Here is a 57,671-nt window from a genome sequence, read left to right as displayed (position 1 = left end):
GGGGATTGTATTTCTCCGCTGTTTGGCGGGTGCTGTTGTTCTGCTTCCCATTTTATGGTGGAAGCGCAGGGCAATCAACTGGAAATTGCCGTGGAAAGCACTGGTCGTTGTCGGAATCTTCAATTGCGGATTAGCATGGGGATTAATACCTTTAAGTGAAACAGAGATTAACAGCAGCACGGCATCGATTCTAAATGCAACCACTCCGATCTGGACGGGGATCATCGGATTTATCATTTTTTCATACGTACTAACCGCCCGACAATGGATGGGCATTTTAATTGGCTTCTTCGGAATTCTTGTATTGATGGATTTTCAAATCGGTCAGCTTTTCGGAAAGGAATTCATCGGGGTTGGGACAATGCTGCTAGCGTCCATCTGTTATGGTTTTGCCGGTCATTTTACGAAAAGATTTCTTTCCAGTACCAGCATATTGGTCATTACGACGTTTACGCTTCTCACGGGTGCCGTTATCGGTTTGATCGGGATGCTAATAACAGAGCCGATAAAGCCAGTGATGTTGATGGAACCGCTGACGATTTTCGCCATAGTCGGTCTTGGGTGCTTTGGCTCTGGGGTCGGCCAGCTGATCTATTTCTACATCAATAAAAATGGCAGCCCTGAGTTAGCCGCATCTGTTACATACCTTATTCCTGCAACCGCTATGGTTTGGGGTTATGTCCTGCTGGGAGAAGCGATTAATCCCAATGTAATTATTGGCCTGCTGATTATTTTCGCAGGAGTTTATCTTTCCTCTAAGAAGTCAAAAGAAAATGATGGCACAAACTCTTCATCCGGAAAACAAGCGGATTTGCATCACGTAAAATAAGTAACCAAAACGAAATAGCCCTCACCTAAAGATTTAAGTTTTTATGGTGGGGGCTTTCGTATGGTAACACATTAATATTTTTACTTCATTTTTGCCAAAGAATTGATTGATTTTCTTTGCCGCTATTTATAGCTATAGACATTAACACAAATACAGAATGGTCTTTACTTAAGGAAAATTGACAGTGGTGTTTTTTTGTCTGAAATTATTTTGATTTCAAGATATATTAATTTGAGATAATATTGTTGACAGTGAATGGCATTCATGATAAATTATCTTTAAGTTAAGATATATTAATTCAAGATAAAAAGAAGCATGTAAAACCTTATCAAACCCCTTTAATGAATAGCCACTCTTATTGAAGGAAAAATATAGGGGATTAATGAAAAAGCTGAACATCCAAAAATTGATTCGTTTTAATGGGAGGAATAGTTTATGAATGGATTAAAAGGTATACATCACGTAACGGCCATAACAAGTAGTGCAGAAAAGAATTATGAATTTTTCACAAATATATTGGGCATGCGTTTAGTCAAGAAAACAGTCAACCAAGATGATATCCAAACTTATCACCTGTTTTTTGCCGACGATGTTGGCGGTGCGGGTACTGACATGACATTCTTCGATTTTCCTGGTATTCCTAAAGGAGAGCATGGGACTAATGAGATTTCCAAAACATCCTTCCGTGTACCGACTGATGCGGCATTGGAGTATTGGGTTAAACGCTTTGACCGTTTAGAGGTAAAGAATACAGGAATCCAAGAACAGTTTGGCAAAAAGATCATTTCTTTTGTGGATTTTGATGATCAGCAATATCAATTGATTTCAGATGAAAATAATGAAGGGGTTGCAGCTGGAATCCCTTGGCAAAAAGGGCCGATTCCTCTGGAATACGCTATTACAGGATTAGGACCAATTTTCATTCGGATCGCCAATTTCGATTACTTTAAAGAAATGATGGAAAAAGTCCTATTATTCAAAGAAATAGACAAGGAAGGATCATTTCACCTATTTGAGGTAGGGGAAGGTGGGAATGGTGCTCAAGTTATCGTCGAGCATAATTCGATCCTCCCTCAGGCACGGCAGGGTTTTGGGACTGTTCACCATACAGCCTTCCGTGTTGAAGACCGTTCCGTTCTGGAAGAATGGATCAAACGAATGGAAAGCTTCCAATTTCATACGTCCGGTTATGTTGATCGTCACTTCTTTGAGTCGCTTTACGTAAGAGTGGCGCCGCAAATTTTATTCGAGTTTGCCACGGACGGTCCTGGATTTATGGGGGATGAGCCGTATGAAACGCTTGGGGAAAAGTTATCTTTACCACCGTTCTTAGAACCAAAAAGGGAGCAAATCGAAAAGTTGGTCCGTCCCATTGATACAGTAAGAAGCACCAAAGAATTCATTAAAGAATAATTGACAATCTTTAGCGAATGATATGTTGGTTTATGCCCATACTAAAACAGGTAGAAAATAAAAAATGGAATAATCATTTGAAATAGAAAAAATGCTCTGGAGGAATGACTTATGACAAAAGATTTTTACACGGCCATTAAAGAGAGACGTTCATTTTATGGAATCAATAAAGAGGTCGGAGTATCCGATGAGAAAATTAAAGAAATAGTAGAATTTGCGGTAAAACATACGCCATCGGCTTTTAATTCCCAATCCTCACGCCTTGTTGTTTTGACAGGATCGGCCCATGATAAATTATGGGATATTACGACGCAGGCATTAAAGAAAGCGGTTGGTGAGGGAGATTTCTCTGGCACTCAACAAAAAATGGATTCATTTAAAGCGGGATATGGGTCAATATTATTCTTTGAAGATGAATCTGTTGTGAAATCACTTCAAGAACAATTTGCAACGTATGCCGATAACTTCCCAATCTGGTCACAACAAACATCAGGCATGCATCAATTAGTTGTTTGGACGGCACTTGAAGCAGAAGGATTGGGAGCAACTTTACAGCATTATAATCCTCTAATTGATGATGAAGTGAAAAAAGAATGGAGTGTTCCAAGCAATTGGAAATTGATTGCGCAAATGCCATTTGGAAATCCAACAGCTCAACCGGGTGATAAAGAATTCAAACCACTTGAGGATCGTATAAAATTTTATAAATAAAGAGGACTGATAAGAGCAACCTTGTAAAGAGCCAATTCTAATTGGCTCTTTTTTGTTTATTGCCCTGTGTGGAAAGTGACTATACCTTATGTAAAAGCTTTATAAGTAATAGTTCTGCTTGTTATTCAATTCTTTAAAAATGATAGCTATTCCTTGGTCCAGTTTTTGTAGATTTGTATTGGACACGTTTAATTTTAATATTTTTTCCTGGTGAAAGCCATCTAAATAATTTTGACCCATCGTCTCTACCAGTACTTGTTGATTCTGTAAGTTTTTGATGAGGTGAGTACTATTTAAACGATTAGGCAGTACGATATGTGCGTTCATACATATGGATGCTGGGCGATAAAAGCCTGGAGTAGAGTACTTTTCCAGAGCATCATATAGCAAGTTTGCACGCCCTAAATAGGAGAGCCGTACCTTGTTTCTATGGCGTTCAAACATACCGCTTTTTATGTAGATTTCCAAGGCAGCTTGTGAAATCATGGAACTATCAATATCAGCTGTTCTTTTATATAGTTGGAAGCTGTCCGTTAATGGTTTAGGCAATACGGCAACACCTATGCGTAATCCTGGAAACATTATTTTAGAGAAGCTTTTTAAATAAATGACCATGTTATGGGTATCCTCGGAAAAAATAGGGTCCACCTTCATATTTTCTTCGAAATCTGCTAAATAATCATCTTCTACAATATAGACACCATACTTTACTGCAAGTTTTAGTATCTCCTCTCTTTCCATTTTAGAGTAAGATGTCCCTAACGGATTATGAAAACGAGGCATCGTATAAAAGAATTTAATTTCCTGATCACTAAAAATCCGTTCTAATTCCCCTAAATCAATACCTTCTGCTGTTCGTTGGATTCCTAGCACGGGAATCTTGTACGCTTTCAATTGCTCCACAAATAGATGATAACTAGGCTGCTCAACAAGTATATGGGTACGTTCATTTGGAAAGGGGATGAACGTTAATAAGGAAAGTGCTTGCTGCACGCCAGAAGTAATGAAAATCTGTTCTTCTTTTGCGAAAACCTGATACTGCTCTAATTGTTTTTGTATCACTTTAATTAAAGAGGGCAGTCCTTTAGGAGTGCCATAGATAAACAATTCTTGCTGATAGGTATCGATGGCTTTGTTGATACAATGTTGAAAGTCATGATACGGAAATTGATGCCAAGCAGGAGCGGAAGTAACAAAGTCGATTTCCATTGTTGGTTCGCTTTTACCATCAAATTCTTTTTGGACGACATAATATCCACTTTTAGGAACCGCGTAGATTAAATGCCTCTTTTCCAATTCTTGCAGTGCTTTCAAGACTGTACTTTTACTACATTGATGTTGATCGCTTAATTGACGAATAGATGGGAGTTTAAAGCCCGCTTTGAGCCGTCCATTCTGGATGAGAGATTCAAATTCATTAAACAAGGCTATGTATTTTAGCATGAATACCTCCTAAAACTGTACCGTTACAGATGCTTCTTATTTGTATTGTATCGTAGTGGAACTTTTAATACGATACTAACAACCGGCCGGGTGTTAAAAGGAGGAGTTACTAAATATGCCAGAAAATAAAAAAGCCTATTTTGCGGCGATACTATATGCCATTATTATTGGATTTTCATTTATCTTTACAAAAATATCATTAATGGAAGCTAGTCCGTTAGATACATTGGCACATCGATTTACGATGGCTTTTTTGATCGCCATAATTTTTAAGCTATATAGGAGGACATCAGTGAAAATAAGTGCAAAGGATACTTTGAAAATTCTTCCGTTGGTGTTCCTTTATCCAATTTTATTCTTTACATTTCAAGTGTTTGGTCTCTTGTATACCTCATCTTCAGAGGCGGGTATTATCCAAGCTACCATACCAATTTTTACGTTATTATCAGCTTCATTATTTTTGAAAGAATACGCTGGTAGAGGTCAGAAATTCTTTCTTTATTTATCTGTGATGGGGGTTATCTTTATCTTTGTCATGAATGACTTGCAACTTGCGGATCACAGTTTGAAAGGAACGATCCTGATCTTATTATCCTCGATTGCTGCCGCTCTCTATAATGTGGTGGCGAGGAAGGTAACAAAGCAATATTCACTATTTACGTTAACTTATGTGATGACGTTCTTTGGTTTTGTGACTTTTAATAGTATGGCCGTCATCAACCATATAATTAACCAATCTATTAGTAGCTTTTTATTACCCTTCACAAGTAGTGCATTCCTCATTTCAATCGTATATCTTGGGGTATTATCGTCACTGCTTACTGCTTTTTTATCAAACTATTCATTATCTATATTACCAGCATCTAAAATGAGCGTTTTCAGTAATTTAGCGACATTGATTACGATAATAGCAGGGGTGATTTTCTTACATGAAACGATTCATTATTATCATGTAATAGGTGCAATGGTTATTCTTGCTGGGGTAATCGGCACGAATTATTTTGGTGGAATTCAATCAAAGAATAATAGTAAGACTTTTGCCGATCCATTGCTGAAAAGAGAGGTAAAGTGAATGAATAAATATGTGTTGTTACTCTTGATTAGTGGTATATGGGGATCTCAATTTTTCTTTATTGCATTAGTCATAGATAATGTTGGGGTTATTACTTTGTCAGCCATCAAAGCATGTATCGGTGGTATCTGTTTACTCTTCTTAGGTTTTTTTTTATCAAAAGAAGAGCGAAGAGTACCCAGGACTTATTATAAATGGTATATAATCATTGCTTTTTTCGAGGTTGTACTGCCATTCGTGTTTATTGCACAAGGCCAGAAATCGGTGCCTAGCAGTATCGCAGCGGTGCTGATTGGAATGGTTCCCGTCTTTACCATCCTCTTTTTACTAGCATTTTTCAAAAGAAAAAGCACAATGCCGGAGATTACAAGTATCCTATTCGGATTTGCAGGTATTGTCTTCCTTTCCTGGCCAACACAAGGAATCCAAGACCTTTCTAACAGTATTCAGGGGAACATCCTATTGATATTGGCTGCTATGAGTTTTGGATTATCATTGATTTTAATGGAGAAATTTAACGAGGGATCTTCCGTTATTCATATGAGAAATGTATTACTGATTGCCAGTGCATTGCTCATACCCATGTCCCTTTTGTTTGAGCAATCTTTCAAATTGGATTTAGCACGATCTCAATCTATCTACTTAGCGATTTTAGGCATTTTCCATGCTGGTGTTGTTTATGCATTATTTAATAGGCTGATTCGGCAAGAAGGCGCATTATTTACTTCATATAGTAATTATATAGTGCCTGTCATCGGAATGATTATAGGCTTTTTCTTTTTACATGAAGCGTTGTCTATTCATCAGTTGATTGGAATGGGAATAGTTATGACGTCATTAGTTTTTTTAGACGGAAAAATAATAACCAAGTTGATAAGAAAGTAGTATTTTATTATATGAGTTCTGGTCCGTTATCTTTAATTGTACTAATAAAGGCAGTAAGTTTAGAACTCGTATATTTAACGAAACCAAATTGAGAAAAGGGGAGCAGGTTTTTTGTAAGATCATTTTTTGTTTTTTGATCCGCAAATGATTTATATAGTGGAAGAAGCATCTGCTGAGGTTCATGCAGATGCTTCTTCCACTAAAAGGGCTAACTGAATTATAGGCGTAATAAATGCTTATATTTTTATTTTTTCTGCATTAGATAGTGAAGTATTTTTCTCCATCTTCATCATAATAAATCCACTCCAGGCAAACATTAAGGAGGCAATGTAAAAGATGCTGCCAATCGTTAAAAAGTCGACTAAATATCCGGTTGCAATCACCGCTGCTGCAGCACCGATGGATGTCCAAACATGGTAGTTTCCAATTTCCTCACCCGCTGTTTTCTTCGTAACATATCTTGCAAGTACGGTTTTTTCAGTGTTTTTTTGCACTGCCCCAAGTACCCCCATAATGATTTGCAGGAGGTAGACATGCCAAATTTCATATGCGAGAGGAAAGGCAAGAAGGATTAATGCCATCCCCCATGAATAGATAAGGAGAAAAGCTTTGTCACCGGCTTTGTCAGTGAATTTTCCGATTAAAGGATAACTAACTGCAGCAGTCAGTGAGAATATTCCATATGCCCACCCGAATTGTGAATAACTTGTACCTACATTTTTGATCAGCAAAATATAAAAAGGGAAAATCATGCTGGCAGCCATTCCAACAGTGCCTTGGTAAAAAACAAACCGTTTATAATTCATGGATGATACTCCTCATAGAAAAGATTCATGAAGCGATTATCAGGATCATACTTCTTCTTTAATCGAAAGAATTCCTCAGTATGCGGATAAGCTTCATATAATTGGGTCTTGGTTGGATACCCATAATAGGGCAAATAGTAGCTTCCGTTATGGTCAAGCGTCACATTAATCATATTACGGATGACCCTTCCCGTATTTTCCTTACTATCGTTATCTGTCCCTTGATTGATGAGCATCACAAGAGCGAACATATCATCCTTGGCATAGGACATGAGTGATTCATCATTATGTTCAACATAACGAATTGTAATATTTAATAAATTAAAATCTTTCTCATCAGATAAGGTATTTCTTAAATCATCGATATAATCTGCAAATTGATCAATCGGAACGAAGTATTCTTGCAGCACTTCAGTTTTGGTGGGGTTGCTGTAATCCATAAAGGCTGAGTCCGACCGCATCACATTATTCCTCGAAACCAAGTTGCCAGCAATATTGGCCGTGTAGGCTTTTTGAGTTTCCCAAAACCTTTTTTTACCCCAGTCATTAAATCGTGATAGGCCAAGAAAGAATTTAGGCACGGCAATGATCGTTTCCCGTTTGAGAGTATTGTAGTCAGATAGCTGTGTTTGGTCATTTGCCTTATAATAGTCCGTTACATACATTTCATCCAAATAGGAGCCAGGAGCAACCGATATTCTCGCAAGATGCATTTTAACATCATCGTTATTGAGAACTTCTCTTTTAAAGTACGACGTATATTCATCATAATGAAGTGATTTAGTTTTAATGTTATAAAGTTCGTCATCGGTAAGGTGGAGTGTTACATCAAGTATTACGCCAAACAAACCATACCCGCCAATAACCGAATGGAAGAGCTCCGAATTTTCTTCGCGGCTCACTGTTAGGATTTGTCCTTTTGCGTTAAGCAATCTAAAAGAATCCACGGTTTCTATCAAGGCATGATGACGGATATCGCGGCCATGGACATTAACGCTCAAAGAACCGCCGATGGTAAAAATATTTTGAGATTGACTGACTTTCAGTGCAAGTCCATATGGGTTGATATATTCCTGGAGAGCAGCCCAGGTTGCCCCGCTTTGGACCGTGATTCGTTTTTCTTTTACATCCAAATCAAGTATTTTATCATAGTGCTTCATATCGAGCAGGATCCCATTTGGATATAATGTCTGCCCTCCTTGGCTATGCTGCATTCCGGCAATGGAAATGGGATCATCGTTTTTTTCGGCATCCATAACGACCTTTTTGATTTCTTCTTCACTATCTTCCGCCTTAATCGTTTTCATTTTAACCGGCATCAGCCGGCTGATATCTTTGGCAATAGGGTGGTCAAGCCTGAAATTAAAAGCCTGCAGCGATAATCCAAATAATAGTGCATATAGGATGATAAATAAAAATCGTTTCATGATATCTGGCTTTCGACTCCTTGTTTAATATGTCTGACACTCAATTGAAAATAATGAAAAAGTATGATTTTATAGATTAATGGAGTTACCCTTACCATTCAGTGAGATTGGGGTTAATATTGAATTAATGTCAGATTTTTTGAAAATGAATCTTTTGATTTAAGGTATTAGTTCTTAGTTTTCAGCCCGTTAATGATTGTTTTGGTTAGCGGTATGGATAGTGATTCCAAGCTTTGTTCTGAGTTGTTTAATCCCCAATGATAGATGATTCCCATTAGGCTTTGGGTGATTAGTTGTGAAACTTCGTTAACTGATTGGTCAGTGCCAATGTCGTTTTGTTCTTTCGCCTCTTCAATTAATGAACGAATAATTAGGAAGAGTGAGCGATTTGAATTTGAAAAGTATGTATGTTCTTTCGAATCTAAAGCGGAACTGTAAATCACTTTCATTAAATCTTTGCCCATTTCTTCTTCCAGAAAACGCATCAATTTGCGTATGAAAATAAATAATTTCTCGGTAGCGTCCATATCGACTGGGAACGAACGGAAGACTTCACGATAGTAATCATCAACTTCTATGAATCTCACTAAAAAAATATCCGATTTCGCTGAAAAGTGTTGGTAAAATGACCCTTTTGATGTGCCGCTTTTTTTCACGATTTCGTCAACGGTGACTTTATCATAACCTTTTTCGCTAAATAGCTTTAAAGATATTTTTAATATTTTTTCACGAGTCTTTTCTCCCCTAAGCTGTTTCTTTCTAGGCTCAATCATAAAAAACCTCCAAATGATAATTGACAGAATATTCCTATATAGTTTAATATCAGACTACAGTCTAGTTAAATGATTGGTGGTCTATTTAATCTAACGTAGATCATCAATAATCACAACGCTTTCTTAATCGCATTTCGCATTTTTAGAAAGCGCTTACAAAGTTTTGAGATCAAGTATGGGGGAGGTTAGTTCAGTTTAAATTAGGAAGTTTTTCAAGTAGAAGAATTAGGAGGGGGTATCAGGATAAACTTAAAGAACTAGGAATGAACCATAGTATCGGGAAGCAGGATAAAGTGATGTGCGTTAAACGGATTATTTTTTGGGAAATAGTAGCAGGAAAAGGGAGGAAATTATCATGAATCATTCCAGTGGTGAGATAGAGAAAAGAACGATCAGTAAAACGATGAAGCGCATTCTTCCATTTATCTTGCTCCTTTATATCATTGCTTACTTGGACAGGGTCAATTTAGGCTATGCTGCTTTACAAATGAATGCAGAATTAGCCTTATCCGCTGAAGTTTTTGGATTGCTTTCCGGCATTTTTTTTATAGGTTATTTCTTCTTTGAAGTTCCTAGCAACATGATCATGCATAAAGTGGGAGCTCGGATATGGATTGCCCGTATAATGATTTCGTGGGGGCTCGTGGTAATATTAACAGGTTTTGCGCAAACAACGATGCATTTATATATTCTCCGTTTTTTATTAGGTGTCGCCGAAGCTGGTTTTTTCCCTGGTATAATTTTGTATTTAACTTATTGGTTCAGGGCCCGCGAAAGAGGAAGGGCAACAGCGGTCCTGCTTTTAGCCCTACCGATTGGCGGATTGATTGGTGCGCCTGTGTCGACATGGATTCTTGACAATATTTCCTGGTTCGGTATGGCAGGGTGGAGATGGATGTTCATCCTTGAAGGCATTCCGGCCATTATTATTGGTGTTGTTGTTGTTTTCTATTTAACTAATAGACCAACGAACGCTAAATGGTTATCTAAGGAAGAAAGTGATTGGTTAGAAGGGGAATTGAGTACGGAAAGGAAAGTAAGCTCGAAAATAAATAAAGTCACTAAGCTTGATATGCTGAAAGATTCGAAAATTTGGAAGTTGGCCCTTTTTTATTTCGCAGGGTACACATCTATTTATGGATTGTCATTCTGGATGCCAACTATCATAAAATCTTTATCGGAAAATGCAACAACCAATTTAGAAATAGGCTGGTTAGCGATGATTCCATCGTTAGTCGGTATACCTGCCGTTATGTTTGTAGGCTGGAATTCAGATCGGACCAATGAACATAAATCACACTTGCTCGTTTGCCTCATGATAGCAGTTGTCGGATTTATCGGGTGCGGCTTTTCAGATAGTGTCTTTATGATGGTGCTTATGTTAACGATTACATCTTTCGGGTTATACGGATTCAGTGGATGTTTCTTTGCCTATATGACATTTTTCTTCACTGAGTCCACTGCACCAGTTGGAATCGCCATAGTCAATTCATTTGCGGCTTTAGGCGGTTTTGTAGGACCGATGATTCTCGGAACTGTTGCATTTACTCAAGGGATGTTTATTTTATCTGGATTACTTGTATTAGGAGTCATCACCCTATTATCATTAAAATTAACAAGTGCTTCAGATGAAAACATCGCAAAAGAAGTTGAAGTCAATATTAATCAATTATAACGGTTCTAAATTTATTGAAGATCAAAAGTGACTAAAAGAAACATCATTGGAAATCACAAGGTTTCCATGATGTTTCTTTTTATATTTTCATATAGGAAGTAAAAATATATGAGATGAAAATTCCAGTTGAGCATGTCAAAAATTTAATCTTAATCGCAGGTTCTGTCCAATAAGACTTGTTTGTAGTTTTCGGCGGGATTAGAATGGAGATGGGATACAAGTGCATTCGAAAAGACCAGGCATTCCTTTTCTCTTCAAGTTGTGCCTTTATATTTATTTTCATTACACGAATATCAGCAGAAATGAGGTGATGATGTGGAAATTCATTTGGTGGCAAAAGATGAGATTGAGGCTCAAGGAATTCGTTGGATAGTCGAGTCCCACCTAACGGGAGTTAGACTGATCTTATGGAAAACGATTGAAGAATTTGAAAAGGGCATCCGCAATCAGCAACCGGAATTCGTTATTTTGGATATGGATATTTGGACGGATGAAAGTGAGGCGATGGGTGTTTCATTAAAGCGAAGGGGAATTCGATGGTTAGGGATTTCATCTGAGCGAATTTTTCAAACGGCTTATCGAGCCTTACGTTTCCGTGCTGAAGATGTATTATTCCGTCCTTTTTCTTCGGCGGATTTGGTAAAACATATCCAACAATTGCGTTTTCAATTGAGAAATGGTCCAAATCTTCTCTCGTCAAACACCATGGATGATGAGAATGCTCTGGATATTGGGTATCCTGATTTCTTCTTGACGGACCGAAGGCATGAAAGTCGAATAACCATGGTCGCTTTTTTGACACCTGATAATAAGACCCTGCCATTAGTTTATGATGAATTGCAACGATATTCTTTTACTGGAAAAAATCAAATCTTCGCTTTATCGGATTTTATTTTATGTGTCCAGGAAACAAAGGAAGTTGAAGTTTATAAGGAAGAGTATCAAGCTTTTCTTGCCCACTGGAAAGAAAGAATGGATGAGCCCCTTGCTATAATTATAAAAGCGGCATCTTCAGATGAGTCTTTAAAAAGGATGTATCAGCAAACACGTGAGTTTACGAGACAAATCTTTTTTGATGGATATGATATCATTTTAGCCGAAAGTCAACAAACTTCACCTCAAGAGATGGATCCATTCCTCACGCCTCTTGAACAAAGACTTTGGATAGAAATGCTCGAACGACGGGATGCAAAAGCCATCAGGAACTGGATTGAACGTGAATTCCTTACCTTTGAACGACCATACCCCGACCCGGAAATCGTTCGTATCCGCCTTACAAGCGTACTCGCGCAGATTCGTAGGCATATGAAATCATACAACTTGCAAAATGCTTCCCTAGAAGCAATTTACTATGATGTATTTCAGCAAATTGTACATAAACCCGTCATTCATCAAATAGTAAAAGAGCTGCATGCGTTCACGACGCATATGCTTATGCAGGATCATGGACAGTTACAGGAAGGGGCACGCACAATTAGTGAAAAGGCAAGAGAGCTGATCGAGTCCAACTATTGGGACGCCCAGTGGAATCTAGCGAGTTGTGCAGAGACTCTGCGTATCAATAAAAGCACACTCAGCCGACGTTTTGCGGCTGAATCAGGCGAGTCTTTTCGAACTACGCTCCATCAAGTTCGAATTAGGGAAGCTAAACGTTTATTAAAGGAAACGGATATATCATTGGAGGAAATCTCACAATTGGCTGGCTATTCACATCAAACTTATTTTAATGCCAAATTCAAATTGCTTGAATCTTGTACACCATCAGCATATCGGTCTGGATTATAAAAAAGGACGATTCAATAAATGAATCGTCCTTTTTTATTTATTTCATAACAATGTAATTATTGAAATTATTCATAAAAAAATAAAGTTAACGACAAATCTTTAAAATAAAATATAAAATAATCATCAAACTATAATAAATTATTCTGAATTTTTCTTATAGAATGAATATATAACAAAAACAAGGGGGAAATGAAAAATGAACACGATTACAAACAAGGTTATCCGTTATACAGGAACAGAATTGCATACTAAAGGATGGCAACAAGAAGCAGTGCTTAGAATGCTGATGAATAATTTGGATCCTGAAGTTGCTGAACGTCCAGAAGATTTGGTGGTATACGGAGGGATTGGGAAAGCAGCTCGTAACTGGGAATGCTTTGATGCAATCGTCAAATCACTAAAAGAGCTTGAAGAAGATGAAACTTTACTTGTCCAATCAGGGAAACCGGTGGCAATTTTTAAAACGCATTCTGATGCACCACGTGTCCTGCTTGCAAATTCAAATATCGTCCCTGCATACGCGAACTGGGAAACATTCCATGAACTTGATAAAAAGGGATTGATGATGTATGGGCAAATGACAGCAGGCAGCTGGATATATATCGGATCTCAAGGGATCGTACAAGGTACATACGAGACCTTTGCCGAGCTTGCAAAACAACATTTCAATAACTCGTTAAAAGGCACCATAACTTTAACGGCAGGTTTAGGCGGAATGGGAGGGGCACAGCCGCTAGCAGTTACGATGAACGGTGGTGTCTGTATCGGGATCGATGTAGATGAGACAAGAATTGACAGGAGGATCGAGACTCGTTATACCGATGTGAAAACGGATTCATTGGATGAAGCCATTCGTTTAGCCAATGAAGCTAAACTTGCAGGTAAAGCATTATCGATTGGTTTGATTGGGAATGCTTCAGATATTCTTCCGGAAATGATTGCAAGGAACTTCATTCCTGATGTCTTGACGGATCAGACTTCGGCCCATGATCCGCTAAATGGATATACTCCTTCAGGCTTGTCAATGGTGGAGGCTGCAGAATTACGGAATGCAAATCCAGAAGAGTATATTAAACTCTCTAAAGCTTCAATGGCCAAACATGTAAGAGCGATGCTTGAAATGATGGAAAAAGGAGCTGTGACGTTTGATTATGGCAACAATATCCGTCAAGTTGCGAAAGATGAAGGGGTAGAGAATGCTTTTGACTTCCCGGGCTTCGTTCCAGCTTATATCCGTCCACAATTCTGTGAAGGTAAAGGTCCTTTCCGCTGGGTGGCTTTATCTGGTGATCCAGAAGATATTTATAAAACAGATCAAGCCATTTTACGTGAATTCGCTGATAATGAACATTTATGTAACTGGATTAGAATGGCTCAGGAAAAAATTCAGTTCCAAGGTCTGCCTTCCCGCATCTGCTGGCTTGGTTATGGGGAGCGCGCCCGTTTTGGTAAAATTCTCAATGATATGGTTGCAAGCGGTGAATTGAAGGCCCCGATCGTTATTGGCCGTGACCATTTGGATTCTGGCTCTGTCGCTTCGCCGAATCGTGAAACGGAAGCCATGAAGGATGGTTCCGATGTAGTGGCCGACTGGCCGATCTTAAATGCAATGGTGAATGCAGTGGGCGGTGCAACCTGGGTTTCCGTACATCATGGCGGTGGCGTAGGAATGGGTTACTCCATGCATGCAGGCGTTGTAATTGTGGCAGACGGAACAAAAGAAGCAGCGGCCAGGATTGAGAGAGTTTTGACAACGGACCCTGGGATGGGTGTAGTGCGTCATGTTGACGCAGGGTATGAACTGGCAGAGGAAACAGCCCGTGAAAGAGGTATTAATATCCCGATGCTTGATAAAGGAATTGATAAACAATGACAAAACCAATTTGGATAAAACATGCCGCTCAACTTGCAACGCTTACCTCTGATAAGAAAGGTCCTCGTTCCAAAGAGGCAATGTCAGAGCTTGGGTTGATTGAAGATGGAAGTATATGGATGGAATCTGGTTTGATCCAAGCGATTGGTACGACCAAAGAATTGGTAGAACTCTATGCAGATAGAATGCATGAAGCTGAAGTCTTTGATGCAACTGGACATTTGGTGACACCTGGGTTAGTTGATCCACATACGCATGTTGTATATGGCGGGAGTCGGGAACGTGAATTTGAAATGCGTCTTGAAGGCGCAACATATATGGACATTATGAACGCAGGTGGGGGCATTCATGCTACCACCCGAATGACAAGGGAAGCAAGTGAAGAAGAATTGATGGAGCAAACCATGCGACGACTTGATTCGTTTCTCGCTCATGGCGTGACTACAGTAGAAGGTAAAAGCGGCTATGGAATGAATTTGGAAACCGAATTAAAGCAGTTGCGGGTGATGAAGAAGCTACAGGAAGAGCATCCGATTGATCTAGTTCCTACTTTTATGGGAGCCCATGCGGTTCCAAAGGATTATAAAGGCCGCGAGGATGAATTTGTCGATCATCTGATTAATGATATGCTTCCAATCGTCTCTGAAGAAAAGCTTGCAGAATTCAATGATGTCTTTTGTGAAAAAGGGGTTTTTACCCCTGAACAATCAGAGCGGATTTTAAAGGCGGGTAAAAAGTACGGCTTGATCCCTAAAATTCATGCTGATGAAATTGAGCCTTACGGTGGAGCTGAATTAGCTGCGAAGATCGGAGCCATTTCAGCTGAGCATTTGTTAAAAGCTTCCGATGAGGGGATAACTGCCATGGCGAAGTCAGGCACCATTGCCTGCTTGCTTCCAGCCACTGCCTTGTATTTACGAGAAGAAGCGGCCCCTGGACGACGAATGGTTGATGAAGGTGTGGCTGTTGCCATTTCAACCGATTGCAATCCCGGATCTTCACCGACGACATCCATGCCGCTTGTCATGAATCTGGCATGCATTTCGATGCGGCTTACCCCTGCAGAAGCTCTGACGGCGGCGACATACAATGCTGCTTGTGCAATCAACAGACAAGAAAGGGTCGGATCCCTTGAAGTCGGAAAACAAGCGGATGTCGTTTTATGGAATGTTGAAAACTATCAGGAGTTGCAATATCTATTTGGTGTCAATCACGTTAAGTCTGTATGGAAAAATGGTGTGCAAGTAGTGAATGATAAAGTGAATACTGATTCCAAAAGCCTGACGGGCCTTTAAAAATCACTATTCTCAATATATGTCTTCCCATTCCATCCACTGAAAAATTCAGGGGATGGAATGGGCTTTTAGAAGTATTCAACAAATGTATAGGTGCTGAATAGTAGGATGATGATCTATCATCCTACCCAATTTCAGCATTAAACACTTTAACACTTTACAGTGAAATTAAATGAAAGTGTTTTAAGGAATTCGTGGAAATGAATCTTCCATGTGGAGGGAATTTTATGTGGATAATCACTATCCATTCGAAAAATGGCATAAAAATGTTTGAGTTTACCAAAGAAAAGGAAGCTAGGGAAAAATTCGAGGTAATGGAAGGCTGTAAAATACTTAGTGAAGTCATTTATTTCAATGATAAACAATTGATCGAATCTTAAACTATATTTTCATATATTAAATAGAAATTAAAAGGCAGAATGATTTGATATAGTTTATAAAAAGAGTATTATTTCATAATATTTTTCGCTGAATTTTTTTATAGTATTAAGATTAATCAATCCATTCAAAGACAGGGTCACTACTGGAGTTTTACAGGAAGAGTGTTTTTTTGATCTATATATCTATAAACCAAAAAATGGAGGGGATTCTTTGAACGAACAAAAATTCACTATTGACGATGCCCCATTTAATAGGTTTCATTTTCGAATTGCAGGACTTACATTCGGTTCCAGCTTTTGTGATGGCTATTCTTTAGGGATCATTGCGATGGCCCTGACAGTATTCGGGCCTCAAATGAATATGAATTCAATGTGGACAGGGCTGATTGGCAGCTCTGCTTTAATCGGTCTGTTTGCGGGATCTTTAATACTTGGAAGACTTTCTGACCGTGTTGGCAGACAGAAAATCTTTCTCGTAAACTTTTTACTTATCACGGTAGCTACTATTTTACAATTTTTTGTTAGCAGCCCAGAACAGCTTTTTATTTTACGGTTGCTGATTGGATTCGGACTTGGAGGAGATTACGCTGTCGGTACGACTTTGCTTGCCGAGTTTTCACCAAAAAAGTATCGCTCCTCGCTCCTAGCGTCTATAAACGTAGTATGGACGCTAGGATATGTAGCATCAAACTTTGTTGGTCATTACCTGGGACAGGTTGGTTCAGATTCATGGCGTTGGATGCTTGTCAGCGCTGCCATTCCGGCTATTGTGGTTTTAATCTTAAGAATAGGAACGCCTGAATCACCAAGATGGCTTGTAAGCATGGGGCGTGTCGAAGAAGCTCGCCAGATTGTAAAAAAACACCTTGGATCGAACGTTGAAATGGGAGAAACGACGACTGGCATAGAAAATCAAAAGACTCTGGGGTTTCGTGGACTTTTCAGTAAAAGGCTTCGTAAGCGTTTGGCTTTTGGTGGAATATTCAAATTGACTCTTGTTATTCCGTACTTTGCAATTTACACTTTCCTGCCTTCCATACTTAGTACAATGGGTTTTGAACAGAACTTTTTTGCGGATACAATGTTAAATCTATTCTTGCTTGTTGGGGCAATTGTTGGTCTTTGGCTGCTTGCAAAATTTTCTCGCAGAGGATTTACCATCGGGGCTTTCACGATCCTTTCCGTATCATTGTTTTCACTCAGCTTCTTGCACAATGGTTCTCAATTCTTAATGTTGTTAGCCTTCTTGATCTTTACTTTTTTCATGTCAGCGGCATCGAACCTTACATTAGTTTACCCGGCAGAGCTTTTTCCAACTGAGATCCGTGGTTCGGGAATAGGTATGGTTACGGCAATTAGTCGGATTGGTTCTGCAATTGGAACATTTCTGCTGCCTGTTTCTTTAAGTTCTTTTGGATTAAGTGCCTCAATGGCAGGAATGGCAGCCATCCTACTGGTCGGCTTGATCGTATCGATCGCCTGGGCACCTGAAACGAAGAATCTCTCATTACATGAAGCAAGTGACCCTTTGCTTGAAGCGGAGAGTTCTCCGAAGGGAACCGCAATTCCCTTTACAGAAAATGAAAAAATAACATAAGATTAGCTTCCAGCAAATAAATGATGAGAAGGACAAAACTTTTTTCTCCTTCTTGATGAGTCATATGAGAGGTGATGTATAAGATGACAACTACCGATTGTTTACATCCTATGGATATTAAAGAGGTTGTACTAGGAGATGATGCCATCTCAATCCAAGAGGTAATTGCGGTTGCAAGATATGGTGCAAAAGTTACTTTCACTGAGGCCTATCGTGAAAGGGTGGATAAATCACGAAGCTTAATAGACAAGTTTTTAGATGATAATAGATTGATTTACGGTGTAACGACAGGTTTTGGCAGTAATATGACGGAGGTGATTTCTCCACTTGACGCCGAAACCCTTCAACGGAATATTGTTCGTTCACATGCCGTATCTGTTGGGGAAACTCTTGAAAAAGAAGTCGTAAGAGCCATTCAATTGATGATCCTCGTGAATTTAGGCCAAGGTTATTCAGGGGTCCGTTTACAAGTTTTAAACCTTATCGCTTCAATGTTAAATCACGATATACTTCCCTATGTTCCAGGTGATGGGTCAGTGGGGTATCTTTCTCCTGAAGCCCACATGGCCTTAGTGGTGATTGGTGAGGGGAAGGCATGGTATAAAGGTGAGCTCATACCTGGCATGGAAGCTTTAGAGAAAGCTGGATTAGCACCTGTTACATTGGGTGCTAAAGAAGGATTGGCACTTACAAGCGGGACTACTTCCGTTACTGCGATTGCTGTCCTGGCTTTATACAATAGCATGCAAGCCGCGAAAACCGCCGACATTACGGGAGCAATGTCTTTAGAAGTGCTAAAAGGTACAATAAAAGCATTTGATCCCCGTCCCCACGCATTGAAAAAACATGAGGAACAGGCTAAGACAGCCAGGAATGTTACAAGGATTCTTGAAGGCAGCCAAATCATTGAAACTTACAAGGAACATAGATTACAAGATGCACTTAGCCTACGATGCATTCCACAAGTCCATGGAGCCATAAAAAAAGTTTTGAAGGACGCTGCTGTTTCGATCGAGAATGAAATGAACTCTGTAAGTGACAATCCTCTGATTTTTCCGGAAGAGGAAGATGGAATTGCCCTGATGGCGGGGAATTTTGATGGTTCATTTGTTGGGATTTATACGGATGCGATTTCCATCGCGTTAGCAAACCTAGCAAAAATAACAGAACGCAGAATAGATCGGCTTGTAAACCATCACCTTAGTGAATTACCTAATTTCTTAGTGGTTAATCCAGGTTTAAATAGTGGCTACATGATTCCGCAATATACAGCCGCCGGGCTATTGAATGAAATCAGGGTGCTCTCGCATCCAGCCACAATAGATAATATCCCTACCTGCGCAAATCAAGAAGACGTGATAAGTTTTGCCTATTTCGCTGCGAAGAAAGCCTATCGGATTTCGAAGAAACTTGAATATATTTTAGCTATCGAACTGATGACGGCAACCCAAGCAATGGATTTTCATCTGGCCTTGAAACCGTCATCGGTCACGGAAGGGGTATATCATTTAGTTCGGAGCGAAGTCCCGATGGTTGAAGAAGACCGCTTTTTCCATCCTGACATTGAAGCGATATATAGGCAAATTCATGAAGGGGAAATAGTGAAGTTCGTTGAAACGGCAATCGGGGAAATAGAGTTCTAAAACTATGTGGAAGCTGTTTTACTTTATTAAATAAGGTAAAATGGCTTCCCTTTTTTAAAATGAAGGATCATATTTAAAGGAGGAGGGATGAAAGATGCATTATGATGTAATTGTAATTGGAGCTGGATCTATGGGAATGTCTTCAGGTTATTATCTATCAAAAAATGGACAAAAAGTATTAGTATTGGATTCCTTTGCTCCTCCTCATAATAAGGGCAGCCATCACGGGGAGACAAGAATTATTAGACATGCTTATGGTGAAGGCAGGGAGTATATTTCTTTGGCACTTAAATCCCAAGAGCTATGGGGTGAGTTGGAAAGAAATTCGGGGAAACAATTATTTCTTCCAACGGGGGTCCTGAATGCTGGTAGCGAAAATTCCACTTTCATTAAGCAAGTGATAGCGGGTTCAAACGAATATGGGTTACCTATGAAAATCTTGGATTACCATGAAATTCATGATAGATGGCCTGGAATAACACTGCCGGAAGACTACATTGGATGCTATGAATCGACTTCGGGCGTATTGAAAAGTGAAGAGTGCTTAAGAGCGTATCAACAACTTGCGAAATATCATGGTGCCGACATCAGGGTAAACAGTGAAGTTAAGAAGATAGTTGTTCATGGGGATGGGGTCACGATTAAAACGGATGAACAGACATTCCACTCAGAATCTTTAGTGGTTGCAGTTGGGGCGTGGGCACCGAAAATCTTGGCGATGTTAGATTTGAATTTGCCGCTGGAACCAATCAGAAAAACATTTGCATGGTTTCATGCAAATGAAAGATTATATAATCATAATGAGTTTCCGGCTTTTTCTTTTGATACTTCAGTTGGTACATACTATGGCTTTCCTAGTATAAATGGTTCTGGAATGAAAGTAGGGAGACATGATGGGGGAACCCGTATAAATCCTGATGGCTTTATTGAAGGTTTTGGTGAATTGAATGAAGATGAGGGAGATTTGGTGAAGTTTTTGCGGAAATATATGCCTGCTGATCAAAAATTGAAATATGGGAAAACTTGCATCTACACCATGACCCCTGATGAGCATTTTATAGTGGATAAACATCCTTATTATCCACACATTGCCATAGCAGCAGGTTTCTCTGGACATGGTTTTAAATTCAGCAGTGTAATGGGGGAAATTTTGAGTGACTTGATTATCTCCGGTACGAGCAAGGAGGATATTTCATTGTTTTCTATTAATCGATTTAATTAAAGACTTGAAAAAAATATTTCGCCATCGAGATGAAAATACAAAATCACAAGTTTAACTTGAACCTGCATATAGAATGAAAATCAAAGTCGTTGATTCCTTATCATAGGAATCAACGACTTTTTTTATCAGCAAAAAAAGGTTTAGTATATGTTTTTGCCGGTTTATTGATATTACATCTATGTACATAATCTTCTGTTTAATCAAAGATAATAGTAGAAGAAAACATCAATGATATTCAAGATAAATGAAAAAATACAAAAACATATGTTAGGTTAGCTAACAATTATATTGTCGAAATAAAAAAAACATGCTAGAATAAGAATATTCCGAAATATGAAACACTAATTCCGAATTTCGGAATTTTATGAAATTTAATGAAAGTGAAATACTTATTTTTTTATCTACATATTTATAGGTTTTATTGTTCGAAATTTCTGTAAATAGGAGGAATGTACAATGAATACAGTTGATTTGAATTGTGATTTAGGAGAGAGCTTTGGCACATATCGAATTGGAAATGATGCAGAGATTTTGGATTATGTAACATCTGTCAATGTTGCTTGTGGATTTCATGCTGGCGATCCGACCGTTATGAGAAAAACGGTTCAGCTTGCTTTAGAGAAAGAAGTAAAAATAGGAGCCCACCCAGGTTTCCAGGATTTAATAGGTTTTGGCAGACGCAATATGAATATTTCACCACAGGAAGCTTATGATATTGTTGTCTATCAAATTGGTGCATTAAATGGCTTTTTGCAATCTGAAGGCGGTAATATGCAACATGTTAAACCACATGGTGCTTTGTACAATATGGCGGCAAAGAATAAAGAGTTGTCTCTTGCCATAGCTGAAGCTGTATACAAAATTAATCCTGAGCTCATTTTATTTGGCTTGTCGGGCAGTGAATTAATACGTGCTGGACAGACCATTGGATTACAAACGGCTTGTGAAGTGTTTGCGGATCGGACATATCAACAAGATGGTTCATTGACTTCTCGTATGAAAGCGCATGCAATGATAGAAAATGATGAAGATGCTGTTGCACAAGTAATTCGAATGGTTAAAGAAGGAAAGGTTTTGTCACAGCAAGGAACTGATGTAGCTTTAAAGGCAGATACAATTTGTATTCATGGGGACGGAGCACATGCTTTAACCTTTGCTCGTCATGTAAAAAAATCCTTAGAAATATCTGAAATTACAGTTAAGTCTATTTCTAAATAAAATCACAAACATCTAGGAGGCAGATTCCATTGGAGCAAATCAAGAATTCAACTGACCCGAAAAAAAATCATTCTAAGCCAAAAACTAACAGGACCTTATTGCTAGGTGCAGCATTTCTTATGGCAACATCAGCCATAGGACCAGGTTTTTTAATGCAGACAACTGTTTATACCCAAAGTCTTGCAGCAAGTTTTGGGTTTGTTATCCTTATTTCAGTTATTCTTGATATTTTTGCACAAACAAATGTATGGCGCATTATTGCTGTATCTGAAAAACGAGGACAAGAGATTGCAAACATGGTTCTTCCAGGACTAGGTTATGTTCTAGCGGCACTCATAGTTATGGGGGGGCTAGCATTTAATATAGGGAACATCGCAGGAGCTGGACTTGGTCTAAATGCGATGATTGGAATTTCCCCAACAACTGGAGCAGCAATTAGTGCAGTTATTGCAGTATTAATATTTGTAGTAAAAGAAGCAGGAAAAGCGATGGACCGCTTTACACAAATTGCAGGCTTTTTTATGATCTGTTTGATGATATATGTTGCATGGACAACTTCTCCTCCAGTTGGAGAAGCAGTAGTGAAGACATTTGCACCTGATAAGATTGATATTATCGCAATCGTTACATTAGTTGGGGGATCTGTGGGTGGCTATATTACATTTGCTGGCGGTCATCGTCTATTGGATGCAGGAGTGAAAGGTGTCGGAGCACTGCCACAAGTAACAAAGAGTTCAGTAATGGGTATTTTAATAACCACAGTTATGCGAGTTGCATTATTTTTAGCAGTTCTAGGTGTTGTATCTAAAGGCTTGCAAATTGATTCAGAAAACCCTGCGGCATCCGTTTTTCAACTTGCTGCTGGAAATGTAGGCTATAAAATGTTTGGTATTGTTATGTGGGCTGCAGCAATCACATCAGTAGTTGGTGCTGCATATACTTCTGTTTCGTTTATCAGAACATTCAGCGAAAAAATAAATAAAAAGGCTAACTGGATTATCATTGGCTTTATAGTCGTATCGACCATTTGCTTTCTATTAATTGGTCAACCGGTTAAAGTACTGCTTGTAGTAGGGGCAATTAATGGTCTGATTTTACCAATTGCACTTGGTACACTTTTAATTGCGGCATATAAGAAGAATATTGTGGGTGATTATAAACATCCTTTATGGTTGACGATATCCGGTGTATTTGTGGTAATCATCATGGCGTTAATGGGCGTATATACATTAATGAAACAACTGCCCGCTCTTTTTTAATGATACATCAATAAAACGGGGTGGAAGTGGCGTGCTAGTTTGTCACTGACTCCCAGTTCTTAATAGGAGATGAATATTAATGATCGATCTTTCTCAAGCTACCCCGGCTGAATTGCGCGCAATGATCCGCAACAATGAATTGATTAAGCCAACTGCTGGAATGGCAAACGGATATGCACAAGCAAACTTGGCCATCTTAAAAAAAGAGCATGCTTTTGATTTTTTATTGTTTTGTCAGCGTAATCCTAAGTCTTGTCCACTTCTAGACGTAACAGAAATTGGTTCTCCTATTCCTAAATTTGCTGCACAGTCTGGTGATATACGTACAGATATTCCAAAATACCGGATATATAAATATGGTAAATTAATGGAAGAAGTAACGGATATTTCAGATTATTGGGAAGATGATATGGTTGGGTTTTTAATCGGTTGCAGCTTTACATTTGAACATGCCCTTTTAAACAACGATATTTCCATTCGTCATATTGAAGAGAACTGTAATGTACCGATGTATAAAACGAATATTTCATGTGTTGAAGCAGGGATATTTCACGGGAAAATGGTAGCGAGCATGCGTCCGATTCCTCAGAAAGATGTGGTGCGAGCGGCTCAAGTTACATCGCGTTTTCCTGCTGTTCATGGTGGCCCAATCCATATTGGAGATCCGGAGGCGATTGGTGTTTCTAACATACAGCAACCTGATTTTGGTGATGCAGTAACGATTCGTGAAGGAGAAATGCCGGTCTTCTGGGCTTGTGGAGTAACGCCTCAATCTATCGCAATGGAAACAAAACCGGCGATTATGATTACGCATGCACCAGGACATATGTTTATAACGGACATTCGTGATGAAAAATTAGGCGTTTTATAATATTACTAACAGAAAGAGTTGAGTTCTATGCCGGAAAAGCTTTTGAATAAAACTACATGCATACTGTCTCCCTTAGGCGATTCCGCAATCGTGATTACATTTGGGAATGAAATTAAATACGACATTCACAAAAAAATTAAAATGTTTATGGATTTGCTTGAAGATGAACCTTTTGTTGGATTTATAGAATGTGTGCCGGCTTTTACAAATTTGACAGTTTTTTATGATCCTCTAGTTATCTATAAGAAACAAAAACAAAGCAATAATGATGAATTTATTTCTCCATATGAAGTGGTTCGTTCTATCATGGAAAGGAAACTACAGTGGTTAAAAGAAGATAAAAAGCTGACACATCGAACTGTTTCAATTCCTGTATGTTATGGGGGGGAATATGGCCCGGATTTGGAATATGTAGCTCGTTATAATAATTTAACTACTGATGAAGTCATCCATATTCATTCAAATGGTGAGTACTTAGCCTATATGATTGGATTTGCTCCAGGTTTTCCGTTTCTCGGTGGACTATCAGAAAAAATTGCAACACCTAGACGATCTTCTCCTAGAATGACCATACCAACAGGAGCAGTTGGAATTGCAGGTATGCAAACGGGTGTATATCCAATATCTACGCCTGGAGGGTGGCAATTAATTGGACAAACGCCAACCAAACTATTCTTACCAGATGTAAATCCTCCAAGCCTATTACAAGCAGGAGACATTGTGAAATTCCATCCAATTTCTAATCAAGAGTATAATGAAATTATTCTTAAGGAGGGGTTACAGTGAGCCTGCGTGTAATCAAACCGGGATTATTAACTAGTATTCAGGATCTTGGAAGAAAAGGGTTTCAGCAACATGGAGTGATTGTAAGCGGCGCAATGGATGCATATTCCCTAAGAATTGCCAATATGTTAGTTGGCAATAAAGAAGGTGAAGCGGCCATGGAAATTACGTTAATGGGTCCGACTCTTAAAATAGAAAAAAATTGCTTGATCGCGATAACAGGTGGAAATTTATCACCTACTATTGACAGTCAAGCTGTTCCAATGTGGAAGCCTGTTTATGTAAAAAAAGGCTCTATTCTTCGATTCGTGGGATGTAAATCAGGTTGTAGGACTTATTTGTCTGTAGCGGGAGGATACGCTATTTCTACAGTTATGAATAGTAAAAGTACATATCTAAGAGGGGAAATTGGGGGCTATAAGGGAAGAGCATTAAAAGTAGATGATGTTGTGGATTTTAATGAAACTTCTACGATTCTAGATAACCGGGAGTTTAAAGAAGCGTTTATCGCTCCAAAGTGGTTTGTCAATGAAAAGGAGTTTATGCCAAGTCGCATGCCAGTTATTCGTTTCATAGATGGAAGCCAGTACGATTATTTTACGGACTCTAGTAAAGTTAGTTTTGCAGAGAATTTGTTTAAAGTTTCAAACCAATCTGATCGTATGGGCTATAGAATATCAGGTCCTTTGTTAGAGTTACAGGATAAAAGTGAGCTATTGTCTGAAGCAGTAACTAACGGGTCTGTTCAAGTTCCTCCTGATGGAAACCCTATCATTCTTCTTGCGGATAGCCAAACAACGGGAGGGTATCCTAAGATAGCTCAAGTGATTACTGCAGATTTACCATTAATTGCTCAGGTCAAACCAGGGGAAGCTATTCAATTTTCACGAGTAACCTTAAAAGAAGCCGAGCAGCATTTCCTTCAAAAAGAACAACAATTAAAAGATTTAAAGGTTTCGATTTCATTAGCTCTAAAAAACAGCATGTAATATAGTTACTTCATCAAGAAGTAACAAAAGGAAGAGAGTACTCTTATTAAAAGGGTACTTTCTTTTTTGTTCATAAATAATAAGTGAAAGATGGAGCCTCTATTTATTTTCTCAAGGCAGTTTTTCAAATAAATTGTTGCTTTATTTTACCTTAATACTTGATGGCTGATGTGACTCCAACAAGTATTTTCTTTAATGACTGTATCAAGAATTACTTTATCTTGCGTTTAAGCTTAGTATTAACCGTTGAATTTCTATGTGGATTTTTATCGCTCCTATCTGATTAAATGTTTCGATCTATCAGAATTCTCTATCCCATTTTACTATGTATGTGCAGTTCTTCTTTCAGTAAATAAAAATCTTGAATACTAATATCTTTTTTATGAGATTATGTCTCAATAATTTCTCCTCTATATACTTATTTTCATTAAAAAACATTTGTTTTCGGTAATCGATTTTATCATATGCAAAGACTGCAAAAACAACAAACATCCCTTAATCATACTAACATCTAGAAAAACTTCTATCAGCATTTCCTACATTGCAAAATAAAATATAAAAACTGGAAAAGAGAAAACTTGAACATTGAAATATAGTACAGGCAGTTCTGCACATCAGAACTGTTTTTTTTATTTTAAAAGATAGGGGAATTTTCACCTTAGGATAGGGAAGTCCCCCGATATGGAAAAATCGGGGCAGCTCTTACAATAAGGGTATGGTAATTGTTTGTAATGAGGAGGAATAGTAATGCAGGCAAAAGTCGCAGCAAATCAAAAAACAGGAAAATCGATTGATAATGCTTTTGCATCACATTTTGCTAAGTCTATGTTTCTAGCAGTTTGCGGACTTGTATTCTTATCGTTTATTGGTACGAGAATGTTTACACACGTAGATTTAAACCTTTATGGCTATATGGTGGGGACGATTATTTTTATTGGGGGGTTCTTTTACAGATTTATCGCATGGGGAGAAAGGCCGCCAACAAAGATTTTTATAAAAAAAGGCATCAAACTTCTATTTAGAAAATCAACGCCTAAAACATCAGTTGAACATTTAGCAACATACAATTTCATCTGGAATAGGGGAATTTACCGATGGACTCAGCACATCCTAATGGGCTGGGGCTGCATTCTTTCCTGCTTCGTGACATTTCCTCTCGTATTTGGATGGATGTACTTCACAATGGACGACAACGGTTACTACAACATCATCGCATTGGGAGTCCAGGTAATGACAGTACCAGCTAATGGGATCATTGCGAACTTATCATATAACGCTCTGAACATTACAGCTGTGATGGTCATTTCCGGAGTATGCATGGCTCTATACCGCCGCTTGAAAAATATGCAGGCAAGAGCAGAGCAACAATTCATGTATGACTTCCTTCCATTATTCATGCTGTTATTTGTTAGTGTTACAGGACTGGGACTAACCTTCATGAACATCTTTTTGCACGGTGCAGGACAGCCAGCTATGTCCCTGATTCACCAGTGGTCAGTCATTATTACATTGATTTATCTTCCATTCGGAAAACTTGCGCACATACCTTTTCGCCCAATGAGTGTATTTGCAAGAAACTACAGAGAGCATTACGCGGAACAATCCATGAAAGGATGCAAAGTATGTGGTGATGAGTTTGTTTCAACAGAACAATCAAAAGATGTCGTAGAGGTTCTAAGCGTGAACAATATCGAATTTCAAACGAAGGAAGGCCACCATCTCGCTGAAATGTGCCTACCTTGCCGTAGAAAATACCGGATTGCTCAATTTTCCGGTTTCCCTATTCATGAGATAAAAGTTAAGGAGGCAAACCAGAATGCAAAGGGATAAGTTTTATAAAGAAGTAGAGAATGTGATACACCCGAATGAATCATTGGTCAAAACGCATTGTGCATATTGTGGAATGCAGTGCGGAATGAATTTAAGGGTAAATGTAGCGACAAATAAAATTATTGGGGTTGAACCACGTTATGACTGGCCTGTAACGGTTGGAAAAATGTGTCCAAAAGGGGTTACAGCTTACCAGCAGACAAATCATGACGATCGTATTTTAAAACCGCTTATTCGTGATGATGCATCATTAAAAGGAACCAAGGAAGGCTTCCGTGAAGCAAGCTGGAATGAAGCGTATGATTTAATCGTGAAAAAGTTCAGTGAGCTTCAAAATAAATATGGAAAAAATACATTATCCGTTTTCAGCGGCGTATCAATGACAAATGAAAAATGCTATTTAACAGGAAAATTTGCACGTGTGGCTCTTGGAACACGCTACATTGACTATAATGGCCGATTTTGTATGTCAAGTGCGGCCGGAGGATTCCTTCGTTCATTCGGCGTAGATAGAGGTTCAACATTACCCTGGACAGATATTCATGAAACAGATTGCTTATTTATTGCAGGAAGCAACACAGCAGAATGTCATCCAACTTCTATGTTCCGAGTCTGGAACGTTCAAGAAAGAGGGGGTTACATTATCGTGGTGGATCCCCGCGAAACGCCTGTTGCGAGAAGAGCAGATGTGCACCTTGACCTGAAACCGGGAACGGATCTTGCCCTTGCTAATGGAATCTTAAATTTATTAATCCAAAATGGTTATGCTGACGAAGAGTTTATTAATAATCATACAAACGGATTTGAAGAAACAAAAGAGCTTGTACAAAAATTCACATTGGAATATACGAGTGAGCTTACAGGTGTGGCACCTGAAAAAATTATTCGCGCAGCAGAGATTTATGGAAAAGCACCGAATGCAGTTGTCATGTTTGCCCGTGGAATTGAACAGCAGCATAAGGGTGTTGATAATGTATCTGGATATACAAACATGGCGCTTGTAACAGGTAAGATTGGCCGTCCGAAGTCTGGTGTAGCAACATTCACTGGTCAAGGCAACGGACAGGGTGGACGGGAACATGGCCAGAAAGCGGATTTATTGCCAGGATACCGTAAAATTACAAATCCTAAACATGTTGAAGAAGTTTGTAAAGTATGGAAAATTACTCCGGAAGAAATGCCTCAGCCGGGTGTTTCTGCTTATGAAATGTTTGAACTGATGGAACAAAAAACGATTCGCGGATTGTATCTGCTATGTTCTAATCCTGCAGTATCTGCGCCGAATCTAAATTTCGTCCGAAGTGCGATGAAAAATCTTGATTTTATGTTGTGTTCGGACTTCTATCTTTCTGAATCAGCAGAGTTTGCGGATGTGATCCTGCCATCAGTAACGTGGTCAGAAGATGAAGGAACAGTTACAAACCTTGAAGGAAGAATTATTAAGATAAATAAGGCACAAGAACCAATCGGTGAATCTAAGCCCGATTGGCAAATACAAGTAGAACTTGCAGAACGTCTTGGAAGAGGAAAATACTTTTCCCATTTGAAAACAGCAAAAGATATAGCTGATGAATTCAGACTGGCTAGTAAAGGGGGATATGCCGATTATTATGGTGCTACATGGGATAAAATCGATAAACAGGACGGAGTATTTTGGCCTTGTAAGGATGAAAATGATATGGGAACGCCGCATATGTTCCTGGATAAGAAATTCTATCACGCAGACGGCAAAGCGAAAATTTGTGCGCTTCCTTACCGCCCCCCTGCTGAGGAGCCAGATGAAAAATATCCACTTCGTTTAACAACCGGGCGTGTCGTTTACCACTACTTATCTGGAAACCAGACGAGAAGAATCCAGTTCCTGCGTGATATGTGCCCGGAGCCATACGTCGAAGTACATCCGGAAACAGCAAAAAAATACAATATTGAACATGAAGAAAGAGTCCGCCTACATACCCGAAGAGGCGAGGCAATCTATAAAGTGAAAATTACAGAAGCAATTCGTAAAGATACTGTATTTGTTCCGTACCACTTTGGTCACGAGCAATCTATCAATCTATTAACCATTGCAGCACTCGATCCGATCTCCCGTATGCCGGAATATAAGGCATGTGCTGCTCAATTGGAAAAAGTTGAAATAAAGAAGGTGCAATAAATGAAAAAGAGGCTGTACTTAGAACTTGAAAACTGTATAGGATGCCGTTCATGCCTTGCAGCATGTACACAATGCGGAGGGCATGAAGAACGGAACAGAAACTATGTTTACGATGTAAACCCTATGGTTAATCGGCAAACCATGCCTCTAATGTGCCTTCATTGTGTGAATCCGGCCTGTGCAAGAAGCTGTCCAGCCCAGGCAATCCAAATACATGAGACAGGGGCCGTCTTATCAGCTCTCGTTGAAAAATGTATTGGCTGCCAAAACTGTACGATTGCTTGTCCATACGGAATACCAAAATTTGACACTGAACAAAACTTAATGTACAAATGCGATTTATGTATCGACCGGACAAAAGACAGTATCCCGCCAATGTGTGCAAGTGTTTGTCCATCCAATACACTTCAGTGGCTCACTGATGAGGAAATTGGAAATAGAAAAAAACAATTTAATCTAGATAATGGAAAATGGGTGACTAGCCTGCCGTATCTTGAAGGTGAAACGAACGTTAAAGTAAATTTGCCTGGTATTTTACAGGGGATAACGAAGCTATTTTAGGAGGGATTAAGATGCCGTCAGATAAAAATAATAAAATTCCCTTTAATGAAGATAATTACACCCATAATATTGAACGGAATAATGAAAGAAAGCTCGACAGACGTGGGTTCATGAAAACATTAGTGGGAGCTGCTGGTGTATTCGCAATTTCCTCCCTTCCTTGGGGAGCGGTAGCGGCTAAAGAATTGATGGGTCTTGGGGCGAAGGAGTATCCCCACAAAAAAATCACAGATGTAAGCAAAATTGCAATTGGTGAAGCAGTAGAGTTTAAATTTCCAGGTGATCATGATGATGCTATTTTGATCAGATTGTCTGAAACGAAATACGTAGCTTACCAAAATGCATGCACACATCTTCGTTGCCCGGTTTTCTGGGTGAAGGAAGAAGGAGAGATGGTTTGTCCTTGTCATCATGGAAAATTTGATGTTGAAACAGGTGCTCCAACTGCCGGTCCGCCAAGAAGGCCGCTGCCTGAGATTCAGGTGAAAGTTGAAAATGGCGGGGTATACGCAGTAAGGGTGAAGCGTTATGAGGCTTAAGTTTATTGGTGTCGCGTTGCTTTGTGCCTTCTTTATGATGAATATTGTATTTACCCAATTTATGGTTCATCAATATTATTATGAAAATTATGTAAATGTTTTAATATTTGGGGGATTAAACATAGTGGTGTTTCCCTTAGCGTTATTTACTTATAAAAAAACGAAAAACGAAAAGGCGTGAATCAAATGAACAGTGAAACATACTTTGATTTTTGTTTTGTAAAAGAAGCATCTGGAAATTTTGCTGCTGAAATCGATAAGCTCCTTTCAGACCTTTTTAAAGATGTCCGTCTTAACTGGTATTTAGATGAAAAGTCAATAGAGGGGGCCGATATTGTAGTTGCCGAAGTAAAGGGAATGAGCAATTGGGAGTCTGTAGTGGAAACAATTGAATTTATCGAGAATCATGCAGAAGATACATTCTGGGAATATTTGCAGGGTTTTCAAATGAATGTTTACACGGCAAAGAGAGGATGCAATACCTGTGGAACACATTAAAATAGAAGATATACAACCATTAATATCGGAAAAAGCAAGTGTAGCCATCTTAGATGATGATGGCCAGGGTAAAGCTCCTTTCGTTTCTAAAACGATTGTTAAGGTGAAGCTTTGTCCTGATATAACACATCTGCGTATTTACTTTGACGACATTAATTTTTTCGCTGTCCCGTTGATATCCAATGTGACTAAAAATGAAAATGAGTGGTCAGCTTTTGACGAAAATGCGAGATTACAATATGTAATTAGAAGAGAGAGTGGTCAGGATGTTTAGAAAAATTCAGCTTCCATTACAAACCTTAAACCTCGTTGTAGGATTTATGGTGTGGGTATTAATTTCGTCCCTGCTGCCTTTTATTAAAGAAGATATCGCAATACCGGATGGTCAGCTTGCACTGGTAACAGCTGTTCCAGTTATTTTAGGATCTATTCTTCGCATTCCCCTTGGCTTTTACGCCAATCAGTTCGGGGCCAGGAAAATTTTCCTGATTAGCTTTATATCGCTGTTATTCCCTGTTTATTATATCAGTATTGCGGATTCTCTTGCTGATTTGTTGATTGGAGGGCTATTTCTTGGTATTGGGGGAGCCGTATTCTCTGTTGGAGTAACCTCTTTACCGAAGTACTATCCTAAGGAACGCCATGGCTTTATAAACGGAATTTACGGTGCAGGAAACCTCGGAACGGCTATATCAGCATTTGCAGCACCTGTTGTAGCTACGAAGTTTGGCTGGTCAACAACCGTACAGCTTTATCTTGTGATTTTGGCAGTATTTATCGCAGGTAACTTCCTATTAGGGGATAAAAAGGAACTGAGAGTAAAGACACCGCTTTTAGAACAAATTAAGGGTGTCTACAAAAATGAAAAACTATGGCTGCTAAGCTTATTTTACTTTATAACATTCGGTTCTTTTGTTGCATTTACTATTTATCTGCCAAACTTTCTTGTAGCGAACTTTGGATTAGATAAAGTTGATGCAGGTGTAAGGACAGCAGGCTTTATTGTTCTTGCTACTCTTATGAGACCTATTGGCGGGTGGCTTGCCGACCGCTTCCATTCTCTTATTCTGCTCATGTTTGTTTTTGGAATTTATACGATTTCAGCAATGATCCTATCCTTTGCTCCATCAATTGGCTGGTACACATTTGGCTGTTTAAGTATTGCTCTCTGTGCTGGAATAGGAAATGGTGTTATTTTTAAACTGGTGCCGATGTATTTCCAAAAGCAGGCCGGTATTGTGAATGGAATTGTGTCCGCAATGGGAGGTTTGGGAGGATTTTTCCCGCCGTTAATTCTATCCTTGTTATTCAATATCACAGGCCATTATGCAATCGGGTTCATGGCATTGTCAGAAGTTGCCCTTGCAAGTTTGATTTTAGTAGTCTGGATGTATTTCCAAGGTAAAATGGGCCTTGCCAAAGAAGTGATTGACAATACAATAGAAGGCATTTTGATCACCGATATCAGTGGTAAAATCATTTCAGTAAACCCTTCGTTTACAAGGATTACTGGCTATCAGGAAAATGAAGTAATTGGAAAGAATCCTAGTATACTTAAGTCAGGTAAACAGCCTCAAACTTTTTATGAGGATATGTGGAAATCTATTGAAAAAAATGGTTTCTGGCAAGGTGAAATCTTGAATAGCCGAAAGGATGGACAGCAATATCTACAATGGCTGACAATTAGTGCAATAAAAAATGATGCTGGGGATGTTGTTCAATATGCCGGAATGTTTAGTGATATTTCAAGTCATAAAGTGAAGAAAGCATAAAATGAACTGCGCGCATGAAATTATTGGATTTGAAGGCTGAATTGTAGTTTTCAAGAACAAGAAGTTCTAATGCTAGGTCTCTGGTGGGAAAGAAGGTATACGTCAGTGTTCTCACCACTCTGCCGAAAGTGTAATCGGGAGAGCATGTCGCATTTTGAATGGCCAATAATCAGCGACTATTGAAGAAGGAGGGTGGGAATGAATACTCAGCCACTTAAAAACAACATCAGTTCTTATATCATACAAACACATGAAGAAGAGATTAAAAGAATTGCCATGGAGCTTCATGAAGGTGTGGGGCAGTCCCTTTCCAGTCTCTTTTCCGGAATGCAGCTCATTGAAACGGCAATCGAACAGCCTGCCATGAAAATCTATGCGGGTGATATGAAACAGATATTGGAGAAGGCAATACAAGAAATCAGGCTTTTGGCTGTAGAATTGCATCCTCCTACCCTTACGACTTTTGGGCTTATTTCAGCTATAAAAAGCTACATAAAAATATACACTTCAACCTATGGAATTGAGGTTGAGATGGAGAATCTGGGAATTGAATCGCAAATCTCTGATAGAGATAGGATTACACTTTTCAGGGTCTGCCAAGAAGCATTGGTGAATATAGCAAGGTATGCTGATACAACAAAAGCAAGTATAATATTCAAATGGGAAAAAAGCTTGTTATTAATTATGATAAAAGATTCAGGGAAAGGGTTTGAGGTTGAAGCCGCCATGAATAAGTTGAGCGGGCTTGCTGCCATGTGTGAAAGAATGCATTTGATTGGCGGGAATTGTACCATATTTTCAAAAATAGATGACGGTACTTCTATAGAGATTTCACTTCCATTATATTAAAATGGACTAAACAAGGGGTTTGCTAATTGAGCAATCCCCGTTGTTGTTTCATATTCATTTATAACAATACATATACAAACAAAGCTAAGGGGGAGCAGCTTTGATAAAAATTTTGCTTTGCGATGATCACGCCGTTGTAAGAATGGGCTTAAAGATGCTATTAAATAATCATGCTGATATGGAAGTCATAGGGGAAGCTTCAGAAGGGAACGAAGGAATAGAACGAGCACTAGAGCTTCAGCCTAATGTAGTAGTCATGGATTTAAGCATGCCTCATGGGAAAGATGGCTTATCGGCTACTTCCGAACTAAAAAAACTAATGCCTGAGGTAGCCATATTAATACTTACTATGCATGATGATGATGAATATTTGTTCAGAACTATTCAAGCCGGGGCTTCAGGATGTATTTTAAAAAGTGCACCCCATGAAGAATTATTGGTAGCCATCCGATCATTATCGAACGGAAATGCTTACCTTCATCCATCTGCTACAAAAAGGGTAATGGAAGAATATTTAGGCAGTGTGAAGCAGGGAACCGCTGATTCTATCAATCTGTTGTCTGACCGTGAAAAAGAGGTACTTACGTTGATTGCGAAAGGGTTTTCCAATAAAGAAATTGCCGGACAGCTTGTCATAAGCGTGAAAACGGTTGAAAGCCATAAAGGAAACCTAATGGAAAAGCTCAAGATGAAAACAAGGCATGAACTTGTTGCATTCGCTTTAAAAAAGGGGTTATTAGGGTATGGAATTTAACGGGGACAGTAAATCGAAAGAGGATCAACCATTTAAAAAAGCGTGTGAACATGTATTAGAAGAAATGAACGGTGATTTTGTAGGCCTTGCCTTACAAAACAGAAAAGGTCCTGACATATGCTGGCATTATGCCGCCGGAAACAGAAATGATAAGTACAAAAGGATAACTGTTCGATATGGAAAAGGAATAGCAGGTAGGGTCATATCAACGGGGGCGCCGATGAAAATTGAAGGTTTCCCCAATAATATCCATGGCAAAGCTTTAGATTATCCCATCATGCTTGCGGAAAATCTCAGTTGCGCCTTCGCAGTTCCGATTCAATTTAAAGGTGTTCCCAAAGGGGTATTATTAGTAGGTAAACGAACAGCTCAGCCTATTTCTGAAAGCGACCAGCATAAGATCCTTGATGCAGCGAAAAAACTGGAAAAGGAATTGAACAGCTCAATTTAATGGCAACAAGGAGGATTATGTATGGACTTGAATAAACATTTGGAAATGGAAAAAGGGGTTACACCTGGATCTAGCGATGCGACAATCCTTGTCAATGAATCTGGAGTCATCTCTTTTGCGAATCAACAGGTATATGAAAACTTTGGTTATGAACATCATGAATTGAACGGGATAAAGCTACTAAAACTTATACCAGGGGCAAACCTGCAACACAGCGGGGAAGGGGAGATTATCCACCAGTTGGGGATCCACCGGGATGGTCATGCTTTTTCGCTTTTTTTCAGGGTGAACTCCTTTCAGCTTGCGAAAGAGCTTTATTACTTAATTGTAGTCCATGAAGTGAAAGACCAATCACGGATTAACCAGCAGCAATCCTATCCGATCAATGAACTGGTTGATTTAATTTACGCACTTGATGAATCAACGATTGTTGCATTTACGGATGAAAAGGGCAAGATAATAAACTTTAATAAGAAATTTTGTGAGGTATCCAAATATTCAGCAACAGAGCTTATCGGGAAGGACCACCGAATTATCAATTCAGGTTATCATTCAAAGGAATTTATGCAAGAGCTTTGGAGAACAATTTCATCAGGAAGTGTTTGGCGGGGTGAAATCAAGAACAAAGCGAAGGATGGAACTTATTATTGGGTCGATACCACAATTGTCCCTTTCTTAAATGAAAAAGGGAACCCTTATAAATACCTGGCAATTCGGAAGGAAATTACCGAATATAAACGAGTTTTGGAGGAATTGGGGAAATTCGTAAATAAAATGGCCGATTTCCAATTTGCTTTGGATGCTTCCTCGATTGTAGCAATAACAGATCAAAGCGGGACGATCAAATATGTCAATGATCAATTTTGCAGGATTTCAAAGTTTTCAAAAGAAGAGCTGATCGGACAGGATCATCGAATTATTAACTCGGGATTTCATCCGAAAGAGTTTTTCAACAATCTTTGGAAAACAATATCATCAGGGGAAGTATGGAAAGGCGAGATTAAAAATAAGGCCAAGGATAATACTTATTATTGGGTGGATACGACAATCGTTCCATTTCTTGATGAGTTCCAGAAACCTTACCAATATTTAGCGATTCGTTATGAAGTGACCCAGCGTAAGCTTGCGGAAGAAGAGATTCAGAAAATGACCGGGAAAATCATTGATGTGCAGGAAGAAGAAAGAAAACGCATTTCCCGAGAGCTTCATGATGATATCGGACAAAACTTATACAGCCACCTCATAACGATTAACAGACTGCAGACAGAAATGGATCATCCCTTGTTAGATCAGATGCAAGATGAAGCGACCGAAATTATCGAATCACTCCGGCATCTATCCTGGGAATTAAGGCCATCAGTACTTGATGATCTTGGACTGTTCCCTGCCATACGCTCTTTAGTGGCGCAATTTTTAGAGCATCATCATATCAAGGTCCATTTTGAATGCTATTTGAATTGCCGTTTGAATGCAAACAAAGAAATTACCATTTACCGTATTATTCAAGAGGCATTAACAAATATTAGGAAGTATGCTGAAACCGAAGAAGCTACAGTGATGATCCAGGAAATAAAGGAAGAAGTTCGTGTAGAAATAGAAGATAAAGGAAAGGGCTTTGATATAGAAAAAGTTACCCGTGGAGTAGGCTTATTCAGTATGGAGGAGAGAGCCAGAGTTTGCGGCGGAAACCTCATCCTTCTTTCTCGTGAAGGGAAAGGGACAAAAGTAATTTTGAGTATGCCTTTGTAGTGAATGGGTTTTAGTAATGATCAAGTAACTTAATCCGCTAAACGCTTCAGCATTTCCCATTATTACTCGTTCCATGGGCTTGCGGGATGATAAAATGATTCGATCAAATTGTAAATAATGCCGGAAAATCAAATGAGAATAAACTCAGAGCATTCACGGAAAAACAATGAATACGGTTATTTTCATTACATCCTTTCTTCCATGTTTTATAATAGAATGATAGTTAAGGAAAACATGTATCATGAAAGGAGACAATGTATGCAGGCACATAACAAAACGGTCGTGAAATCCATGCAAATCCTGACCCTTTTCATAAATCATCCAAAACTGACCTTTAATGAAATGATGGAACTTTCCAATTTGCCGAAAACGTCGTTACACCGTATGGTGGGATCATTGGAAGAAATGGGGTTTTTAACAAAGGACGAAGATGGCCACTATTCACTTGGACTGATATTCCTGCAGTTTGGTCAACTGGTAGGGGAGCGTTTGGATATCAGGTCAATCGCCTATCCGATCATGAAAGACCTTCGGGATGATGTTGAAGAAGCAGTGAATTTAATTGTGAGGGATAAGGATGAAGCGATGTATATTGAAAAGGTGGACACCCTGCATCCTGTTCGACTTTATACATCCATTGGAAGGCGTTCGCCATTGTATGCTGGAGATTCTCGAATCATCTTAGCGTATTTGCCAGAAAAAGAGCGTGAAAATTATTTGGGAAGCATTCAATTAAAACCAATCGCCATTGGAACGATAACGGATAAAACTGAACTCCGTCACGCTTTGGATGAAGCGAGAATGAATGGTTACACGATAACTTCATCAGAACTTGAGGATTATACAAAAGCAGTGAGTGCACCGATACTCAATGGTAAAGGTGAAATAGTAGCTGGTATTAGTGTCGCTGGGATTGAAGCAAGATTTCAGGAAGATCGCTTGGCTGAATTGATTGACAAGGTAACGAAAGCTGCCAAAGCCATTTCCGTGAAGCTTGGTTCTCAAACATATAAATGAAAATAGAAAAATCATGTCATTTTCGGAATATATTTTTCTGAAATAAGATAACTTACATAAGATAGTCGATTCCTACATACTAACATATAGGAAGTAAAGCCACCGCTTATGGTGGTTTTTTGTCATGCTGGCATGCTCAGCTGAACCAAAACGAAAAGGTGAACCATTCGGGGTTCACCTTTTCCAATATCGTAAGACTATATCGCAAGATTGTTGGTTAGCCGTTACATACGCACAAAGTGTGATTGATTTATATTTCTCGGCACCCCGATGTCAGCCATTGTAAGTAAACCTGGTTTACGGAGCGCATCAATTTGCTTAGCGGTATTGATAATCATTGCAGCAGTTGCGGTATCTCCAAAGATGCCGTTTGGAACAATCAACCTTTGGGTTTCGTTCCCCTCAATAACGATTTCATCTTCCTGTTTAATACCTGCAGTCATCGTTAAATCCAAGGAAATTTCCTTTCCGTCCACTGTCTTGCCAGTGGAAATTTGATGAAGCCCATTAACATCCCCTGGTTTTAAGGCAGTTAGCGGAACGGTCATATTTTCGCTCGCAATCGTTGGTTCAATGGTATTGGTTACACTTGAAAGTTTCCAATTCAGCCCATAGGCGATCAACCTGACAGACTCCTCAAGACCTACATGCCCAATTTTATTCCGTTCAGCTAAAAATTCAAACTCTTCTCTGGTCATCCCGATTCCGACCTTTTTTTGCAAGGGGAGGCGCCTTTTCGAAACATCTACTTTACGATTGACCTTAATTTGGTTAACCGTGGTCAATACTGTTGTAAATGAAATGGCCATAGTATCCATGATGAAACCTGGATTGATTCCGGTCCCAATGACACTAAGCCCTTTAGCTTTAGCATAATCATCTATTTCCTTTGCAAGTATGGGGTAGCGATGCCATGGGAAGGAAAGTTGTTCACAGGTGGAAACCACAGAAAAGCCGTGATCTAGCAGCTCTTTGATTTGAGGCCATACTTGTTGTGCGTCGGAACCGGTTGCGTGTAGGGCGATAGGGTGGTCAGCTTCTGTATTTACATCCCGTATATGAGAGACTACACACTTGTTCGTTTCCTTTTCATGGATTAGTAATCCAATATCCTTTCCTACCTTATCGGGAGCAATATCGACAACCCCGATAATCGATTGCGGATTCGTTTGATAAGCACTGCGTAGAATTTCAATTCCGATGGGACCCAGCCCGAATACTGCGAATTCAGAATAGTACATATCCATTCATCTCTCATCCTTTCAAATAACTTATAACAAAATGCTAACATTGTGTGATAAATAATAAAAATAGTTAATTTTTATAAATTTATAATGAATCGTTATAAAAGGAAAAACGATAATGAATGAGGTGAATTAGTGAATCATACTTCAATTTTGGGGTTACATATCGCGGAAATTGTGAAATGGCGGACTATAGCGGCAGCATAAGTTGGGATGTTGGACAGGTATGTAGAAACCGCCATACTGTTCCCGGTTAAAACATTTTATTTGAACGGACACGAGACTTTAGCAGACTTTTAGTTCGCAGCATCTTTTGGACATTATTTAACTAAGGCTCGAGAACTAGCAGAAACGTAATCCGGTTTTAGATATAAGGTTAAGGTATTGTTTCTGATTGTTTTAATCGAAGAAACACCTTAATGAGTTTTGAATATAAAACTACTTTTTCTGTTGAAAAAATATTAATCTGAATATTATTGACTATTGCGAAAATTAAATATAACATTATGACATTAAATATCGGTAACATTGTTTTATGTATAAAACAATTGTTGCTGCTATCTTTTGAAAGGGGGAATTGGTGAAGTTGATTGTTTGAAAGACATTTTCTTTATCGAAATCATGAAAGCGCATTCAAAAGATCCTACTAAAAGGGGGAAATAACATGTTACAAGGTCAAAAAAGATGGTTGTACATTGCGATTCCTATTTTTTTCTTCTGGTTTTTCGGACAGATTGATAAAGTAGGTATCTCTGTTATCCAAACCGATCCGGGATTTTTAAGTGATCTTGGTTTAACTGGCCCGGATAAAAATGCGAAAATTGGCTTGATCTCCTTTATATTCATGATTTCATACTCCTGTTCCAACATTTTTTGGGGAGTTATCATCGACAAGTTAGGGGCACGGAAAACAGCAGTTTTAGGTTTACTGGTATGGACAGCGACAATGGTAATGGGCGGGCTGTCCACTTCATACGAAATGTTTTTAATCAGTAGGGTAATCCTCGGAATTGGGGAGGGGATGATGATCCCGATATCGGGAAAATTCATTTCGAATTGGTTTAATAAACGAGAGCTTGGCAGGGCACAGTCATTCTGGATAACTGGAAACTACCTTGGCCCGGCGGTGGGTACCGTTATGCTCATACTAATTATTTCAACGTTTCATTGGCAGGCAGCGTTCTTTGCTCTCGCCGCATTTAACTTGTTTATAAATATTCCAATGTTCCTGTTTTTGGCACGTAATACGCCAGAAGAGCATCCGCGCATGAGTAAAGAAGAAGTCTCCTATATTCGCCAAAAAGACGAAGCGGATGATGTGCAGTCGAAGCAATTCTTTGCAAAGGATTATCGTTATTGGATTGTCTGGTTTGGCAATTTGATGTCGTCCTTTCTTTTCTTTGGAATCAGTATTTGGCTGCCTACATATCTCGTTGAGGCCAAAGGGTTTGAAAGGGAAGCGATGACTGGGATTACTTCATTATCGTGGCTATTCGCGCTTGGATTTGTCCTGGCTGGCGGATTTCTGGCGGACAAAACGAAGCGTCCGAGTTTGCTTGCGACGATTCTTTTCATACTAACGGCTGTATTTTTGACAATCGCCGTCATAGCACCAAATCCTATTTTCGCTGGCGTTTCCATGGGGCTCGCAATGGGAACTCAAGGAGGAATGTTTCACCTGACCAATTTCTTCATCATCAAATTTTCAACACCTGAAACAGCTGGCCGCGCAGCCGGTTTAATGGGATTCACGAATATTATGGGTGGGTTTTCAAGCTACATTATGGGGTGGAGCCGCGATTTGTCCGGCGGTGATTTTGGTCCCTCCATTGCCATGCTGATTGTAGCAGCCATTCTTGGGTTTGTGGCGTATTTATTTATGATTAAACAAGAAGTTGCCGAATATCACCTAAGTAATGCGACAGGAAACAAAGTAACACTATAAGCGCTAAAAAGTTAATATGTTTTTTAGTAGGGTTTCTCGGTAAGATGGGCGCTAGAATCTTACTGAGAAACCACAAAAAAAATCATACTTATTGACGAGTGCCGCAGTAGTAAGGGTAACCGCAGAATGTATTCCCGAAGATAGTTTCATTTTTTTTCATTGACAATAAAGCGATTACATTTTAGAATTATTTATATAAAAAACATTGTTTTGTGTATAAAACATAAAATTATGAAAAAATGTGCTAGCTTGCAAGACGTCAACTTGAAGGAACCGATCTTTGTATAACCGTTCATCACGTTTGAAAGATAATAGAAGGGGTTGAGACAATGGGAATGGCCTTAAAAGATAAAGTCGTATGGATTACAGGGGGAGCTTCTGGAATTGGAGAGGCTGTCACTCGCCGCTTTATACAAGAAGGAGCAAAAGTGAGCATCATCGGCCGCTCTAAAGACACGTTAGCGAAAATGAAGGAAGAATTTGGTGAAAATATCCTTACATATCAGGGAGATATAAGTAAATACGAAGACAATGAGCATGCGGTCCAAGCTACTGTTGAGCAATTCGGAAAGTTGGATGTTTTCGTGGCGAATGCCGGCGTGTTCGATGGATTTGCCAAATTTGCCGATGTGACTCCTGAGGCGCTTTCCGAAGCATATGATTACCTTCTCGATATTAACGTAAAAGGCTCTTTTTTCGGGGCGAAAGCCGCTCTTGAAGAACTGAAAAAAACAAATGGCAATATTATTTTTACCGTGTCCGGTGCAAGTTTTTATCCAGATGGCGGCGGTGTTTGGTATACAGCGAGCAAACACGCCCAAATTGGATTGATGCGCCAGCTTGCGTTCGAACTATCTCCTTCCATCCGGGTAAATGCGGTAGCCCCAGGGGGGACATTGACAGCACTTACTGTAATCCCGCCGCTGCGTCCATTTGTGAATATCGTCGATAATGATACGAAAGCAAGCAGCATAAAAAAACGGAATATCCTTCAACTTGCCCAGATGCCGGAAGATCACGTTGCGGCGTATGTACTGTTAGCTTCCGACGAATCACGCGCAATCACCGGTGAGGTCATTTCCAGCGATGGCGGATTGTCAGTGCGGGGCCTTGGCTAAGCTGGCACAGTTTTTTAATACTGTTTTAGCTAAATTAGGGAACGGAAGTGGAATTTCCTGCTGAACTTCAGGATAGGAAGCACTTTCATAATTGGAACGAAAGCTAGTTCCATGCGAAATATGAATATAGTAAATCATTCGCTTTTTTTAGAAAGATATTTAAAGTACAGGTGTTTTAAGAATCAGAGATTCACCTTAAAAGGGGATTGATATTATGCCATACGTAAAAGTAGAAGATTTAAGCATTCATTATGAAAAAGAAGGTCATGGAGAACCTTTAGTATTATTACACGGCATGAGTAATAATTCACAGTCATGGAAGGAGCAAATCCAGGAATTAAAGGAGCATTATACAGTAATTGCATGGGATGCACCGGGTTATGGGAAAAGTTCAGATCCAGCAAAAGAATTTAAGTATTTTAAAGAGTTTGCACATATTCTGGACGGCATGCTAGATCAGCTAAAGCTGGAAAAAATCCATCTGCTTGGCCATTCAATGGGAGCGGCAATCGCGATAGAGTTCTGTAGCCTGTACCCTAATAAGGTTAATAAACTTATATTGGCCGATTCGACAAGAGGGGCAGCTGCTCTAACCCCAGAGGAGAACGAGACGAAATTGAAAAATCGATTATTTTCAATTGAAAACCTTTCTACTGAGGAGATCGCGGAAAAGAGGATACAAGCATTGCTATCTCCCCATGCTTCAGAAAAAGTCTATAAGCGAGTAAAAGAGATTATGACACAGATAAGACCGGCAGGATATCGTTCGGTGGCAAATTCACTTTATCATCTAAATCAAATGAGTTTGTTATCTAATATAAATGTCCCTGTTCTTGTAATTTGTGGTGAGTTGGATACTGTAACTCCTATAAAGGAGTCGGAAGCAATTCATGAAGAGTTAATGAACTCCCGGCTCGTGATAATTCCAGAAGGCGGGCATTTGTGTTATCAGGAAAATCCTGAAAAGTTTAATTCGAGCATTTTGGCATTTTTGAACGATATTGAGTAGGAAAAGGCTTCTACAAATACCATAGTAAAAAACCAGGGCTTAGATTAGAGAGAGGAATGGATACAAAAAATGGCTAATTATACAATCGTGGACAAAGATACTTGTATTGCTTGCGGAGCTTGCGGTGCTTCAGCTCCGGATATTTATGATTACGATGAAGAGGGTATTGCGTTGGTTATATTGGATAATAATGTTGGGGCAGCGATTATACCTGAAGAACTTGAGGAAGATATGATAGATGCTTCAGAAGGATGTCCAACAGATTCTATAAAAGTGGCTCAATTATCCTTTGATGGTAACCCTAATAAATTTGAATAATAATTTTAGGTGCGATTGTGACAGATAACAGAATTATAGATTTTTAAACTGTGACATATCCAGATTGTCTTTTAAAGGGTGGATATTCAACAAATTTTATCAGTCATTTTTGGAACAAAGAATTAAGTAAGAATTACTTGTAGTCAGTACATGCCTTACTACCAATAAATCATATTCAGTATGAGCAACCATCCTGGAAGCATAAGGAGTGATTACATTGACAGAAGAAAAAACGGTCTATGACATAACAATTATTGGCGGCGGCCCAGTTGGTTTGTTTACGGCGTTTTATGGAGGAATGAGGCAAGCAAAGGTGAAAATCCTTGAAAGCCTTCCTCAATTGGGAGGACAGCTATCAGCTCTTTATCCCGAAAAATTCATTTATGATATAGCTGGATTTCCAAAAGTAAGGGCCCAGGAATTGATAGAGAATTTAAAAGAACAAATGAAAGTATTCGAACCAACAATTTGTCTTGAAGAAGCAGTTGAACAGGTGGAAAAGCTAGCAGACGGAACATTTAAAATCACTACAAACCTCGATACTCATTTCTCCAAATCAGTGATCATTACTGCTGGAAATGGAGCTTTTCAGCCTCGTAAACTGGAATTGGAAGATTCAACACAGTTCGAAAATAAGAATTTGCATTATTTCGTGAATGATATGAACCGCTTTAAAGGTAGAAAAGTGGCGATACTTGGCGGTGGAGATTCTGCTGTTGATTGGGCCCTTATGTTAGAGCCGATTGCTGAAAAGGTAACATTGATACACAGAAGAGATAAATTCCGTGCCCATGAACATAGTGTGGAAAAATTAGTGAATTCCTCTGTTGAGGTCAAAACACCTTATATTCCCTCCGAACTGGTAGGAGCAGAAAGAATTACGCAAATTGTTTTAGAACAAACTAAGACGCAACAAAAAGAAGTGATTGATATAGATGATTTAATTATTAATTACGGATTTGTCTCTTCCCTTGGTGCGATTAAAGAATGGGGACTAAACATCAGCAAAAATGCAATTGTCGTTAATTCCAAACAAGAAACGAATATTTCAGGCATTTATGCAGCAGGGGATATTTGTACGTATGATGGAAAGGTTAAATTAATTGCATCCGGGTTTGGTGAAGGTCCTACGGCAGTCAATAATGCCAAAGCCTATATTGATCCGAAGGCGAAAGTTCAGCCGTTGCATAGTACTTCCTTATTTGGCTGACCTCTATCTAGCTTCAAGGCTCTCTGAAGAAATGAATTAGTATGTACATAGGCGAGGCTCAAAAATAAAAAGTGATTGATAGGTTTCTCGATTGTCTTGATAAATGGAGATGATACTTAAAGTAGATATATATCGAGGATTTACAGGTTTTGTTGCCTAATGAACTAACAGGTTGATAGTTCAAAAAAGGAGACAGGCTATGATGACTGTAAAAAATAAAAGTCGAATTCCTTCAAAATTAGGAATTCGACTTTTTTAAGTATCGCCCCTTTAGCGATTCTTCACAGTATTATTGCGAGACGTGAAAATTTTTCGATAATTGGTATCCTGTCTAAACTCATTCAAATGTCCCTTTTATCAACGGAATACCCTTATCTACCATAACTTGTCCTTTTGCCATTACAGTGACAATTGCCAAAGTATCCTTTTGCAATAGCACAATATCAGCATCATTGCCGGTTTGGATACTGCCCTTGGTTGATAGTTTCAGCACTTGTGCGGGATTCGTGGTGATGACCTTCAGTGCCGTTTCAAGTGGGATTCCTTCTTCTAAAACAGAATCACGCACTTCGTGATATAGCGAAGATACTTTTCCTACTTGAAGGCCTGCATACTCCCCATGGTTGTTGAAAAACGGAAGACTTGCCTGACCGTCTGAAGAGAAGGTGATTTGTTCTACTGGAATCCCTTCTTCAAGCATTATGCGCAAGGCAATGCTGCACTTTACTTCGCCATCATCCAGAAACTGAGGAATGGTGCTTGTTGTAAAGTCTACGAACCCGCCCCGTTTAGCGTAATTGATTCCCGCCTTGAATAATTTTTCATTTCGGTTGATATGTGTCGGATGGAGCTGCCGAATCGGAATATTGGTTTTATCAGCAATTGCATGTAACAACGAGAGCTCACCATCACCGTCTCCTACATGAACTTCTAATATACCTGCTTTTCCTGACAGAATACCCCCGTTACGTGCGGCTGCGACGATTTTGGTCAATTCCTCAAAAGTGGGTTCTGATGATCTATGGTCGGAGATGGCAATTTCCCCGACACCGATGATTTTGTCAATAAAAATAAGATCATCTTCAATTTTTCCTGTCAATGTTTTTACTGGCACTTGGTAGGAGCCTGTATGAATGAAACAGGAAATACCCTCTTCTTCAAGTGCCCGGGCCTTGGCAAGCAGGCTTTCCATTCTCCGCGTAGTTCCGTCCGTACCAAGCAATCCGACAAGCGTTGTAATACCCGAAGTCGTAATGTCCGTAAGCATCAGCTCAGGGGTGCGGGTTTTGAATCCGCCCTCACCGCCTCCGCCAATAATATGAACATGTGAATCTATGAAACCTGGAACAATTAAAAGATTGGTCGCATCAATGATATGAATAGGAGCAAAGTTGTCAGGAATCTCGATTCTGTCATCTATGAATGCAATTTTTTCATCTGTAATCAAAACGTCTTTCCGTCCTAAGTAATTGGGTGAGTATATCTCGCCATTTTTGATTAAAGTAAGCAATGCGTTTCTCCTCCTGTAATGAATTAGTGATTTTTATCAAAATGGACCATATCCGATGAAGTGGGCCGTTATGACAGCTATTAATCCAATGAGATATTGAATAAGTACAAGCGGCAGAATCCACCTCGCCCATTTTGTCCAAGGTATGCCTGCGATTGCCAAGCCCGCCATTAAGGTGGTAGCGGTTGGGAAAATCATATTTCCGATTCCGTCCGCAAAAGAGAAAGTCAACACTGCAGTTTGGCGTGTAATATCCAATAAGTCTGCGAGCGGAATCATAATTGGCATGGTCAACATTGCATGACCGGTGCCGGATGCTAGAATAAAATGAATAAGAGTTTGGAAGCTGTACATGCCGGCAACACTTAAATAGGCCGGAATATGCTGGATAGCTTCAGATACTTGATGCAGCATAGGGTCGACGATATGCCCATCATTCAATACAACAAGAATGGCGCGTGATACGCCAATAATCAAAGCACCGCCTAGCAAGGCTGCAGATCCATTGGTAAAGGAGTTGACAATTTGATCCGCTGACAATTTTCCGAATATTCCAATTACTATTGTTAAAACAATGAATAAGGCTGTAATTTCTGTAATGTACCATTGGAACTTGATGACACCAAATGCCAAGACGATATAGTTAATCAAAAAAGAGATTAAGATGAATTTATGTCTTGCAGTTAATTTCGCTCTTGATTGGAGCAGTTTTTTTGCTTCTTCTTTTGTATATTTTCCGTAGATTCCTATAGAAGGATTTTTCTTGACCTTCATAGCGTAACGATAGATATAAAGAACGGAAACAAGGTAGACGATAATAAATAAGATAAGGCGTAACCCTATTCCTGAGAACATCGGCAATTCAGCAATTCCTTGTGCAAGTCCGACAGTGAAGGGATTCATGATGGCAGTCGTGAACCCTGACAATGCCCCTACAATGACGATGGCAGTACCTGTAATTGTATCGAACCCCAGGGCCAACGCCAGCGGAATGATAAGAGGAAGGTAAGCAAGTGTTTCTTCTGCCATTCCCATTAAGGAGCCGCCTACAGCAAAAAACAGCATCACGACAGGAATTAATAGCTTTTCACGTGTCGCCAACTTCCGAGCCATTGTGGCGATGAGCACATCAACCGTCCCTGTAGCTCTTAAAACACCGAAAAACCCTCCAATAATCAATAAGAAAAAGATAATATTGCCGGCTTCAACCATCCCTGTGTGAATAGCTTTTATCATATCGAACAATTCCACCGGTGCAGATTCTATCCATTTGAAAGAATTGGCGTCAACAGTTGTCCGTCCATCTGCTTCAATCCGTGTATATTCCCCGGCAGGCAAAATGTAAGTAAATAGAGTTGCTATTGCGAGAATGCAGAGCAGCAATACAAAAACATTGATTTTTCTCTCTTTTTCTCCCGCTGTTTCAAGCGAAACAGCCTTCTCTTCTACTTGGCTCATAAATGTCTCTCCTTTGTATTTAAAATAAGTACATGGAACTAATACGCTTACAAAATATTGCCAGCCTATCGACTATCAACTGTTTTTCAAGTATTCTGCTGTTTCCCTCCTTTTCAAATCTTTAGGCACGTCAACTCAATCACGACAATTCAATATATAAGCAAATTCTGTGCCAATATGAAGTAATTGATTTTTATGAGAACTTATTGGTTGGATTGAAGTTAAAGGTCATTATTGGTTCTTTTTGGTGATATAATAAAACCAATTAAAGACAGGTAGGTGTTTTTATGTCAAAATTCTCACTTACACTTATAGCGGGAAGCTCAAAAACAAAGGAAGCCTTGCAGGAGCAACTGGAACAACTGATTGGAGACTACGTTCATGTCAACAGCCATGCTACCGATGAGGGAATACCTCATTCTCTGGGAGATGGAATTATCTTGTATTCATCAGATGCAGCTTATGATAAGAAAATGGGAATATATGGCGTAAATGCCCAGAAAATAATTGTGGGAAAGAGAACTGTTAATCATGAATACATTGACAAGCTATTAAGAATACCAGAGGGTTCGACAGTGCTTTTGGTGAATGATGATGACGATGCAACTATAAACCTTATTGAATCCTTATATCAGCTTGGTGTCGATCATGTTCAATTTATTCCTTTCAGGAAGGGGATTTTATTTTATGAGAATGTCCAAATAGCTGTATCACCAGGAGAAACTCATCTGTGCCCCTCATACATAAAAGAAGTAATCGATATAGGCGTGCGTCTTTTTGATATAACAACAATTCTTGAAGTTGTAGAATGCTGTGGTTTACACAAGGATATATCCTCTAAGATTTCTGAAAGGTATATTAGTAATATAATTGAATTACAACGTAAGCTGTTACATGCAGAGTGGGATGCCAAGCAAATGAGTGATCATATCCAAAATGTGTTGTGTACTGTCGATGACGGAATATTGGTCGTTAACGAGGAAGGTCTGATAACGGTATTCAATAACCAGCTTGCGGCATTGTTCCATGTTGATGCAAAAGATGTGGTTAATCAGTATCTAGAGCATGTAATGGATCGCCGTGATATTATCGATTTCATCATGGAAGGTAATGATGAAAGCAAGTTCTTCAACATAGACGGCGTGGATGTCGTAATTTTCCGGTTGCAAATGATGAAAGAAAATACAATTGTCGCAACCTTCAAAAGCGTACATCAAGCCTTTGAAATAGAAAAGACTGCACAAAGAGAAATGCGCAATCAAGGATTTTATTCAAAATACTGCTTTGACGATATTATCGGCGAGAATGAAGTAATGAAAGAGCGTAAGCAGATTGCCAAGAAGCTTGCCTTGTCGGAGCATCCGATTTTGATTCAGGGAGAGACAGGTACAGGAAAAGAGCTGTTTGCTCATGCGATTCATGAGCATTCATTGCGAAAGAACGGGCCATTTCTAGCGGTTAACTGTAGCGCTTTAACAGAAACTTTACTTGAAAGTGAATTGTTCGGCTACGAGGAAGGGGCATTTACAGGAGCGCAAAGGGGAGGAAAGAAAGGACTGTTTGAAATGGCGGATAAAGGGACGATCTTTTTGGATGAAATTGGTGACATAAGTCTCACCGTTCAATCCCATCTGCTTCGAGTTCTTCAGGAGGGGGAAATCCGCAGAATTGGCGGCAAGAGAATCATTCCCGTTAATGTCAGGGTGATTACCGCGACGAATAAAAACCTTCATGATAAGATGCGGGACGGTTCATTCCGAACAGACTTGTTTTACCGTCTGAATGTGCTCAATCTTTACATACCGTCACTCAAAGAGAGAAGAGCGGATATTCCACTTTTGATAAAGCACCTCATCACAAAAAGCGGGAAGTGGGTAAAAGTAGAGGAAGACGTACTGGAATATTTCATGCAATATGAATGGCCCGGCAACATACGGGAACTTAAAAGTACAATCGATTACATGTTGACGGTTTGTGAGGGGAATGTCGTGACGAAAAGTGACCTTCCGTTCATGCACGGGAATAAGGAAGACAGTGTGACGGCAGATTATCCCGTCTGTGAAAGTGTGTTGGAAAATCAGGAGCGCGCTTTTATCTTGGAAGTAATTAAGCAATACAACGATAAAGGAAAAGCGGCAAGCAGAGAACTGATTTCTAATCAAAGTAAAGAATCGGACTTTGTCTTGTCCCCTCAGCAGATTCGTCGCCGTTTGGATATTTTAGAAATCGAAGGGTTTGTCGTCAAAGGCAGAGGAAGGGCCGGCACTAAGATTACCGCTGAAGGAATAGAGTATTTATATTTTCTTAAGTCAAAGCATGCTATGCATGGGAGTTTGCTAATTTAGTTATATCGCCAATAGGAAGTTTAAAAGGTGAAATCATTCAATATTAAAAGCCCCATTTCTCAGTTTCATAAAAGAGAAATGGGGCTTTTTTTCACCGATAGTATAATTCATTTCACTATAATTGCCCCTTTTACTAGTCGTTTCGCAGCATTTTTCCAACCAAGAATCTCATATATCGTTAAAACCATCATCATTCTCTAACGTTTTCAAAATATGCTTGGTCAGAATGGATGGATCCGTGCTTTTCCAAACTGCCGATATGGAACTGGATAATTCCGAGTTATCGATGTTCAAGGCTTTAACTTGGCTTTTTCCCAACAAACTTACCATATCCTCCGGCATGAGTGCTACGCCGAGGTTATTGGATATTAGATTGGCGATTGTCAGTAATTCAGAGCCTTTACATAATTCTTTAGGTGAAAATCCAGCAGTCAGGCAAGCTTTTTCCAAAAGGAATTGAAGGGAGTGTGCTTGAACGGCATCATAATGGATAAAAGGTTCGTCTTTTGCTTCGTATAAATGTATCGAATCCTTTTGGGCCAGTGGATGATCAATGGAGACGACTAATTGTAAAGGGAACCTCATGAATTCAATCATGCTTAATCCTTCATTGGCGATGATATTACTGTGAATGGGCGTTCTGATGAAACCAATATGGTAATTTTGTTGGTTTACGAGTTTTACAGCCCTTGAGGATGTCGTTTCATGCACGTAAAATTCTGTATCCGGGTATTCCCCCACTATCTTTTTCAGTAACTTCGGGATATATATACTAGCTGCAGAGGGGACGGTAGCAATCTTCAATTTAGGCTTGGGGATAGCTTTATGTTCAACTATGTAATTTACTGTTTTCTCAATATCTTCAAAGGAAGGAGCAAGTTTTTTATAGATGTACTCTCCTTCTTCCGTCAATGTAATTTTTCTTGTGGTTCGATTCAATAGTTTAAAGCCTAATTGTTTTTCGAGGGATAAAATCTGTTGGCTAAGTCCGGGCTGGGATATATGCAGGGTTTTGGAAGCCTCGCTGAAACTAAGATGGTTAGAAACCTCTATGAAATAGCGGAGGGATAGGAAATTCAAACAATCACCCACTTCAGTTGGATTTTAAAATACAAAGCTAAAATGGCTGGAAAAGAAAGGTTGGACAGTCGATTCCCTCTCAAAAAAAGCTGGATATAACGATTAAAGGCTAGGAAGATCCTTTTATAACATCTGCTTATAAGTTTATAACAATAATATATTTCTAAAATGGAAGAGTCAATATTATCCTTAAAGAAAGGAAGAATAGGTAATAAAAGGTAAAATATTACTATTGGATAGCGGATTTTCCTTGTTTTTAATAGGTGTTTTTACACATTTAAGCTTGGTGATTTGATTTCTATAAAACTATTTAATGTATTACTAGTGCTTATGGATGATGTGTCTAATTTTGTTAAAAAAGGGAAAGTGAGGCAGTCGGTAGAATAATAACATTATCATCTTTTGCAGATGATGAAAACACATGAGGGGGGAGTTTTATGAAAAAATTTCATAAGTGCTTTTTATTGGTCATGATTTTGACGGTATCCGGTATTATCAGTGCCTGCGGAGACAGCAAAACAGGTGTCTCGGGCAGCGGAAACCAAAATTTGAGTTTGTTGACCGGTGGTACGGGAGGTACATACTATCCGCTCGGAGGACAAATTGGAAAAATCATTTCCGATAAAACAAAAGCGAACATAACACCTCAGACATCTGGCGCCTCCGCCGAAAACATGGAAACGTTAAGGGCTGGAGAGGCTGAAATCGCTTTTTCACAAACGGATATCGCCGCATATGCACTTGAAGGAACAGAAATGTTCGACGGGAAACCCATTGATAATATAATGGCGATCAGCTCTCTATATCCTGAAACTGTTCAAATTGTAACGACTGCAAAAAGCGGAATTAAATCAATCGAGGATTTAAAGGGTAAAAAGGTATCAGTAGGTGCTCCGGGTTCCGGTGCATACATCAATGCCATGCAAATCCTGGAGATTCATGGTTTGTCTGAGAAAGATATTAAAGGACAAAACCTGTCCTTCGATGAGTCGGCCGAAGGAATTCAAGCAGGAAATATTGACGCAGCTTTCATTACTGCCGGAACACCAACAGGTGCAGTTGAGGCGCTGTCCGTACAAAATGATATCATGATCCTGCCTATTGCAGAGGACAAAATTCAAGCATTGGTTAAAAAGTATCCATACTATGCGGAAGATACAATTCCAAGCGGTACTTACAAAATCAAATCCGAGGTAAAAACAGTTGCAGTTAAAGCGATGTTAGTGGTTACAAAGGATCTTGATGAAGATTTAGTTTATGAAATGACTAAAGCTGTTTATGACAACACAGATCAAATCACACATGCAAAAGGCAAGTTCCTTACAGCAGAAACTGCCCTAGAAGGATTAGGGGAAATGGAAGTGCATCCTGGAGCAGCAAAATACTTTAAAGAAAAAGGTGTTTCCAAGTAATGCATTGGGTCGGTAGCTCGCTTTATGTGGCCTATCGGCTTCGTTTTTTTCTAAATGGGATATCTGGTTTTGAAAGGGGTACCTATGAAATTCAAGAGATTCATGGCATTTGGTATACCTCTGCTCATCGCTTTTTTATTCTTTTTTCCTTACAGGCATGTAATTGCCTTTTCCTTTGAGGACCAAGGGGAATTAATCGCATACTTTCCTTTGAAAAAAGAAAAAGAATTCAAGATTGAGTATACACACTCCATCCACCTCACGGATGTTTTGGAATCATATCGTTTATCGGATAAGCAAATCCAACAAATTGAACTTTCTTATCATGATTTTGCTGTCGGTATGCCTTCTAATGCGGAGGGGGAGGAAGTCTTTGAAGAAAAAGACGGTACCTATTTCATAAAAAATATGAAACGCAATTTTACCCATATCGATTTACGGGTAGGACAAGTTAAAGCTAACCATCGTTTAATATATGATGAAAAAACATACACATTGGCAGACTTCATTAAACCAGGGACATGGGTCAGGATTTCATCGGAAAGAATTTCATTGTGGGAACAGTTGAAGGGAGTGAAGATTAGTGGCTGATAATGAAAAAATCAAATATTTAACCGAAGCGGAACAGCAGGAGTTGTTGGAAAAATATGATCCGGAAGCCGGGACTAGGAAATTAACTGGTGTCTTGGGCCACATTGCGTTTTTTGGACTCCTGGCTTTTTCGCTATTCCAATTATATACTGCCATTTTTGGTGTTTTTACAGCACAAATCCAACGGACGATACATCTAGGGTTTGCACTCTCCTTAGTGTTTTTACTATTTCCCGCAAACCGGAAGAAGCGTGAAAAAGGAAAGTTTCAAATTGCCTGGTACGATATCATATTAGCGATCCTTAGTATCGGGGTAGGTGCATATTGGCCCTTATTTTTCGAAGATATCGTCATGAATGTAGGACGTTTGGGCGCATTGGATTTTGCCGTTGGTTTAATGGCCATTCTCCTGGTTTTGGAGGCAACCAGGCGTGCAGTGGGTCTTCCCATTATGGTCATTGCTTTGATATTCATTTTCTATGGAATTTTTGGACAATATATGCCAGGATTCCTCGCGCATCGCGGTTTGACTCTGGAACGGATGGTGCAAACGATGTTCTTCTCGACAGAGGGCATTTTAGGCACTCCGTTAGCGGTGTCATCGACATTCATCTTCCTATTTTTACTGTTTGGATCCTTTCTAGTCCGAACAGGTGTCGGTCAATACTTCAATGATCTTTCAACCGCCATTGCCGGCAGAAGGATAGGGGGACCTGCAAAGGTTGCGATTTTTTCCAGTGCTCTTCAAGGGACGATTAGCGGAAGTTCCGTAGCTAATGTTGTCACTTCGGGAGCATTCACGATACCGATGATGAAAAATCTTGGATATAAGAAGGAATTCGCTGGGGCAGTGGAGGCAGCCGCTTCGACAGGCGGTCAATTGATGCCTCCGGTAATGGGGGCAGCGGCATTCTTAATGGTTGAGTTCATTGGGAATGGGATAACGTATTGGGATATAGCAAAGGCGGCTGCGATTCCAGCTATCCTTTACTTTTCAGGAATTTGGATCATGACCCATTTTGAAGCGAAACGACTTGGGCTGCGTGGGTTAACGAAAGAAGAGATGCCAAGTAAAAAGGAAGTGTTCGGCAAATTTTATTTACTAATACCGATCCTTGCCATTATTTTATTGCTCATGCTGAATATCACGGTTACACATGCAGCACTGTATTCCATTGCTATCTCGGTTCTTGTAGGTTTCATAAACAAGGATGTCCGCATGAAATTCATCGATATCATTTATGCATTGGTGGATGGAGCCCGAACGGCACTTGCGGTTGCAGCTGCAACCGCAGCAGCAGGCATTATTGTAGGAATCGTTACGAAAACCGGATTAGGGCTGAAGCTGGCTAATGGTTTGATCGATTTGTCTGGTGGATATTTGATTCCAACACTGATGCTAACTATGGTAGCGGCACTTATATTAGGAATGGGTTCACCTACGACCGCCAATTATGTCATCACATCGACGATTGCAGCACCTGCGATCATTTTGCTTGGTGTTCCTGATTTATCTGCACATTTATTCGTTTTCTATTTTGGCATTATAGCAGATATTACTCCTCCAGTTGCTTTAGCGGCATTTGCAGCGGCAGGGGTGGCAGGCGGTGAACCAATAAAAACGGGAATTGAGTCATCAAAACTTGCTATCGCTGCATTTATCATTCCATATATTTTTGTTCTTTCCCCACAAATGCTGATGATCGATACAACTTGGATGGAGGTTGCCTGGGTTGTACTTACAGCAATGTCAGGCATGATTGCAATTGGGGCGGGTGTTATAGGTTACTGGATGAGGGGGATGCACTGGTTAGAAAGAGTCCTCGCTATAATCGTTGGTTTACTATTAATCTATCCTGAAACGATATCGGACATCATTGGGGTATCCGCTTTTATCGTATTACTGGCTTTACAATACCTTTGGAAAAGTGACAATCACGACAGCACCAAAATCTTGGAAAATAACCAAAGCATAGAGAAAAATTGAGTCTAAGAACATCGATCCTAAAAGTAAATGATAGAGCTGAACCATTCGGGGGGGGTGATTTTTTGAAGTGAAACATCATTGAGAACACAACGCCCAATCGGAATGTGCAGACTGCTTTTCTATCGAGAACAACCAGCATATTCCTACTAGGTTCATCAGCTCGTATTTTCAGTTGCATTATGGTAAGACCCTAAATGGTTTTAATTTGAAAGGAGACTAATTCATGAAATTTTTAAAAAGTTTTATTTTAGTTACTTTCAGTTTCTTTTGCATGATCACACCAGCTTTTGCAAGTGTCCCTGGAGTGGATACTTCAATGAAAAAAGGAGCAACAAAAGGAATCGTATCAGTTTCCCACCCTTTAGCGGCTGAAGCGGGCATAAAGATATTAAAACAAGGTGGAAATGCAGTCGATGCAGCAGCAGCCATTCAATTATCGTTAAATGTAGTTGAACCGATGATGTCTGGAATCGGCGGCGGTGGTTTTATCATGATTTATAATAAGAAAGAAAATAAAATTACGATGATCGATAGCCGAGAAATGGCACCGCAAAATGTTACGCCTGAACTATTTTTAGATGAAAAGGGAAAACCCGTACCTTTCAGTAAACGGCACACAAGCGGTAAAGCTGTTGGTGTTCCTGGAACCCTTAAGGGGATGGAAGCAGCCCTAGAAAAATACGGAACATTGAAATTATCACAAGTTATGGACCCGGCCATTAAACAAGCTGAAAAAGGCGTTAAGGTCAATTGGATAACAGCGCAATATATCGATGAAAATGTAAAAAAATTAGAAAATAACGAAGAAGCTGCAAAAGTATTTGTGCCTAACGGAAAGCCATTGGAAGAGGGGGACACCCTCGTTCAGCCTAATCTGGCAAAGACTCTTAAGTTAATAAAAAAACAAGGTTCAAATGTTTTTTATAAAGGTGAAATCGGGGAAGCCCTCACCAAAGAAGTTCAAAGACGTGAAGGGACGATGACAACTGAAGATTTGGAAAACTATGTGGTGAAAGAGAGGGAGCCAATTAAATCGGAATATAGGGGATTTGAAGTGGTCGGGGCGGCTTCGCCAAGTTCAGGCAGCTTGACTGTCCAACAGATTCTTGAGCTTATGGAAGGATACGATGTGCAAAAGATGGGGTCGAACTCTCCTGAGTATCTACATCATCTAACCGAAGCCATGCATCTGGCTTTTGCCGATCGAGCTGCCTATATGGCAGATGAAGATTTTTATGATGTACCCACTAAAGGACTATTAGATGAAGAATATATAAAAGAAAGAAGAAAACTCATCAATCCAAATAAATCAACAGCCGATGTCAAAGAAGGCGATCCATGGAAGTACGAAGGCCAAGAACCGGTTTCAATGGAGAAGGTAAAAGAAGAGAAAACACCGATCGGACAAACGACTCACTTTTCTGTAATGGATAAGTGGGGAAATATGGTTTCTTATACGACTACGATCGAGCAAGTATTCGGTTCAGGTATCATGGTACCTGATTATGGATTCATGCTTAATAATGAAATGACGGATTTTGATGCCACACCGGGTGGCGTTAACCAGGTGGAACCAGGAAAAAGACCAAGAAGCAGTATGTCACCGACCTTCATATTAAAAGATGGCAACCCTTTCATGGCCATTGGGTCACCAGGTGGAGCAACGATTATAGCATCGGTATCTGAAACTATCATGAATGTGATCGATCATCAAATGACAATTCAAGATGCGATACTTACGCCGCGTGTTTACTCTGCTGGCTATCCGACAGTTAGATGGGAACCGGGAATCGATCAAAATACTAGGTTAGAATTAATGGCAAAAGGGCATGTTTATGAAGAAAAACCGCAGCATATCGGAAATGTGCAAGCTGTTATTTATGATTATGAAAGGGGAAGAATGTATGGGGGGGCCGACAATACAAGAGAAGGAACAGTTCTCGGTGTGGATGGGGTTTCCTATAAATCGAAACAGCCAAGAGAAATGAAAGAAGAAAAAAAGGGGCCGTTTACCTTAAAAGTGAATGGAGCCGTTTATCCTTACACAGCAAAACAAATGAAACTGATTGATGGAAAACCATATATCCAATCAGACAAATTGCTTCTAGGTTTGGGTGCAATTGAAACAGTGGATTTAGAAATATTTAAACCAGATAAAAAATCCTACTTACCGGTGCTAAAAGTCGCAAAATCATTAGGATATAAAGCAAAATGGAACGAAAAAGACAAAGTTGTACTATTGGAAAAAGATCCGGCGGATATTGAAGATTCAGACGATGATGGTAGTGTCACCAATTAATTTCTTTTCTTGAGGGAGCCC

The 57,671-nt window shown here is 39.4% G+C and carries 48 protein-coding genes (1 of these 48 running past the window's edge); 40 read left to right on the top strand and 8 right to left on the bottom strand.

Going from position 1 to position 57,671, the window contains the following annotated elements:
* The 3 genes from LQ188_RS07555 to LQ188_RS07545 form a co-directional block, all read left to right on the top strand.
* Window positions 1–829, top strand: partial view of an EamA family transporter gene (locus LQ188_RS07555; protein WP_101221811.1) — the 3' portion only. 95 nt of this gene lie to the left of the window's left edge; 829 of the gene's 924 nt are visible here — the last part of the coding sequence; its start codon lies off the left edge, out of view; the stop codon is at window positions 827–829.
* A 435-nt stretch (window positions 830–1,264) separates the two neighbouring features.
* On the top strand, window positions 1,265–2,242 hold the full coding sequence (locus LQ188_RS07550) for a ring-cleaving dioxygenase (RefSeq protein WP_101221812.1): 978 nt from the start codon (window positions 1,265–1,267) through the stop codon (window positions 2,240–2,242).
* 111 nt (window positions 2,243–2,353) lie between these two features.
* Complete coding sequence (locus LQ188_RS07545; RefSeq protein ID WP_230176453.1) at window positions 2,354–2,953, top strand: nitroreductase family protein; 600 nt, start codon at window positions 2,354–2,356, stop codon at window positions 2,951–2,953.
* A gap of 99 nt (window positions 2,954–3,052) precedes the next feature.
* On the opposite strand, the gene LQ188_RS07540 is transcribed toward LQ188_RS07545, so the two are convergent.
* Complete coding sequence (locus LQ188_RS07540; protein WP_101221814.1) at window positions 3,053–4,396, bottom strand: PLP-dependent aminotransferase family protein; 1,344 nt, start codon at window positions 4,394–4,396, stop codon at window positions 3,053–3,055.
* Window positions 4,397–4,511: 115 nt separating this feature from the next.
* Here LQ188_RS07540 and LQ188_RS07535 point away from each other — a divergent pair, with 115 nt between their 5' ends.
* Together LQ188_RS07535 and LQ188_RS07530 are read left to right on the top strand one after the other, a co-directional pair.
* The gene (locus LQ188_RS07535) at window positions 4,512–5,468 is read left to right on the top strand and encodes a DMT family transporter (RefSeq protein WP_230176452.1); all 957 of its coding nucleotides are present in this window, start codon (window positions 4,512–4,514) and stop codon (window positions 5,466–5,468) included.
* Window positions 5,469–6,353 carry a DMT family transporter gene (locus tag LQ188_RS07530; RefSeq protein ID WP_230176451.1) on the top strand — a complete coding sequence of 295 codons (885 nt, stop codon included), beginning with the start codon at window positions 5,469–5,471 and terminating at the stop codon, window positions 6,351–6,353. It begins immediately after the preceding gene.
* A gap of 236 nt (window positions 6,354–6,589) precedes the next feature.
* On the opposite strand, the gene LQ188_RS07525 is transcribed toward LQ188_RS07530, so the two are convergent.
* From LQ188_RS07525 to LQ188_RS07515, 3 genes are all read right to left on the bottom strand, one after another.
* Window positions 6,590–7,159 (bottom strand): MFS transporter, encoded by a 570-nt coding sequence (locus LQ188_RS07525; protein ID WP_230176450.1) that lies wholly within the window; start codon window positions 7,157–7,159, stop codon window positions 6,590–6,592.
* Window positions 7,156–8,586: an FAD-binding oxidoreductase gene (locus tag LQ188_RS07520; protein WP_101221818.1), complete on the bottom strand. Its 1,431-nt coding sequence runs from the start codon at window positions 8,584–8,586 to the stop codon at window positions 7,156–7,158. Before LQ188_RS07520 ends, LQ188_RS07525 begins: the two co-directional genes overlap by 4 nt.
* 167 nt (window positions 8,587–8,753) lie before the next feature.
* Window positions 8,754–9,359 (bottom strand): TetR/AcrR family transcriptional regulator, encoded by a 606-nt coding sequence (locus tag LQ188_RS07515; protein ID WP_101221819.1) that lies wholly within the window; start codon window positions 9,357–9,359, stop codon window positions 8,754–8,756.
* A 355-nt stretch (window positions 9,360–9,714) separates the two neighbouring features.
* On the opposite strand from LQ188_RS07515, the gene LQ188_RS07510 reads away from it, so the two are divergent.
* The 25 genes from LQ188_RS07510 (at window position 9,715) to LQ188_RS07390 (ending at window position 38,124) form a co-directional block, all read left to right on the top strand.
* On the top strand, window positions 9,715–11,034 hold the full coding sequence (locus LQ188_RS07510) for an MFS transporter (RefSeq protein ID WP_230176449.1): 1,320 nt from the start codon (window positions 9,715–9,717) through the stop codon (window positions 11,032–11,034).
* Between the two features lie 315 nt (window positions 11,035–11,349).
* The gene (locus tag LQ188_RS07505) at window positions 11,350–12,819 is read left to right on the top strand and encodes a response regulator transcription factor (RefSeq protein WP_230176448.1); all 1,470 of its coding nucleotides are present in this window, start codon (window positions 11,350–11,352) and stop codon (window positions 12,817–12,819) included.
* 196 nt (window positions 12,820–13,015) lie between these two features.
* Window positions 13,016–14,692: a urocanate hydratase gene (hutU, locus tag LQ188_RS07500; protein WP_101221822.1), complete on the top strand. Its 1,677-nt coding sequence runs from the start codon at window positions 13,016–13,018 to the stop codon at window positions 14,690–14,692.
* On the top strand, window positions 14,689–15,987 hold the full coding sequence (hutI, locus tag LQ188_RS07495) for an imidazolonepropionase (RefSeq protein ID WP_230176447.1): 1,299 nt from the start codon (window positions 14,689–14,691) through the stop codon (window positions 15,985–15,987). Before hutU ends, hutI begins: the two co-directional genes overlap by 4 nt.
* Before the next feature lie 227 nt (window positions 15,988–16,214).
* On the top strand, window positions 16,215–16,367 hold the full coding sequence (locus LQ188_RS07490) for a hypothetical protein (RefSeq protein WP_202190547.1): 153 nt from the start codon (window positions 16,215–16,217) through the stop codon (window positions 16,365–16,367).
* A 211-nt stretch (window positions 16,368–16,578) separates the two neighbouring features.
* A complete protein-coding gene (locus LQ188_RS07485) occupies window positions 16,579–17,964 on the top strand; it encodes an MFS transporter (RefSeq protein ID WP_101221824.1) in 1,386 nt (461 codons plus the stop codon).
* Window positions 17,965–18,047: 83 nt separating this feature from the next.
* Window positions 18,048–19,607, top strand: coding sequence for a histidine ammonia-lyase (gene hutH, locus LQ188_RS07480; protein ID WP_230176446.1), 1,560 nt, complete (start codon window positions 18,048–18,050; stop codon window positions 19,605–19,607).
* Window positions 19,608–19,701: 94 nt separating this feature from the next.
* A complete protein-coding gene (solA, locus tag LQ188_RS07475; RefSeq protein ID WP_230176445.1) occupies window positions 19,702–20,829 on the top strand; it encodes an N-methyl-L-tryptophan oxidase in 1,128 nt (375 codons plus the stop codon).
* 456 nt (window positions 20,830–21,285) lie between these two features.
* A complete protein-coding gene (locus LQ188_RS07470) occupies window positions 21,286–22,047 on the top strand; it encodes a 5-oxoprolinase subunit PxpA (RefSeq protein ID WP_101221826.1) in 762 nt (253 codons plus the stop codon).
* A gap of 119 nt (window positions 22,048–22,166) precedes the next feature.
* Window positions 22,167–23,306, top strand: coding sequence for an NRAMP family divalent metal transporter (locus tag LQ188_RS07465; RefSeq protein ID WP_094246674.1), 1,140 nt, complete (start codon window positions 22,167–22,169; stop codon window positions 23,304–23,306).
* Window positions 23,307–23,385: 79 nt separating this feature from the next.
* Complete coding sequence (locus tag LQ188_RS07460; protein WP_230176444.1) at window positions 23,386–24,177, top strand: putative hydro-lyase; 792 nt, start codon at window positions 23,386–23,388, stop codon at window positions 24,175–24,177.
* A 27-nt stretch (window positions 24,178–24,204) separates the two neighbouring features.
* Window positions 24,205–24,963 (top strand): 5-oxoprolinase subunit PxpB, encoded by a 759-nt coding sequence (gene pxpB / locus LQ188_RS07455; RefSeq protein ID WP_063233465.1) that lies wholly within the window; start codon window positions 24,205–24,207, stop codon window positions 24,961–24,963.
* A complete protein-coding gene (locus LQ188_RS07450; protein ID WP_101221828.1) occupies window positions 24,960–25,949 on the top strand; it encodes a biotin-dependent carboxyltransferase family protein in 990 nt (329 codons plus the stop codon). Before pxpB ends, LQ188_RS07450 begins: the two co-directional genes overlap by 4 nt.
* A 747-nt stretch (window positions 25,950–26,696) precedes the next feature.
* Window positions 26,697–27,779 carry a hypothetical protein gene (locus tag LQ188_RS07445; protein WP_230176443.1) on the top strand — a complete coding sequence of 361 codons (1,083 nt, stop codon included), beginning with the start codon at window positions 26,697–26,699 and terminating at the stop codon, window positions 27,777–27,779.
* Entirely contained in the window at window positions 27,766–29,934 is a 2,169-nt protein-coding gene (locus LQ188_RS07440; protein WP_230176442.1) for a molybdopterin oxidoreductase family protein, read from the top strand. The genes LQ188_RS07445 and LQ188_RS07440 overlap by 14 nt, the downstream gene beginning before the upstream one ends.
* Complete coding sequence (locus LQ188_RS07435) at window positions 29,935–30,495, top strand: 4Fe-4S dicluster domain-containing protein (RefSeq protein ID WP_230176441.1); 561 nt, start codon at window positions 29,935–29,937, stop codon at window positions 30,493–30,495.
* A gap of 11 nt (window positions 30,496–30,506) precedes the next feature.
* Window positions 30,507–31,034 (top strand): Rieske (2Fe-2S) protein, encoded by a 528-nt coding sequence (locus LQ188_RS07430; RefSeq protein ID WP_230176440.1) that lies wholly within the window; start codon window positions 30,507–30,509, stop codon window positions 31,032–31,034.
* 186 nt (window positions 31,035–31,220) lie between these two features.
* Window positions 31,221–31,532: a hypothetical protein gene (locus tag LQ188_RS07425; protein ID WP_230176439.1), complete on the top strand. Its 312-nt coding sequence runs from the start codon at window positions 31,221–31,223 to the stop codon at window positions 31,530–31,532.
* On the top strand, window positions 31,519–31,806 hold the full coding sequence (locus tag LQ188_RS07420) for a hypothetical protein (RefSeq protein ID WP_101221833.1): 288 nt from the start codon (window positions 31,519–31,521) through the stop codon (window positions 31,804–31,806). Before LQ188_RS07425 ends, LQ188_RS07420 begins: the two co-directional genes overlap by 14 nt.
* Entirely contained in the window at window positions 31,799–33,304 is a 1,506-nt protein-coding gene (locus LQ188_RS07415) for a nitrate/nitrite transporter (protein WP_230176438.1), read from the top strand. The genes LQ188_RS07420 and LQ188_RS07415 overlap by 8 nt, the downstream gene beginning before the upstream one ends.
* Window positions 33,305–33,502: 198 nt before the next feature.
* A complete protein-coding gene (locus LQ188_RS07410; protein ID WP_230176437.1) occupies window positions 33,503–34,153 on the top strand; it encodes a histidine kinase in 651 nt (216 codons plus the stop codon).
* A 100-nt stretch (window positions 34,154–34,253) separates the two neighbouring features.
* On the top strand, window positions 34,254–34,907 hold the full coding sequence (locus LQ188_RS07405) for a response regulator transcription factor (RefSeq protein ID WP_101221836.1): 654 nt from the start codon (window positions 34,254–34,256) through the stop codon (window positions 34,905–34,907).
* Complete coding sequence (locus LQ188_RS07400) at window positions 34,897–35,358, top strand: GAF domain-containing protein (RefSeq protein ID WP_230176436.1); 462 nt, start codon at window positions 34,897–34,899, stop codon at window positions 35,356–35,358. Before LQ188_RS07405 ends, LQ188_RS07400 begins: the two co-directional genes overlap by 11 nt.
* Before the next feature lie 21 nt (window positions 35,359–35,379).
* Window positions 35,380–37,107 (top strand): PAS domain-containing protein, encoded by a 1,728-nt coding sequence (locus tag LQ188_RS07395; RefSeq protein WP_230176435.1) that lies wholly within the window; start codon window positions 35,380–35,382, stop codon window positions 37,105–37,107.
* Window positions 37,108–37,365: 258 nt separating this feature from the next.
* On the top strand, window positions 37,366–38,124 hold the full coding sequence (locus LQ188_RS07390) for an IclR family transcriptional regulator (protein ID WP_101221839.1): 759 nt from the start codon (window positions 37,366–37,368) through the stop codon (window positions 38,122–38,124).
* 224 nt (window positions 38,125–38,348) lie between these two features.
* On the opposite strand, the gene LQ188_RS07385 is transcribed toward LQ188_RS07390, so the two are convergent.
* Window positions 38,349–39,371 carry a hypothetical protein gene (locus tag LQ188_RS07385; RefSeq protein WP_230176434.1) on the bottom strand — a complete coding sequence of 341 codons (1,023 nt, stop codon included), beginning with the start codon at window positions 39,369–39,371 and terminating at the stop codon, window positions 38,349–38,351.
* Window positions 39,372–40,032: 661 nt separating this feature from the next.
* Here LQ188_RS07385 and LQ188_RS07380 point away from each other — a divergent pair.
* The 5 genes from LQ188_RS07380 to LQ188_RS07360 all read left to right on the top strand — a co-directional run bounded on the left by LQ188_RS07380 (window position 40,033) and on the right by LQ188_RS07360 (window position 44,968).
* Window positions 40,033–41,313 carry an MFS transporter gene (locus LQ188_RS07380; protein ID WP_137018415.1) on the top strand — a complete coding sequence of 427 codons (1,281 nt, stop codon included), beginning with the start codon at window positions 40,033–40,035 and terminating at the stop codon, window positions 41,311–41,313.
* Window positions 41,314–41,642: 329 nt separating this feature from the next.
* On the top strand, window positions 41,643–42,431 hold the full coding sequence (locus tag LQ188_RS07375; protein ID WP_230176433.1) for an SDR family NAD(P)-dependent oxidoreductase: 789 nt from the start codon (window positions 41,643–41,645) through the stop codon (window positions 42,429–42,431).
* Between the two features lie 214 nt (window positions 42,432–42,645).
* Window positions 42,646–43,440, top strand: coding sequence for an alpha/beta hydrolase (locus LQ188_RS07370; RefSeq protein WP_230176432.1), 795 nt, complete (start codon window positions 42,646–42,648; stop codon window positions 43,438–43,440).
* A gap of 69 nt (window positions 43,441–43,509) precedes the next feature.
* Window positions 43,510–43,758, top strand: coding sequence for a ferredoxin (locus LQ188_RS07365; RefSeq protein ID WP_230176431.1), 249 nt, complete (start codon window positions 43,510–43,512; stop codon window positions 43,756–43,758).
* Window positions 43,759–43,975: 217 nt separating this feature from the next.
* Window positions 43,976–44,968 (top strand): NAD(P)/FAD-dependent oxidoreductase, encoded by a 993-nt coding sequence (locus LQ188_RS07360; RefSeq protein WP_230176430.1) that lies wholly within the window; start codon window positions 43,976–43,978, stop codon window positions 44,966–44,968.
* A gap of 337 nt (window positions 44,969–45,305) precedes the next feature.
* Here the strand turns inward: LQ188_RS07360 and iadA are convergent, their stop codons facing one another.
* Together iadA and LQ188_RS07350 are read right to left on the bottom strand one after the other, a co-directional pair.
* Complete coding sequence (iadA, locus tag LQ188_RS07355; RefSeq protein WP_230176429.1) at window positions 45,306–46,478, bottom strand: beta-aspartyl-peptidase; 1,173 nt, start codon at window positions 46,476–46,478, stop codon at window positions 45,306–45,308.
* 36 nt (window positions 46,479–46,514) lie between these two features.
* Complete coding sequence (locus tag LQ188_RS07350; protein ID WP_230176428.1) at window positions 46,515–47,936, bottom strand: C4-dicarboxylate ABC transporter permease; 1,422 nt, start codon at window positions 47,934–47,936, stop codon at window positions 46,515–46,517.
* A gap of 287 nt (window positions 47,937–48,223) precedes the next feature.
* On the opposite strand from LQ188_RS07350, the gene LQ188_RS07345 reads away from it, so the two are divergent.
* Window positions 48,224–50,281, top strand: a complete 2,058-nt coding sequence (locus LQ188_RS07345) for a sigma 54-interacting transcriptional regulator (RefSeq protein WP_230176427.1) — start codon at window positions 48,224–48,226, stop codon at window positions 50,279–50,281.
* A 168-nt stretch (window positions 50,282–50,449) separates the two neighbouring features.
* Here LQ188_RS07345 and LQ188_RS07340 read toward each other — a convergent pair whose 3' ends face one another.
* Window positions 50,450–51,361, bottom strand: a complete 912-nt coding sequence (locus LQ188_RS07340; RefSeq protein WP_230176426.1) for a LysR family transcriptional regulator — start codon at window positions 51,359–51,361, stop codon at window positions 50,450–50,452.
* 437 nt (window positions 51,362–51,798) lie between these two features.
* Between LQ188_RS07340 and LQ188_RS07335 the strand changes: the two genes are divergently transcribed.
* The 4 genes from LQ188_RS07335 (at window position 51,799) to ggt (ending at window position 57,650) form a co-directional block, all read left to right on the top strand.
* On the top strand, window positions 51,799–52,773 hold the full coding sequence (locus LQ188_RS07335; protein WP_230176425.1) for a TAXI family TRAP transporter solute-binding subunit: 975 nt from the start codon (window positions 51,799–51,801) through the stop codon (window positions 52,771–52,773).
* An 84-nt stretch (window positions 52,774–52,857) separates the two neighbouring features.
* Window positions 52,858–53,364 carry a DUF1850 domain-containing protein gene (locus tag LQ188_RS07330; protein WP_101221849.1) on the top strand — a complete coding sequence of 169 codons (507 nt, stop codon included), beginning with the start codon at window positions 52,858–52,860 and terminating at the stop codon, window positions 53,362–53,364.
* Window positions 53,357–55,351, top strand: a complete 1,995-nt coding sequence (locus LQ188_RS07325) for a TRAP transporter permease (RefSeq protein ID WP_101221850.1) — start codon at window positions 53,357–53,359, stop codon at window positions 55,349–55,351. The genes LQ188_RS07330 and LQ188_RS07325 overlap by 8 nt, the downstream gene beginning before the upstream one ends.
* A 223-nt stretch (window positions 55,352–55,574) precedes the next feature.
* Entirely contained in the window at window positions 55,575–57,650 is a 2,076-nt protein-coding gene (ggt, locus tag LQ188_RS07320) for a gamma-glutamyltransferase (protein ID WP_230176424.1), read from the top strand.
* The last annotated feature ends 21 nt before the right edge of the window (window positions 57,651–57,671 follow it).

Origin of the sequence: Peribacillus sp. Bi134 (assembly GCF_918698065.1) — a bacterium.
In the GTDB taxonomy this organism is placed as follows: Bacteria; Bacillota; Bacilli; order Bacillales; family DSM-1321; genus Peribacillus.
This window is presented reverse-complemented; position numbering and strand designations above follow the sequence as displayed.

Bases quoted from the DNA above. Each gene is read 5' to 3' on its own strand.
- LQ188_RS07380 (WP_137018415.1), top strand. From the start codon at position 40,033: ATGTTACAAGGTCAAAAAAGATGGTTGTACATTGCGATTCCTATTTTT.
- hutU (WP_101221822.1), top strand. From the start codon at position 13,016: ATGAACACGATTACAAACAAGGTTATCCGTTATACAGGAACAGAATTG.
- ggt (WP_230176424.1), top strand. From the start codon at position 55,575: ATGAAATTTTTAAAAAGTTTTATTTTAGTTACTTTCAGTTTCTTTTGC.
- LQ188_RS07435 (WP_230176441.1), top strand. From the start codon at position 29,935: ATGAAAAAGAGGCTGTACTTAGAACTTGAAAACTGTATAGGATGCCGT.
- LQ188_RS07410 (WP_230176437.1), top strand. From the start codon at position 33,503: ATGAATACTCAGCCACTTAAAAACAACATCAGTTCTTATATCATACAA.
- LQ188_RS07415 (WP_230176438.1), top strand. From the start codon at position 31,799: ATGTTTAGAAAAATTCAGCTTCCATTACAAACCTTAAACCTCGTTGTA.
- hutH (WP_230176446.1), top strand. From the start codon at position 18,048: ATGACAACTACCGATTGTTTACATCCTATGGATATTAAAGAGGTTGTA.
- LQ188_RS07525 (WP_230176450.1), bottom strand. From the start codon at position 7,159: ATGAATTATAAACGGTTTGTTTTTTACCAAGGCACTGTTGGAATGGCT.
- LQ188_RS07375 (WP_230176433.1), top strand. From the start codon at position 41,643: ATGGGAATGGCCTTAAAAGATAAAGTCGTATGGATTACAGGGGGAGCT.
- LQ188_RS07490 (WP_202190547.1), top strand. From the start codon at position 16,215: ATGTGGATAATCACTATCCATTCGAAAAATGGCATAAAAATGTTTGAG.
- pxpB (WP_063233465.1), top strand. From the start codon at position 24,205: ATGCCGGAAAAGCTTTTGAATAAAACTACATGCATACTGTCTCCCTTA.
- LQ188_RS07465 (WP_094246674.1), top strand. From the start codon at position 22,167: ATGGCAACATCAGCCATAGGACCAGGTTTTTTAATGCAGACAACTGTT.
- LQ188_RS07345 (WP_230176427.1), top strand. From the start codon at position 48,224: ATGTCAAAATTCTCACTTACACTTATAGCGGGAAGCTCAAAAACAAAG.
- LQ188_RS07535 (WP_230176452.1), top strand. From the start codon at position 4,512: ATGCCAGAAAATAAAAAAGCCTATTTTGCGGCGATACTATATGCCATT.
- LQ188_RS07445 (WP_230176443.1), top strand. From the start codon at position 26,697: ATGCAGGCAAAAGTCGCAGCAAATCAAAAAACAGGAAAATCGATTGAT.
- LQ188_RS07540 (WP_101221814.1), bottom strand. From the start codon at position 4,396: ATGCTAAAATACATAGCCTTGTTTAATGAATTTGAATCTCTCATCCAG.
- LQ188_RS07545 (WP_230176453.1), top strand. From the start codon at position 2,354: ATGACAAAAGATTTTTACACGGCCATTAAAGAGAGACGTTCATTTTAT.
- LQ188_RS07350 (WP_230176428.1), bottom strand. From the start codon at position 47,936: ATGAGCCAAGTAGAAGAGAAGGCTGTTTCGCTTGAAACAGCGGGAGAA.
- LQ188_RS07385 (WP_230176434.1), bottom strand. From the start codon at position 39,371: ATGGATATGTACTATTCTGAATTCGCAGTATTCGGGCTGGGTCCCATC.
- LQ188_RS07430 (WP_230176440.1), top strand. From the start codon at position 30,507: ATGCCGTCAGATAAAAATAATAAAATTCCCTTTAATGAAGATAATTAC.
- LQ188_RS07395 (WP_230176435.1), top strand. From the start codon at position 35,380: ATGGACTTGAATAAACATTTGGAAATGGAAAAAGGGGTTACACCTGGA.
- LQ188_RS07390 (WP_101221839.1), top strand. From the start codon at position 37,366: ATGCAGGCACATAACAAAACGGTCGTGAAATCCATGCAAATCCTGACC.
- LQ188_RS07515 (WP_101221819.1), bottom strand. From the start codon at position 9,359: ATGATTGAGCCTAGAAAGAAACAGCTTAGGGGAGAAAAGACTCGTGAA.
- LQ188_RS07425 (WP_230176439.1), top strand. From the start codon at position 31,221: ATGAACAGTGAAACATACTTTGATTTTTGTTTTGTAAAAGAAGCATCT.
- LQ188_RS07330 (WP_101221849.1), top strand. From the start codon at position 52,858: ATGAAATTCAAGAGATTCATGGCATTTGGTATACCTCTGCTCATCGCT.
- solA (WP_230176445.1), top strand. From the start codon at position 19,702: ATGCATTATGATGTAATTGTAATTGGAGCTGGATCTATGGGAATGTCT.
- hutI (WP_230176447.1), top strand. From the start codon at position 14,689: ATGACAAAACCAATTTGGATAAAACATGCCGCTCAACTTGCAACGCTT.
- LQ188_RS07460 (WP_230176444.1), top strand. From the start codon at position 23,386: ATGATCGATCTTTCTCAAGCTACCCCGGCTGAATTGCGCGCAATGATC.
- LQ188_RS07520 (WP_101221818.1), bottom strand. From the start codon at position 8,586: ATGAAACGATTTTTATTTATCATCCTATATGCACTATTATTTGGATTA.
- LQ188_RS07440 (WP_230176442.1), top strand. From the start codon at position 27,766: ATGCAAAGGGATAAGTTTTATAAAGAAGTAGAGAATGTGATACACCCG.
- LQ188_RS07335 (WP_230176425.1), top strand. From the start codon at position 51,799: ATGAAAAAATTTCATAAGTGCTTTTTATTGGTCATGATTTTGACGGTA.
- LQ188_RS07550 (WP_101221812.1), top strand. From the start codon at position 1,265: ATGAATGGATTAAAAGGTATACATCACGTAACGGCCATAACAAGTAGT.
- LQ188_RS07470 (WP_101221826.1), top strand. From the start codon at position 21,286: ATGAATACAGTTGATTTGAATTGTGATTTAGGAGAGAGCTTTGGCACA.
- LQ188_RS07400 (WP_230176436.1), top strand. From the start codon at position 34,897: ATGGAATTTAACGGGGACAGTAAATCGAAAGAGGATCAACCATTTAAA.
- LQ188_RS07510 (WP_230176449.1), top strand. From the start codon at position 9,715: ATGAATCATTCCAGTGGTGAGATAGAGAAAAGAACGATCAGTAAAACG.
- LQ188_RS07530 (WP_230176451.1), top strand. From the start codon at position 5,469: ATGAATAAATATGTGTTGTTACTCTTGATTAGTGGTATATGGGGATCT.
- LQ188_RS07370 (WP_230176432.1), top strand. From the start codon at position 42,646: ATGCCATACGTAAAAGTAGAAGATTTAAGCATTCATTATGAAAAAGAA.
- LQ188_RS07365 (WP_230176431.1), top strand. From the start codon at position 43,510: ATGGCTAATTATACAATCGTGGACAAAGATACTTGTATTGCTTGCGGA.